This window comes from Brevundimonas sp., from assembly GCF_036659295.1.
GTDB lineage: Bacteria > Pseudomonadota > Alphaproteobacteria > Caulobacterales > Caulobacteraceae > Brevundimonas.
Genome location: NZ_JAVXCU010000010.1, coordinates 1 through 52,456, shown reverse-complemented (window position 1 = coordinate 52,456; position 52,456 = coordinate 1). Strand labels below are relative to the sequence as shown.

The 52,456-nt window shown below is 60.9% G+C and carries 50 protein-coding genes; 21 read left to right on the top strand and 29 right to left on the bottom strand.

Annotated elements, in window-relative coordinates:
• A partial coding sequence (locus RSB01_RS03785) for a transposase (RefSeq protein WP_332625083.1) occupies positions 1–201 on the top strand: 201 nt, incomplete at its 5' end.
• Positions 202–239: 38 nt separating this feature from the next.
• The gene (locus RSB01_RS03780; RefSeq protein WP_332619427.1) at positions 240–1,010 is read left to right on the top strand and encodes a hypothetical protein; all 771 of its coding nucleotides are present in this window, start codon (positions 240–242) and stop codon (positions 1,008–1,010) included.
• 92 nt (positions 1,011–1,102) lie between these two features.
• Here the strand turns inward: RSB01_RS03780 and acnB are convergent, their stop codons facing one another.
• From acnB to katG, 3 genes are all read right to left on the bottom strand, one after another.
• A complete protein-coding gene (gene acnB, locus RSB01_RS03775; protein ID WP_332619428.1) occupies positions 1,103–3,697 on the bottom strand; it encodes a bifunctional aconitate hydratase 2/2-methylisocitrate dehydratase in 2,595 nt (864 codons plus the stop codon).
• 144 nt (positions 3,698–3,841) lie between these two features.
• Positions 3,842–4,729 carry a hydrogen peroxide-inducible genes activator gene (locus RSB01_RS03770; RefSeq protein WP_332590854.1) on the bottom strand — a complete coding sequence of 296 codons (888 nt, stop codon included), beginning with the start codon at positions 4,727–4,729 and terminating at the stop codon, positions 3,842–3,844.
• A gap of 93 nt (positions 4,730–4,822) precedes the next feature.
• Positions 4,823–7,000 carry a catalase/peroxidase HPI gene (gene katG / locus RSB01_RS03765; protein WP_332590853.1) on the bottom strand — a complete coding sequence of 726 codons (2,178 nt, stop codon included), beginning with the start codon at positions 6,998–7,000 and terminating at the stop codon, positions 4,823–4,825.
• A 433-nt stretch (positions 7,001–7,433) separates the two neighbouring features.
• Here katG and RSB01_RS03760 point away from each other — a divergent pair, with 433 nt between their 5' ends.
• Entirely contained in the window at positions 7,434–7,988 is a 555-nt protein-coding gene (locus tag RSB01_RS03760) for a peroxiredoxin (protein ID WP_332590852.1), read from the top strand.
• Positions 7,989–8,146: 158 nt separating this feature from the next.
• The gene (locus RSB01_RS03755) at positions 8,147–8,680 is read left to right on the top strand and encodes a carboxymuconolactone decarboxylase family protein (protein ID WP_332590851.1); all 534 of its coding nucleotides are present in this window, start codon (positions 8,147–8,149) and stop codon (positions 8,678–8,680) included.
• 77 nt (positions 8,681–8,757) lie between these two features.
• Here RSB01_RS03755 and RSB01_RS03750 read toward each other — a convergent pair whose 3' ends face one another.
• The 9 genes from RSB01_RS03750 to RSB01_RS03710 all read right to left on the bottom strand — a co-directional run bounded on the left by RSB01_RS03750 (position 8,758) and on the right by RSB01_RS03710 (position 15,206).
• Positions 8,758–9,192 carry a helix-turn-helix transcriptional regulator gene (locus RSB01_RS03750; RefSeq protein ID WP_332590850.1) on the bottom strand — a complete coding sequence of 145 codons (435 nt, stop codon included), beginning with the start codon at positions 9,190–9,192 and terminating at the stop codon, positions 8,758–8,760.
• A 131-nt stretch (positions 9,193–9,323) separates the two neighbouring features.
• Entirely contained in the window at positions 9,324–10,892 is a 1,569-nt protein-coding gene (lnt, locus tag RSB01_RS03745; RefSeq protein WP_332590849.1) for an apolipoprotein N-acyltransferase, read from the bottom strand.
• A 31-nt stretch (positions 10,893–10,923) separates the two neighbouring features.
• Positions 10,924–11,370, bottom strand: coding sequence for an rRNA maturation RNase YbeY (gene ybeY / locus RSB01_RS03740; protein ID WP_332590848.1), 447 nt, complete (start codon positions 11,368–11,370; stop codon positions 10,924–10,926).
• Complete coding sequence (locus RSB01_RS03735; RefSeq protein ID WP_332590847.1) at positions 11,367–12,362, bottom strand: PhoH family protein; 996 nt, start codon at positions 12,360–12,362, stop codon at positions 11,367–11,369. Before RSB01_RS03735 ends, ybeY begins: the two co-directional genes overlap by 4 nt.
• Before the next feature lie 185 nt (positions 12,363–12,547).
• Positions 12,548–13,021, bottom strand: coding sequence for a Fur family transcriptional regulator (locus RSB01_RS03730; RefSeq protein WP_332619430.1), 474 nt, complete (start codon positions 13,019–13,021; stop codon positions 12,548–12,550).
• A 36-nt stretch (positions 13,022–13,057) separates the two neighbouring features.
• Positions 13,058–13,483 carry a ribosomal protein S18-alanine N-acetyltransferase gene (gene rimI / locus RSB01_RS03725; protein WP_332591351.1) on the bottom strand — a complete coding sequence of 142 codons (426 nt, stop codon included), beginning with the start codon at positions 13,481–13,483 and terminating at the stop codon, positions 13,058–13,060.
• A complete protein-coding gene (gene tsaB, locus RSB01_RS03720; RefSeq protein ID WP_332619431.1) occupies positions 13,483–14,175 on the bottom strand; it encodes a tRNA (adenosine(37)-N6)-threonylcarbamoyltransferase complex dimerization subunit type 1 TsaB in 693 nt (230 codons plus the stop codon). Before tsaB ends, rimI begins: the two co-directional genes overlap by 1 nt.
• 21 nt (positions 14,176–14,196) lie before the next feature.
• Positions 14,197–14,556, bottom strand: a complete 360-nt coding sequence (locus RSB01_RS03715; protein WP_332591349.1) for a helix-turn-helix transcriptional regulator — start codon at positions 14,554–14,556, stop codon at positions 14,197–14,199.
• Between the two features lie 65 nt (positions 14,557–14,621).
• Complete coding sequence (locus RSB01_RS03710) at positions 14,622–15,206, bottom strand: helix-turn-helix transcriptional regulator (protein WP_332591348.1); 585 nt, start codon at positions 15,204–15,206, stop codon at positions 14,622–14,624.
• Positions 15,207–15,311: 105 nt separating this feature from the next.
• Between RSB01_RS03710 and RSB01_RS03705 the strand changes: the two genes are divergently transcribed.
• Positions 15,312–15,872: a NifU family protein gene (locus tag RSB01_RS03705; RefSeq protein ID WP_332591347.1), complete on the top strand. Its 561-nt coding sequence runs from the start codon at positions 15,312–15,314 to the stop codon at positions 15,870–15,872.
• A gap of 18 nt (positions 15,873–15,890) precedes the next feature.
• Here the strand turns inward: RSB01_RS03705 and RSB01_RS03700 are convergent, their stop codons facing one another.
• The 3 genes from RSB01_RS03700 to RSB01_RS03690 all read right to left on the bottom strand — a co-directional run bounded on the left by RSB01_RS03700 (position 15,891) and on the right by RSB01_RS03690 (position 22,894).
• Complete coding sequence (locus tag RSB01_RS03700) at positions 15,891–16,358, bottom strand: universal stress protein (protein WP_332591346.1); 468 nt, start codon at positions 16,356–16,358, stop codon at positions 15,891–15,893.
• A 141-nt stretch (positions 16,359–16,499) separates the two neighbouring features.
• Positions 16,500–21,347, bottom strand: a complete 4,848-nt coding sequence (locus tag RSB01_RS03695) for an NAD-glutamate dehydrogenase (protein ID WP_332619432.1) — start codon at positions 21,345–21,347, stop codon at positions 16,500–16,502.
• Between the two features lie 401 nt (positions 21,348–21,748).
• Positions 21,749–22,894: an AI-2E family transporter gene (locus tag RSB01_RS03690; RefSeq protein WP_332590257.1), complete on the bottom strand. Its 1,146-nt coding sequence runs from the start codon at positions 22,892–22,894 to the stop codon at positions 21,749–21,751.
• A gap of 132 nt (positions 22,895–23,026) precedes the next feature.
• On the opposite strand from RSB01_RS03690, the gene RSB01_RS03685 reads away from it, so the two are divergent.
• Complete coding sequence (locus RSB01_RS03685; RefSeq protein WP_332590256.1) at positions 23,027–24,538, top strand: helicase HerA-like domain-containing protein; 1,512 nt, start codon at positions 23,027–23,029, stop codon at positions 24,536–24,538.
• Positions 24,539–24,542: 4 nt separating this feature from the next.
• Here the strand turns inward: RSB01_RS03685 and RSB01_RS03680 are convergent, their stop codons facing one another.
• The 4 genes from RSB01_RS03680 to timA form a co-directional block, all read right to left on the bottom strand.
• The gene (locus tag RSB01_RS03680; RefSeq protein WP_332590255.1) at positions 24,543–26,291 is read right to left on the bottom strand and encodes an amidohydrolase; all 1,749 of its coding nucleotides are present in this window, start codon (positions 26,289–26,291) and stop codon (positions 24,543–24,545) included.
• 12 nt (positions 26,292–26,303) lie between these two features.
• Positions 26,304–27,728: a hypothetical protein gene (locus RSB01_RS03675; protein ID WP_332590254.1), complete on the bottom strand. Its 1,425-nt coding sequence runs from the start codon at positions 27,726–27,728 to the stop codon at positions 26,304–26,306.
• A 93-nt stretch (positions 27,729–27,821) separates the two neighbouring features.
• Entirely contained in the window at positions 27,822–28,937 is a 1,116-nt protein-coding gene (locus tag RSB01_RS03670) for an MltA domain-containing protein (RefSeq protein ID WP_332619340.1), read from the bottom strand.
• Positions 28,938–28,963: 26 nt separating this feature from the next.
• A complete protein-coding gene (gene timA / locus RSB01_RS03665; protein ID WP_332590252.1) occupies positions 28,964–29,611 on the bottom strand; it encodes a TIM44-related membrane protein TimA in 648 nt (215 codons plus the stop codon).
• A 269-nt stretch (positions 29,612–29,880) separates the two neighbouring features.
• Between timA and secB the strand changes: the two genes are divergently transcribed.
• On the top strand, positions 29,881–30,405 hold the full coding sequence (secB, locus tag RSB01_RS03660; RefSeq protein WP_332590251.1) for a protein-export chaperone SecB: 525 nt from the start codon (positions 29,881–29,883) through the stop codon (positions 30,403–30,405).
• A 69-nt stretch (positions 30,406–30,474) separates the two neighbouring features.
• On the opposite strand, the gene dnaQ is transcribed toward secB, so the two are convergent.
• The 5 genes from dnaQ to RSB01_RS03635 are packed head-to-tail and all read right to left on the bottom strand — an operon-like array spanning position 30,475 to position 34,100.
• A complete protein-coding gene (gene dnaQ, locus RSB01_RS03655) occupies positions 30,475–31,200 on the bottom strand; it encodes a DNA polymerase III subunit epsilon (RefSeq protein ID WP_332590250.1) in 726 nt (241 codons plus the stop codon).
• A 5-nt stretch (positions 31,201–31,205) separates the two neighbouring features.
• On the bottom strand, positions 31,206–31,826 hold the full coding sequence (gene coaE / locus RSB01_RS03650; RefSeq protein WP_332590249.1) for a dephospho-CoA kinase: 621 nt from the start codon (positions 31,824–31,826) through the stop codon (positions 31,206–31,208).
• Positions 31,823–32,647 carry a shikimate dehydrogenase gene (locus RSB01_RS03645; RefSeq protein ID WP_332590248.1) on the bottom strand — a complete coding sequence of 275 codons (825 nt, stop codon included), beginning with the start codon at positions 32,645–32,647 and terminating at the stop codon, positions 31,823–31,825. Before RSB01_RS03645 ends, coaE begins: the two co-directional genes overlap by 4 nt.
• Positions 32,644–33,234, bottom strand: coding sequence for a nucleoside triphosphate pyrophosphatase (locus RSB01_RS03640; RefSeq protein ID WP_332590247.1), 591 nt, complete (start codon positions 33,232–33,234; stop codon positions 32,644–32,646). Before RSB01_RS03640 ends, RSB01_RS03645 begins: the two co-directional genes overlap by 4 nt.
• Complete coding sequence (locus RSB01_RS03635; RefSeq protein ID WP_332619338.1) at positions 33,231–34,100, bottom strand: pyruvate, water dikinase regulatory protein; 870 nt, start codon at positions 34,098–34,100, stop codon at positions 33,231–33,233. Before RSB01_RS03635 ends, RSB01_RS03640 begins: the two co-directional genes overlap by 4 nt.
• Before the next feature lie 514 nt (positions 34,101–34,614).
• Between RSB01_RS03635 and hemE the strand changes: the two genes are divergently transcribed.
• From hemE to RSB01_RS03580, 11 genes are all read left to right on the top strand, one after another.
• Positions 34,615–35,649: a uroporphyrinogen decarboxylase gene (hemE, locus tag RSB01_RS03630; protein WP_332590244.1), complete on the top strand. Its 1,035-nt coding sequence runs from the start codon at positions 34,615–34,617 to the stop codon at positions 35,647–35,649.
• A 3-nt stretch (positions 35,650–35,652) separates the two neighbouring features.
• Complete coding sequence (hemH, locus tag RSB01_RS03625) at positions 35,653–36,729, top strand: ferrochelatase (protein ID WP_332590243.1); 1,077 nt, start codon at positions 35,653–35,655, stop codon at positions 36,727–36,729.
• Positions 36,730–36,752: 23 nt separating this feature from the next.
• Positions 36,753–37,220: a CopD family protein gene (locus RSB01_RS03620; RefSeq protein WP_332590242.1), complete on the top strand. Its 468-nt coding sequence runs from the start codon at positions 36,753–36,755 to the stop codon at positions 37,218–37,220.
• A 238-nt stretch (positions 37,221–37,458) separates the two neighbouring features.
• Positions 37,459–38,934: a transcription termination factor Rho gene (gene rho / locus RSB01_RS03615; protein WP_332619337.1), complete on the top strand. Its 1,476-nt coding sequence runs from the start codon at positions 37,459–37,461 to the stop codon at positions 38,932–38,934.
• 64 nt (positions 38,935–38,998) lie between these two features.
• Positions 38,999–39,238, top strand: coding sequence for a DUF6489 family protein (locus RSB01_RS03610; RefSeq protein WP_167175632.1), 240 nt, complete (start codon positions 38,999–39,001; stop codon positions 39,236–39,238).
• A gap of 9 nt (positions 39,239–39,247) precedes the next feature.
• Complete coding sequence (mnmE, locus tag RSB01_RS03605; RefSeq protein ID WP_332591768.1) at positions 39,248–40,561, top strand: tRNA uridine-5-carboxymethylaminomethyl(34) synthesis GTPase MnmE; 1,314 nt, start codon at positions 39,248–39,250, stop codon at positions 40,559–40,561.
• 49 nt (positions 40,562–40,610) lie between these two features.
• The gene (gene mnmG / locus RSB01_RS03600; protein ID WP_332591767.1) at positions 40,611–42,524 is read left to right on the top strand and encodes a tRNA uridine-5-carboxymethylaminomethyl(34) synthesis enzyme MnmG; all 1,914 of its coding nucleotides are present in this window, start codon (positions 40,611–40,613) and stop codon (positions 42,522–42,524) included.
• A 19-nt stretch (positions 42,525–42,543) separates the two neighbouring features.
• Complete coding sequence (rsmG, locus tag RSB01_RS03595; RefSeq protein WP_332589891.1) at positions 42,544–43,164, top strand: 16S rRNA (guanine(527)-N(7))-methyltransferase RsmG; 621 nt, start codon at positions 42,544–42,546, stop codon at positions 43,162–43,164.
• Positions 43,154–43,972: a ParA family protein gene (locus RSB01_RS03590; protein WP_332589890.1), complete on the top strand. Its 819-nt coding sequence runs from the start codon at positions 43,154–43,156 to the stop codon at positions 43,970–43,972. The genes rsmG and RSB01_RS03590 overlap by 11 nt, the downstream gene beginning before the upstream one ends.
• A gap of 44 nt (positions 43,973–44,016) precedes the next feature.
• On the top strand, positions 44,017–44,904 hold the full coding sequence (locus RSB01_RS03585; RefSeq protein WP_332589889.1) for a ParB/RepB/Spo0J family partition protein: 888 nt from the start codon (positions 44,017–44,019) through the stop codon (positions 44,902–44,904).
• A 66-nt stretch (positions 44,905–44,970) separates the two neighbouring features.
• Positions 44,971–45,162 carry a hypothetical protein gene (locus RSB01_RS03580; protein WP_332589888.1) on the top strand — a complete coding sequence of 64 codons (192 nt, stop codon included), beginning with the start codon at positions 44,971–44,973 and terminating at the stop codon, positions 45,160–45,162.
• A gap of 21 nt (positions 45,163–45,183) precedes the next feature.
• Here RSB01_RS03580 and holA read toward each other — a convergent pair whose 3' ends face one another.
• The 4 genes from holA to RSB01_RS03560 all read right to left on the bottom strand — a co-directional run bounded on the left by holA (position 45,184) and on the right by RSB01_RS03560 (position 49,829).
• Entirely contained in the window at positions 45,184–46,236 is a 1,053-nt protein-coding gene (holA, locus tag RSB01_RS03575) for a DNA polymerase III subunit delta (RefSeq protein WP_332589887.1), read from the bottom strand.
• 16 nt (positions 46,237–46,252) lie between these two features.
• The gene (gene lptE, locus RSB01_RS03570) at positions 46,253–46,747 is read right to left on the bottom strand and encodes an LPS assembly lipoprotein LptE (protein ID WP_332589886.1); all 495 of its coding nucleotides are present in this window, start codon (positions 46,745–46,747) and stop codon (positions 46,253–46,255) included.
• Entirely contained in the window at positions 46,747–49,293 is a 2,547-nt protein-coding gene (gene leuS, locus RSB01_RS03565; RefSeq protein ID WP_332625082.1) for a leucine--tRNA ligase, read from the bottom strand. Before leuS ends, lptE begins: the two co-directional genes overlap by 1 nt.
• 86 nt (positions 49,294–49,379) lie before the next feature.
• Complete coding sequence (locus RSB01_RS03560; protein ID WP_332625080.1) at positions 49,380–49,829, bottom strand: DUF3576 domain-containing protein; 450 nt, start codon at positions 49,827–49,829, stop codon at positions 49,380–49,382.
• A 393-nt stretch (positions 49,830–50,222) separates the two neighbouring features.
• Between RSB01_RS03560 and RSB01_RS03555 the strand changes: the two genes are divergently transcribed.
• Positions 50,223–50,633 carry an NtrZ family periplasmic regulatory protein gene (locus RSB01_RS03555; RefSeq protein ID WP_332589883.1) on the top strand — a complete coding sequence of 137 codons (411 nt, stop codon included), beginning with the start codon at positions 50,223–50,225 and terminating at the stop codon, positions 50,631–50,633.
• Here RSB01_RS03555 and RSB01_RS03550 read toward each other — a convergent pair whose 3' ends face one another.
• The gene (locus tag RSB01_RS03550; RefSeq protein ID WP_332589882.1) at positions 50,634–51,275 is read right to left on the bottom strand and encodes a thiamine phosphate synthase; all 642 of its coding nucleotides are present in this window, start codon (positions 51,273–51,275) and stop codon (positions 50,634–50,636) included.
• Here RSB01_RS03550 and RSB01_RS03545 point away from each other — a divergent pair.
• A complete protein-coding gene (locus RSB01_RS03545) occupies positions 51,274–51,960 on the top strand; it encodes a YggS family pyridoxal phosphate-dependent enzyme (protein WP_332589881.1) in 687 nt (228 codons plus the stop codon). The two genes, RSB01_RS03550 and RSB01_RS03545, sit on opposite strands and share 2 nt — an antisense overlap.
• A 72-nt stretch (positions 51,961–52,032) precedes the next feature.
• Positions 52,033–52,456, top strand: a 424-nt coding sequence (locus RSB01_RS03540; RefSeq protein ID WP_332625078.1) for a response regulator, incomplete at its 3' end; no start/stop codon positions are given.

Below are 52,456 nucleotides of genomic sequence, written 5' to 3'. Positions count from 1 at the left end.
ATCACACCTTGCATCCCCGGACGTAAAACCCGCACCGAGCCCATCCGGTATGACATGCGCAGATACAAACGACGCAACCGCATCGAAATCATGTTCGGTCGTCTGAAAGACTGGCGACGCGTTGCCACGCGTTATGATCGGTGCCCGAACGTCTTCCTCTCCGCCATAGCCCTCGCCGCTACAGTGCTCTTTTGGCTATGAGTCCTGAGCCTAGCGAGCAAACTTTACTAGAATTACGAATGGAAGATCTACTTCCTGCAGAAACAGTTGAAAATTTAAGGAAATCTTTCGGAAACAGCTTCGACACCCTGCAGCCGGAAGAAAGAATAATACTTGCCACTGCAGCTTTAGAAATAACAGTTTCACATTCTAGGGTAATGTCGCTTTGCGACCTGCATGCAACTGATCTTACTCGGATGCTCCAAAATCTTGTCCAAAACAATTTTCTAATCAAAAGCGGGAACGGCCGAGGCACGAACTATCGCCTTCCTTGGGTCAATCTACCGGACCCTGATACCGCTTTTTCTACGGATAGCGACACTAGAACCCCTAACCATGGGAGCTTTACCTCCAAACCATTGGAGCTCCCAACCCAACCATCGGAGCTAGTACCATTACCAACGGACCTCGCTAACGATAACTCCGAAGGTTTGGCACAAACCCAAAGACAAGGACGTACGATAGAGGGCCTAGATCACCCCATTATCCATAATCTCAACGAGATAGATGCTGCGCTACTGACCGAATTATCTCAAATAGCTGGTGAGCTAGGCGGTGCTGGCAAAGTGCCACAGGCGCGCATGCGAAGCGTAATATCGAAGCTTTGTTCTGGACGATACCTGACTTTGAAGGTGCTTGCAGAGTTATTAGAACGTGAAGAAACATATCTTCGTCAGTCACACCTAAGTCCAATGGCTGAACAAGGAGTGCTTACTCGTGCCTTCCCTCAGAAACCTAACGATCCACGACAAGCATATCTCGGTAAAGAAATTGATAGCTATACCCCGTAATTAATGGGACTCGTGAGAACTTTAAAAAAAGCCCCCTCGGATCACTCCGAGGGGGCTTCTTCATTTCAACACTAGCCGCGTTGAGCCTTAGCTTACTCAACCGCCACACGGTCCGCATATTCTTCGATCTGGTCGAAGTTCATGTAGCGGTACACTTCATCAGCGTTCTCGTTGATGACGCCCATTTCGGCCATGTATTCGGCCACGGTCGGCAGGCGGCCGATCTTGGAAGCCACAGCCGCCAGTTCGGCAGACGACAGATAGACATTCGAGCCCTTGCCCAGACGGTTGGGGAAGTTGCGGGTCGAGGTCGAAACCACGGTCGCGCCTTCCTTCACCTGTGCCTGGTTACCCATGCACAGCGAGCAGCCCGGCATTTCCATACGGGCACCGGCACCGCCGAGGGTCGAGTAGTGACCTTCCTTGGTCAGTTCCGAGGCGTCCATCTTGGTCGGCGGGGCAACCCACAGACGGGTCGGGATGTCCTTCTTGCCCTTCAGCAGCAGCGAGGCTGCGCGGAAGTGGCCGATATTGGTCATGCACGAACCGATGAAGACTTCATCGATCGGGGTGTTCTGCACGTCCGACAGCAGGCGGGCATCGTCCGGATCGTTCGGGGCGCACAGGATCGGTTCGTTGATCTCGGCCAGATCGATTTCGATGACGTGCGCATATTCGGCGTCGGCATCGGCTTCGAGCAGGTTCGGATTGGCCAGCCAGGCTTCCATGGCGTCGATACGGCGCTGCAGGGTGCGGGCATCCTGATAGCCGTCGGCGATCATGTTCTTCATCAGCACGATATTCGAGGTCATGTACTCGATGATCGGCTCTTTGTTCAGCTTGACGGTGCAACCGGCAGCCGAACGCTCGGCCGAGGCGTCTGTCAGTTCGAACGCTTGTTCGACCTTCAGGTTCGGTAGGCCCTCGATTTCAAGGATGCGGCCCGAGAAGGCGTTGATCTTGCCCGCCTTGGCCACGGTCAGCAGACCCGACTTGATGGCGTAGTAAGGGATGGCGTGAACCAGATCGCGCAGGGTGATACCCGGCTGCATTTCGCCCTTGAAGCGCACAAGGATCGATTCCGGCATATCCAGCGGCATGACGCCGGTGGCTGCACCAAAGGCCACCAGACCCGAGCCAGCGGGGAACGAGATACCGATAGGGAAGCGGGTGTGGCTGTCGCCGCCGGTGCCGACAGTGTCCGGCAACAGCAGGCGGTTCAGCCACGAGTGGATCACGCCGTCGCCCGGACGTAAGGCAACGCCGCCACGGTTCGAGATGAAGTTCGGCAGTTCGCGGTGCGTCTTGACGTCAACCGGCTTCGGATAGGCGGCGGTGTGGCAGAAGGACTGCATCACCATGTCAGCCGAGAAGCCGAGGCAGGCGAGATCTTTCAGCTCGTCGCGGGTCATCGGACCGGTGGTGTCTTGCGAGCCGACCGTGGTCATGCGCGGTTCGCAATAGGTGCCCGGACGGATGCCGGTGCCTTCGGGCATACCGCAGGCGCGGCCAACCATCTTCTGAGCGACGGTATAGCCCTTGCCGGTGTCTTGCGGCGTGACCGGCAGGCGGAACTCGGTCGACGGGGCCAGACCCAGCGCTTCACGAGCGCGGGCGGTCAAGGAGCGACCGATGATCAGGTTGATACGGCCACCGGCTTGAACTTCGTCCAGCAGGACCTGCGACTTCAGTTCGAAGGTCGAGACGGTTTCGCCGTCCTTGGTGATCTTGCCTTCGTACGGATAGATGTCGATGACATCGCCCATGTTCAGGCTGGTAACGTCGACTTCGATCGGCAGGGCGCCAGAATCTTCTTGGGTGTTGAAGAAGATTGGAGCGATCTTGCCGCCCAAGGTCACGCCGCCGAAACGCTTGTTCGGCACGAACGGGATGTCTTGGCCGGTCGCCCAGATCACCGAGTTGGTGGCCGACTTACGCGAAGAGCCGGTGCCGACAACGTCACCGACATAGGCAACCAGATGGCCCTTGGCCTTCAGGTCTTCGATGAACTGCATCGGGCCGCGCACGCCGTCCTGCTCGGGCGTGATGCCTTCGCGGGCGTTTTTCAGCATGGCCAGATAGTGCAGCGGGATATCCGGACGCGACCAGGCATCCGGTGCCGGCGACAGGTCGTCCGTATTGGTTTCGCCGGTGACCTTGAAGACGGTGACGGTGATCTTGTCGGCAACCTTGTCGCGCGAGGTGAACCACTCGGCAGCGGCCCACGATTCCAGCACGCCCTGCGCATTGGCTGCGCCCGGCTGCTTGCCCGACTTGGCCAGCTCGGCAACGTCGTGGAAGAAGTCGAACATCAGCAGGGTCTTCTTCAGACCTTCGGCAGCGACCTTACCGACCGCTTCGTCGTTCAGCAGGTCGATCAGCGGCTTGACGTTGTAACCGCCGACCATGGTGCCCAGAAGCTCGGTCGCACGTTCGCGCGACAGCGACGGGACAGCAAAGTCACCATGCGCCACAGCCGACAGGAACGACGCCTTGACCTTGGCCGCATCGTCCACGCCCGGCGGCACACGATAGGTCAGCAGGTCCAGCAGTTCTTCGGACGAAGCCTCTACGCCCGGAGCCTTGATCAGTTCGATCAGCTCGGCGGTTTGCTGGGCCGACAGCGGCAGGGGCGGAATACCCAGAGCAGCGCGTTCGGCAACGTGTTCACGATAGTTTTGCAGCATCAGTGATGACCCGTTTCTAAATCCCCGGCGGCGTGTGAGGAGGGCCGCCAAATAAATATGCGAGGCCTTTCCCACATAAAGAATAGGGTCGCAATAGAAGGGCCGTGCCTGCACCTGTGATCTCAGACGTAAGTCTTGACCCGCTCAGTCCAGTTTCAGGGCCTCGGCCAGAAGGCGGGCCTCTGCGGCGCGGCTGGAACCGGAACGCCATGCCACCACGATCTCGCGATGGGGGCCATTTTCGGAGATCGGGCGCACCACAACGCCCGGATTGTCGGCAAGGCCCGCATTCACCGCCATCTGCGGCAGGAAACTGACCCCCAGTCCCGACGACACCATCTGTACCAGTGTCGGCAGGGTGGTGGCGGCAAACACATCGTCACCGCGCGGGGCCTCGATATTGATCGCGGCCAGTGCCTGATCGCGCAGGCAGTGGCCGTCTTCCAGCAGGATCAGGTCTTCGGATTTCAGCATGCCTTGCGGGATCGGGCCTGTTCCGGCCAGCGGGTGGCCTTTGGGAGCCGCCGCCACGATCTCGTCATCGGCAATATGGGCGTGGTCGATACCCGGCGCGTCATAGGGCAAGGCGATTACCGCCGCGTCCAGCTGTCCAGCCTTCAGGCCTGCAATCAGCTTGGGCGTCAAATCCTCGCGGATATACAGGCGCAGGGCAGGGTGCTGCTCGCGCAGGCTGCCCAGCTTCTGCGGCAACAGATAGGGCGCAACCGTCGGGATGACCCCTAGACGGAAACGGCCTGACAGGGGCTTGCCTGCATTGCGTGCCGCCTCGACCAGATCCTCGGTGCGCGCCAGTACATCCTCGGCGCGCTTGACCGCCTCGGCCCCGACAGCCGTCAAAAGGACGGCGCCGCGCGTGCGCTCGACCACAGGGGCCCCCAGTATGCGCTCTAACTCCTGAACCCCGGACGACAGAGCCGGCTGGCTGACATGGGCGGCCTCTGCGGCACGGCTAAACGAGCCATGCTCGGCAAGGAGCTTGAGATACTGGAGCTGTCGCAGGGATGGGAGCATAGAGCCGACATAGGGTTTCATCGGCCTAAGATCAAAATTCATTATGATAAAAAGGAAGGGGCCCCTTCATCAGAAGAAGCCCCTGTCCTGCCTTTAGGCTTTCAGATCAAAGCGATCTGCGTTCATCACCTTGGTCCAGACGGCAACGAAGTCCCGAACGAACTTCTCCTTGTTGTCGTCCTGCGCATAGACCTCGGCATAGGAACGCAGGATCGAGTTGGAACCAAACACCAGATCAACGCGCGAGGCGGTGTACTTGGTTTGACCCGAGGCCCGCTCGCGGATGTCATAGCTGTTCTTGCCGGTCGGAACCCACGCATAGGCCATGTCGGTCAGCGTCACGAAGAAGTCGTTCGTCAGCGCGCCGAGGCGGCTTGTGAACTGACCCGCCTTGTCACCACCGAAATTGGTGCCCAGTACGCGCATACCGCCGACCAGAACCGTCATCTCGACCGCTGTCAGACCCAGAAGCTGGGCGCGGTCCAGAAGCATTTCTTCCGGCATGACGATCTCCGAGAACTGGCCCAGATAGTTGCGGAAGCCATCATGCTTCGGCTCCAACACATCGAACGATGCCGCATCGGTTTGCTCAGGCGTAGCATCGCCGCGACCGGCCGCAAACGGTACCGCCACATTGAAACCACCGGCCTTGATCGCATTCTCCAGACCGACATTGCCACCCAGAACGATCACATCCGCCACGCTGGCACCGGTTGCCGCCGCAATCCCTTCCAGAGCCGACAGCACACGGGCCAGACGATCCGGCTCGTTGGCGGCCCAGTTTTTTTGCGGAGCCAGACGGATACGGGCACCATTGGCACCGCCACGCATGTCAGAACCACGATAGGTGCGGGCGCTGTCCCATGCCGTGTTGATCAGGTCGGTATCCGACAGACCGGACGCGGCAATCGAGGCCTTCACAGCCGAGACGTCATAGGCGCTATTGCCGGCCGGAACAGGGTCCTGCCAGACCATATCCTCTTGCGGCGCATCGGGACCGATATAACGCGACTTTGGCCCCATATCGCGGTGCGTCAGCTTGAACCATGCACGGGCAAAGGTCTCCGAGAAGCCCGCAAAATCGTTCATGAAACGCTGCGAGATTTCGCGGTAGATCGGATCAACCTTCAGCGCCATATCGGCGTCTGTCATCATCGGGATGGTCCGGATCGACGGGTCTTCGACATCAACCGGCTTGTCCTGCTCGGCAATAGTGATCGGTGCCCATTGCGAAGCCCCCGCCGGACTGTGGGTCAGCGTCCATTCGTGCTTGAACAGCATTTCGAAGAAGCCGTTGTCCCAGACCGTCGGATGCGTGGTCCACGCGCCTTCAATGCCCGAAACCACAGTGTCACGACCAATGCCGCGGCCCTTGGTGTTGAACCAGCCCATGCCTTGCGCTTCGGGATCGGCATTTTCGGGATCGGGGCTGAGGTTCGAGGCATCACCATTGCCGTGCGACTTGCCGATGGTGTGTCCACCGGCGGTCAGGGCAACGGTTTCCTCGTCATCCATACCCATGCGAGCAAAGGTTTCACGCATCATGGCCGCCGTGGCCAACGGATCGGACTTACCGTTGACGCCCTCGGGGTTCACATAGATCAGGCCCATCTGGACAGCGGCCAGCGGGTTCTCCAGCGACTTGGCGTCCTTCACATCGACATAACGCTCGTCGGACGGTGCCAGCCATTGCTGCTCGTCGCCCCAATAGATGTCTTTTTCCGGATGCCAGATGTCCTCGCGGCCAAACGAGAAGCCAAAGGTCTTCAGGCCCGCCACGTCATAGGCAATCGTCCCCGCATAGGAGATCAGGTCGGCCCATGAGAGCTTGTTGCCGTATTTCTTCTTGATCGGCCACAACAGACGGCGGCCCTTGTCGGTATTGACGTTGTCCGGCCACGAGTTCAGCGGTGCAAAGCGCTGGTTGCCGGTGCCGTTACCGCCACGGCCATCGGTGTTGCGGTATGAACCGGCAGCGTGCCACGACACACGCGCCATCATGCCGACATAGGATCCCCAGTCCGCCGGCCACCAATCCTGACTGGTAGTCATCAGCGCCCGCAGGTCGGCCTTGAGGGCTTCAACGTCCAGCTTTTTGACTTCCTCGCGATAGTTGAAATTCGCGCCCAGCGGATTGGTCTTGGTGTCGTGCTGGGACAGGATGTCGAGGTTCAGTGCATTGGGCCAGAACACCTGGGCGGCGGTCGTCGCCTTGGTCGCCGCGCCATGCATCACAGGGCATTTACCTGCGGATTTATCGCCTTGAGTCATTCATGAAGCCCTATCTGAAATACGCGGTTGGTGACCCGTCACAGGTGTTGTGGTCCGCTGTCCGCGCAGGATGCCGACGGTAAGTGCCGCCCGCCCTGCTCGAGATCAGATCCTGGACCGAACGCCTCTGGCTTGATCGATGATGTGACCCTAGGCACAGGTTTCAAGAAAGCAAAATCGATTAAATCGTTCACAACTAGTAGAAAAATCTATGCACTAACGCTGCAATGCAAAACTACGCATGGTGCACAACGCCTCGATGCGCCAAAGGCCCCATTCAGAATGTTGTTTTTAATATATAAGCTAGTTTTATAGTTAGAAGCAAAATCATTGATTTGACTTCGCGACTGCGAAAGGCCATCTGAGGGGCCTGTGAGCATGCCGGTTGCGGCGCGCTTCACCTCACATTCTTTTTACGTATGGAGTTCCAGCTATGTTGGGCGTCGGTCAAAAACTTCCCGATTTCAAAATCACTGGCGTTAAGCCGGGCTTCAACAGCCACGAAGAAAACGGTGTCTCGGCTTTCGAAGCCCTGAACCAAGACTCGTTCGAAGGTAAGTGGAAGGTCATCTTCTTCTACCCGAAGGACTTCACCTTCGTTTGCCCGACCGAAATCGCGGCCTTCGCCAAGCTGGGCCGTGAATTCGAAGACCGCGACACCGTGGTTCTGGGCGGTTCGACCGACAACGAGTTCACCAAGCTGGCCTGGCGCCGTGATCACGCCGATCTGGACAAGCTGCCGATCTGGCAGTTCGCTGACTGCGGTGGCAAGTTCGCTCGCGAACTGGGCATCCTGGACGAAGAAAACGGCGTCGCCCTGCGCGCAACCTTCGTGGTTGACCCGCACAACGTCGTGCAACACGTCTATGTCACCAACCTGAACGTCGGCCGTTCGCCGGAAGACACCCTGCGCGTTGTTGACGCCCTGCAAACCGACGAACTGTGCGCTTGCAACCGTCCGGTTGGCGGCGACACCCTGGCGGCCTAAGGCCAGAACAGGATTACCGGCCGCATGAGTATGGTCGGGTCTACCTGCCGGTAACGGCAGGATCCTTCAGAGAGGCGGCGGCGGGTGACTGTCGCCGCCTTTTTGTTATCTTGCTGGCTGAGTGTTCCAGACGTTCTTTTCTTCACGGAGTCCTTCCCATGTCCCTCGACGCCCTACGTGACCTGATCCCGTCCTATGCCAAGGACATCTCTCTGAACCTGTCCTCGCTGGCCAATGAGACCATTCTGACCGACCAGCAGAAATGGGGTTGCTACCTCGCTTCGGCCCACGCCATCGGCGTGCCGCAAGTGGTCAAGCTGATCGAGGCGCAGGCCGCTACGGTCCTGACCCCCGAAGCCATGAACGCGGCCAAGGCGGCTGCGGCCATCATGGGCATGACCAATATCTATTACCGCTCGCTGCATCTGGTGAAGAACCCGGAATACACCACCCTGCCGGCCAAGCTGCGCATGAACGTGCTGGCCAATCCGGGTGTCGACAAGCTGGACTTCGAACTGTGGGCGACCGCGGTATCTGCCATTAATGGCTGTGGTGCCTGCCTGGATGCCCACGAAGCCGAGCTGCGCAAGCACGGCATGAGCAATGTTCAGGTGCAAGCCGCCCTGCGTATCGGTGCCGTGGTTCACGCCGCCAGCCGCGTTGTCGGCTCGGCCATCGCCGCTGCCGAATAAGACAAGGCCTTTTACGGCCAAAAGAAAGGGGTCGGTTCCTGTCGGAGCCGACCCCTTTTCTGTTAGGCCCGAGCGGTTTAGGCCCGGTTGGCCTGAAGTGCCGGCTCTGAACCTTCGCTGGTCGCCACCATCTCGCGCATCATTTCCAGAACCAGTTTCTGCTGGCGCGGATTGAGACGTGGGGCCAGTTGGCTGATCTCGATGCTTTGGCGTGTCATCGGGAAATCATGGACGAAGGCTTCTGCGCCCTCCTCGGCCATGCCCTGACGTGCCGCCAGTCCATCAAAGAAATAGCTCACATCGACGCTGAAAAAGCGCGCAATGTCCCAGAGCTTGGATGCCGAAATACGGTTGGCACCCTTTTCGTATTTTTGGATCTGCTGAAATGTCAGCCCCAAAGCACGCCCCAGATCACTCTGATTATATCCCAGAGCAATCCGTTTTTCGCATACCTTTCGACCGACATGGCGATCTACTGGATGCGGCCCGCTCTCCCCCGCGCCTTTGACCATGCAGCAACTCTCTCAATACTGTGGAGCTTAACACATGCTGTGCATCGCAGATAATGTCACTCCAAATTTGACAAACTTGCCTAGTTTGCGACGCTTTTCGAACCCTTTGCAAGGTAAGCGGGAACGTCTTCTTACATTCCCGCGCCTTTGACTTGGCGTTGACGCCAAATACCCCCGCCCGTGAAAATATAGGCAAGACTTAGCGTAGCCATCAGAATCCAGTACGGAATTTGGCCCCACATACCAAAAGGCGTCACAGCCAGTGGTTTTGAAAGCCATACATCTACAGCTTTGGCCTCGCCGCTGCCGATCCGGCTGCCCGCGACGACACGTCCCAGAGGGTCAATCATCGCACTGACACCGGTGGGGGTTGCCCGCGCCATCGGAAGGCCGGTCTCGATCGCACGATAAGAGGCCAGATTCAGATGCTGTAAGGGGCCGGATGTCTGGCCGAACCATGCATCATTGGACACATTGGCGATCCATGCCGGACGCGTAGTCGGCCCGCCAGCGGTAAAGCCGGGGAACAGGCTCTCGTAACAAACCAGAGGCTGAACCTGCGGCAAGCCCGGGATCGACATCGGCGCGGGACTTGGCCCTGCCGAAAGGTCTGCGGGCATCTGGACCAGAGAGCGCACACCGATCGACCCCATAAGATCTCCCAGAGGCAGATATTCGCCAAACGGCACCAGCCGGTGCTTGTCATAGATGGCGTCGATCCGCAGCCCCTCGCTCCCCAGAGCTGTCAGAGCAAACAGCGAGTTGAAATACTGGACGTCCTGACCCGGTACGACATCGGCGCGGCTCAGCCCCGCCAGCAGGACCTGTCCTTGTTTCAAGGAGGCTGCAATGGCGCGCGCATCCTCGCGAGCAAAGACATTATTGGCCAGATCGGGCAGGGCGCTTTCGGGCCAGATCACCACATCGGGCGTGCGCGCCGAAGCCTGGGCCGTCAGCGCCAGATAGCGTTGCAGGATGTCGTTATAATAGTCCTCGGACCACTTGTTCTCCTGCGCGACATTGGCCTGCACAATACGAACCATCGTGTTTGAAGGCTGAATCTGGGTGGTGGCCAGCCGATAGCTGCCAAAGCCGAACAGGGCCGCCAGAAGCGCCACGCCACATCCGGCCACCATCCACGCCTTGCGATCCTTGGCCGCCAGCATCAGCGGGCCAAAGCAACAGGCCGCCAGCAGCGTCACCAGCCCCAGACCATAGACACCCGTTACAGATGCAAATTGCGATGGAGCCGACCCGGCCATCCAGCTGGCCCCCACAGGGTTCCACGGAAAGCCCGTCAGCACATGGCCACGCAGCCATTCAAAGCCGCTGAAACAGGCCACAAACAACAGGATGCGGGCAGCCCCGCGAGGCTTTAGCGCGCGATAGAGCGCCGTCGCCCCGCCCACAAACAGGCCAATCCCTGCGGGCAATAGGCTGGCGGCAAACGGGGCCATCCACGCCTGCGCCGGATTAACGAGGAAGGCCTCGGCCACCCACCAGCAACCGATAAGGAAATAGGCAAAGCCGAACAGCCAGCCCATCCAGAAGCCACCGCGCACGCGCCTTGAGCGTTCTGCCAGCAGCATCAGCACCGGATAGCCGAGCAGGCCGATCCAGATATTGAACGGAGGATGCGCCAGACCTGCCAGAAGGCCCGCCGCCAGTGCCAGACCGATGCGGCCCCAGCGATTATCCAATGACCTGTCCCACACCCGCATCATCCTGTGCTTAGCCCCGCTCGCCCGCATAGGGGTCGGCTATGCCAAGACTGGCGAGAATCTCGCGCTCCTCGGCTTCCATCTGTTCGGCCTCTTCGTCCTCGACATGGTCGCGCCCCAGAAGGTGCAACACCCCATGAACCACCAGATGCGACAGGTGATCTTTCAGGGTCTTGCCCTGTGCCTTGGCTTCCTCGACGCAGTATTCCAGCCCCAGCACCACATCACCGAGGTGCGGGAAGGCGCTTTCGGCCGCCGGAAACGACAACACATTGGTGGGGCGATCCTTGTCGCGAAAACGCGCATTCAGGTCCTGAACGGCCGCATCATCGGCCAGCAGCACCACCACATCGCCCTCGACCGAGCCCTGTGCCTTGGTGGCAGCGGCGTCCACCACCGCCTCTACGTCAGCAAGTACTGTGTTCCAGCCCTCGGCTTCGATCTCGATCTCGATCATGCCTCTTCAGGCTCCAACTCGTTAAACGGACGGTTGCGTGCCGCATCACCGTCATAGGCCCGTACAATGCGCTCGACGAGGGCATGGCGCACCACGTCCTCGGCCTTGAACTGGTGGATACCCACGCCCTCGACCCCGTTCAGAAGACGCAAGGCATGGGCAAGGCCGCTGTCACGCGGATTCATCAAATCGATCTGGCTGGGATCGCCCGTGACCACCATCTTGGCCCCTTCGCCTAGACGGGTCAGGACCATTTTCATCTGCATGCGCGACGTGTTCTGTGCCTCGTCGACAATAACAAAGGCGTGGCTGAGGGTACGGCCTCGCATGAAGGCGATAGGGGCCGCTTCGATCTCGCCCTTCTCGCGGCGGCGTGCCACATCGTCCGCGCCCAAAATCTCGTTCAGCGCTTCCCAGATCGGGGCCAGATAGGGGTCGACCTTCTCGTTCAGATCGCCCGGCAGGAAGCCCAGCTTTTCGCCCGCCTCCACGGCAGGACGGGTGATGACCAGACGGTCCACCTGACCGCGCTTCAGCAATGACGCCCCGTAGGCCGCCGCCAGAAACGTCTTGCCAGTCCCCGCAGGGCCAACCCCGAAGGTCAGCTCACAGCGACCCAGAAGTTCCAGGTACTTGGCTTGCGAGGCGGTCTTGGGCGCGATCGCCCCGCGACGCCCCACCGGCAGAGCCGCAGCTTCTGGCACTGTACGCCCTTGACCGGGTCGCGGCATTTTTACCGCCTGACCCAGTGCGGCACGGATATCGGCCTCGGACACTTCGGTGCCGCGATCGGCCAGAATGGCAAGGTTTTCGACCACACGCTTGGCCTGCGCACGGTCACGCGATGCGCCATTGATCGACACACCGCCACCGGGGGTCTCGATCAGGACTTTGAAAGCATCTTCGATCAGCGCCATATGACGGCTGCCCGAACCGATGACGGCACGAAGCGCCTTGTCGCTCAGGGACAGAAACTCGGACTCGCGCGCCATCATTTTTCCTTTCGATCCATCACCGATACCTAACGGCCTGCATCGCGATTGGATCAGTTTTTCCGTTGCAGACATGGCAACCGGCCAAGCCCTGCGGGGTCCAGCCTGCCGCATGTGGCCGGTGTCAGAGATGACAAATCCGGCGTCTAGCGCCCTACAGACCCCGCCATGGCGCGGATAGGGCCTTAGCCCTCATCCTTGGCCACATCGCGCTCGCGACGATAGATCAGACCTTCACGCTCGCTGGGTTCCACACCCGGAATCCGGTGGCCGTAAAGCTCCAGCTTGTGGCCCACCAGTTCATAGCCCAGCTTGCGGGCGATCTCGTTTTTCAGATTCTCGATTTCAGCATCGAAAAACTCGATCACATCACCGGTCTTGGTGTCGATCAGATGGTCGTGGTGGTCATCGCCCGCTTCTTCATAGCGGCTGCGGCCATCACCGAAATCGTGCTTTTCGACCACGCCGGCTTCTTCGAACAGGCGCACAGTACGATAGACCGTGGCAATCGAAATATGCGGGTCAATAGCCGAAGCGCGGCGGTACAGCTCCTCGACATCGGGGTGATCCAGGGCATTCGAAAGAACACGCGCAATCACGCGACGTTGTTCGGTCATCCGCATGCCACGATCGGCGCAAAGTTTTTCTATCCGGTCCATGTGCGCAAGATAGGTCGGACTGGCGATTTTTGGAAGCTATTGAAGAAAGTTCAGGACCATCACCAGCGCGTGCTCCAAACTTCCGTCCGTACGCGTGTAATAGTTCTTTCTCAAACCGACCTGCTCAAAGCCGCACGCCCGATAAAGCCCTATAGCGGCAAGGTTATTTTCGGCCACTTCCAGAAACATCCGTTGGGCCCCCAGAATGCGGGTGGCCACGATGGCCTGCTCGACCAAGTGGCGCGCCAGACCCTGACGACGGCACGCGGGCCGCACCCCAATGGTCAGTATCTCGGCCTCGTCGGCCACCGTGCGCGTCAGGATAAATCCGCGCTCGTCGCCCAGCACCGAAACACCAGTGCTGTCCAGCAATTGGGCAAAGGCGGCCTTTTCCCATGGCGCATCAAAAGCCTCGGCATGGATCGCCGCCAACTGGTCCGGCGACAGGGTAGGGCCGTCCATTAGGCAGGGGCCGCGCGCGGTTGTCCCGGCAGGCGCGTGGGCGGCGTCGCGTCGGGCGCGCGCAAATAGAGCGGCTTGGGCGGATGGCCCTGCGCATCCAGTGTCGCGGTCAGCAGGGCCAGCGCCTCGGCCTTCGGCGCGGACAGAGGATAGAGGCGGGCTTTTTCCAACCGCGTTTCATGGGCCAGCAAAACCTCAATTCCCGAACCGGCCAGAGCCACATCGCAGTCAGGAACAAGTTCAAGGATTTTGGCGGCCGCATCATGGATCGCCAGAGCCTGTGCCTCGTCCACGGCCACGCCGTCCTTGAACACGCGCATATAGACCTGACCACGACGGGCATCGATGGCAGCGACAACCCAGCCCTCGGCGGGTACCGAAGCGGCCAGTCCGTCCAGCGTCGAAATCCCGACAACCGCGCAATCCAGCGCAGCTCCCAAACCCAGAGCAAAGCTCAAACCCACACGCAGGCCGGTAAAGCTGCCCGGCCCCACAGTCACGCCGATACGCTCGACGCCTTCAAAGCCGCCTGCATCACGCGATGCATCGCGGGCAAAACCGCCCAGATGTTCCTGATGGCCCTTGGTCATGTCCTGTTGGCGTATGCCAAGACCCTCGACGTGACCGCTCTCAACGCGAAAGCTTCCAGCGAGACAGGTGCCGAGGGACGTATCAATGACCATGAGTTTCATGGTCCTGTCCTAGCGCCCCCGTCAGGTCTGCGCCAGAGTCTGTACGATATGGGCCACCGAGCGGCGCACCGCCCTGTCATGTATGCGTCCGAAATTTTGCACCAGTATGCGCCCCTCCAAGGGAACGGCACCGACAGGCGAGGGCGCTTCATCAGGGGCCTGTCGGGGAAAGAAGTCGGCAATCTCGCACTCTAGTACGGTGGCCAGCTCAAATAGACGCCCCGCCGACAAACGGTTCTGTCCGCCCTCGTATTTCTGGATTTGCTGAAAACTAAGGCCCAGCGCCTTGGCCAGTGCCGTCTGGCTCAGACCTCTCTGCTGGCGGATCGCTGCCACGGATCGTCCGACCCACTGATCCACCTCTCCGCACTGGCGTGACATTCGCATCCCCTCAAGATTGCAACACAAACGTTGCACAACCCAAGGTATGATACAACGTTTTTGTTTCAGTCTGGCTCTAGGCGGGCGGTGACGGCCGAGACCTCTGAAATATCGCGCCATGGAAACTGCGTTTCAGCGCCCGCAGCATTGGCCAGAACAGCACCCCGATCATCCGATCCCTGCCACAGACCCAGATGAAGACGACCATCCTGCATTTGCACAACCGCCCCGCCGCCGCGTTTGGGCTGTCGGCCTCTTTCATATTCTATGATCGTGCCCAGATCCGCCCAAGGGCCCATATCGTCCGTATCCAGACGATAGCGTTCACGCCGGATGGTCCGCGATGGCGCAGGCTCGAAATCGCGCCCGTACGACCGAACCCCCGATCCGTCAGTTGCGGGGGGCGGGGTAGGCGAGGGGGCTGCCTCGGCCAGCAGCATCAGGTCTTCGGGTGTGGCATCCAGTGCCGCGGTCAGGCGTTTTTGCATATCGGGACGAAACAGGCCCGCGCGACGTCCGGCTTCATACAGGCTCCAGCCCTGACTGGTCATGCCGATACGGGCCCCCGCCTCAGCCTGGCTCAAGCCACGCTCGCGCCGCAACCTGCCCAGAGCCTCGCCAATCCGTATTGCTGCTTCGTGTTCGCTCATGGTTCGAGACTGACACCTAAAAACCGGCGTTACGAGAGGTTTCATGTGAAACATTAAGAGCCCGCAGCCCTTGAAGTCCGCTCCGAGAAGCCGCATCTGGCAATCATGTTCATCCAGACCGAACCCACGCCGAACCCGAACACGCTCAAATTCCTGCCGGGACGCGATGTCTCGCCGCTGGCAGTTGTCGAGTATCGCACGATCGACGAGGCCGCCGCCTCGCCTCTGGCCGAAGCCCTGTTCGAACTGGCCGGGGTCGAGGGCGTGATGTTCGGTGCCGACTATGTGTCGGTGACCCGCGATGTTCGCGGTCCCGACTGGTCGGAAATGAAGGCGCCGATCCTGTCGGTCATCATGGATCACTTCGTCGCCAACCAAGAACTGTTCCGTGACGCGCCCGTATCGGAAGGCCATGCCGACGATCAGGACGACGAGATCGTCGCCGAGATCAAAGCCCTGCTGGACAGCCGTATCCGCCCGGCCGTGGCGCAGGATGGTGGCGACATCCTGTTTGACAGTTTCGACCACGACACCGGCATTGTGAAACTGCGTATGCGCGGGGCCTGTTCGGGTTGCCCGTCATCGTCGGCAACCCTCAAATCGGGTGTCGAGCAGATGCTGCGCCACTATGTGCCCGAAGTGAATGCGGTCGAGCAGGTCCTCTAGGAGCTGCCTGACTACCCCCTAGGCCACATCCTCGATATCGGCGTCCGTCATTTCGGCAGGCACGATTGTCACCGGCAGTTTACGCCCCTCGACGCCTACGCCCTGCTTCAAGACCGCCGATACCAGCGGCCCCGGTCCGCGTGAACCGGACGCCGCGGCCAGAACCAGTATCTTGATGTCAGGGTCTTCGGCGGCAGCGCGTCTTATCGCCGCCAGCGGATCACCCTCGGCAATCAGAAACACCGGCGCATGGCCCGAGCGCTCCATCACCGCATCACTGAGACGCGCCAGCAAGGCCTCGGCCTCCTCGCGGTTCTGACGGCGGATTTCATCGCGCACACCCGACCAGTGCTCGTCCGTGGCTGCGGGCGTCACGCGCAACAATACCACCCGCCCTCCGGTAGAGCGCGCCCGCTGCGAGGCATAGCCCAGAGCCGCATTCATCTCGGGTGTATCGTCTACAACGACCAGAAATTTCCGGATCAACCCGTCGCTCCGCCAGTGGTTCAATACTCCAGCTAAACCAAAGCCTGCCCCTGCGCCAACCCCCATCACGGCCTCGTTAGCGGACAGAAAAAAGGGCGGCCCCGTCAGGAGCCGCCCCGTTTCCTCAAGTCACAGTCCTGTTCAGGCTGCGCTGGCGATCACTTCGCGGATTGCCGAGTTGGCAATCGTCAGCTTGGCGAAGGTCCAGCCCGCACCCGAGCTTTCGATTTCGTCCACCGAAGAGCGCAGGGCTACCACGACCGGCAGACGATCACCGATCCAGCTGTCCACGGCCGCTTCGGCACTGGCTTCGCTGGTCGAGACGCTTTCGCTGATCGAAGCGGCCACAGCGCGGGTCAGCTGTTGCTGTTCGGTCATCAGGTCCTGAATCAGGCGACGCACGGCCAGACGGTCGAAATGGTCACCCGACGCAATCGAACCCGCAGCAACACGCAGACGGTCAAAGTCGAACGCCGCACCCACCTGGTGGTACAGGCGTGCCATGGCCGGTGCGCTCCAAGCCATTTCCGTAGCCAGATCACCGATATCGGCCGTGGCCACCATCGGACGCAGCATGGCAATACCGCGTGCCAGAGCTTCCGGAGCGCCCAGACCCACAAAGGTTGCCACACGGCTCTCGTAGCGGTCCTGCTCGTAGCGCGACAGCACGTCCGGACCTGCGGCACGCAGGGTGTCGGCTGCCGGTTGGTAAGCGGCGATCATGCCGCCGACCGTCGTTTCGGTGCGGGCCGCGCGACGGGCCAGCCAGTAGGTCTGGCGACGCAGGACCAGCGCGATCTCGCGATAGAGGGCCGTCTGGGCCTCTGCCGGAATCTTGAGGTCCAGAGCCGACACATCGTTCCAGGCCTGATCCAGACGGAAGACCTGACGGGCGGTTTCAAACGCCGTGACCATCGCCGCCGTGTCACATTCCGCCGCCGCACGCAGACGGTCGGGGAAGGTGGCACCGGCCATGTTGACGATCTCGTTCGACAACACGGTAGCGATGATGTCGCGACGCAGGCGGTGACCCTTCATGTCTTCTTCGAACTTCGCCAGTGGGGCCGGGAAGTAGTGCACCAGCAGGCGCTCGAAGAAGGCATCGTCCGGTGCCGAAGAGCCGACGATGCCGTCGAACAGTTCCAGCTTGGAATAGGCCGTCAGAACCGCCAGTTCCGGACGGGTCAGGGCCGTGCCTTGCAGCTTCATCTCGGCGATGCGGGCATCGTCCGGCAGATATTCCACGGCACGGTTAAGCTTACCGAGCGAGGTCAGGTGCTGCATGAAGTTCTGCTGGGCTTCCAGCGCCGCAGCGCCTTCGGCCTGTTGCAGGGTCACGGCCAGTGTCTGGTCGTAGTTGTGCGCCAGAACCTTGTCGGCCACTTCGTCGGTCATCGACTTGAGCAGCGCATTGCGGTCCTCGGCCTTCAGGTGGCCCGACGCGATGGCACCACCGGTGAGGATCTTGATGTTGACCTCGTGGTCCGAGCTGTCGACGCCTGCCGAGTTGTCGATGGCGTCGGTGTTCAGGCGGGTGCCAGCACGGGCAGCCTCGATACGACCCAGCTGGGTCATGCCGAGGTTTGCACCTTCGCCGGCAACCTGTGCGCGGACATCGCCACCATTGATGCGGATGGCATCATTGGCCTTGTCGCCGACCTGGGCATTGGTTTCGCCTGCACCCTTGATGTAGGTGCCGATGCCGCCGAAATACAGCAACTCTGCACGGGCCTTGAGGATGGCCTGCATCAGGGTGACCGGATCGACCGTGTCGGCCTCGATATCCAGCATCGCCTTGATCTGCGGGGTCAGGGTGATCGTCTTGGCCGAGCGCGAGAACACACCGCCGCCTTCCGAGATCAGACCCTTGTCATAGTCCTGCCAGCTGGTGCGCGGGGTGTTGAACAGACGGCTGCGCTCTTCCCACGACACGGCCGGATCCGGGTTCGGATCAAGGAAGATGTCGCGGTGGTCGAACGCCGCCACCAGCTTGATGGCCTTGGACAACAGCATACCATTGCCGAACACGTCGCCCGACATGTCGCCCACACCGACAACCGTAAACGGCTGGGTCTGGATGTCCTTGCCGGTCTCGCGGAAGTGGCGCTTGACCGCTTCCCATGCACCGCGTGCGGTGATGCCCATTTCCTTGTGGTCGTAACCGGCCGAGCCGCCCGAGGCGAAGGCATCGTCCAGCCAGAAGCCGAACGACTGCGACACGCCATTGGCGATGTCCGAGAAGGTCGCGGTGCCCTTGTCGGCAGCAACCACCAGATAGGGGTCGTCACCTTCCCAGGCGATGACGTTTTCAGGACGCACCGGCGCGCCTTCGCCAACAATATTGTCGGTGATGTCCAGCATACCCGACAGGAAGGTCTTGTAGGCACGAATCGCTTCGGCCTGCATGGCGTCGCGGTCACCGCCCACCGGCAGTTGCTTCGGATAGAAGCCGCCCTTGGAGCCGACCGGCACGATGACCGAGTTCTTGACCTGCTGGGCCTTTACCAGACCCAGAACCTCGGTGCGGAAATCGTCGCGACGATCCGACCAGCGCAGACCGCCGCGGGCCACCGGACCAAAGCGCAGGTGCGCGCCCTCGACATGCGGTGCCCAGACGAAGATTTCGCGGAACGGCTTGGGCAACGGCATTTCCTCGATCTCGCGCGGGGCGATCTTGATCGAGATGTGCGGTTTGCCCTGATAGAAGTTGGTGCGCTTCACGGCACCGACCAGATCGGCAATGCGGCGCAAGGCGCGATCATGGTCCAGGCTGGCCACGTCCTGAAGCAGGGTGGCGATGGTCTTTTGGACCCCGGCCACATCGGCTTCACGCGAAGCGGCTTCACCGCCCTTGGCCGGATCGAACTTGGTCGAGAACAGCGACAGGATGGCACGCGAGACTTGCGGATATTCGCGCAGGGCCACTTCCTGAACCGACTGCGACGGGTCCAGACCCGTCTGCTGGCGATATCGGGCCAGTGTGCGGATCAGGGCCACTTCGCGCCAGTCGATACCCAGTTCCAGCACCAGACGGTTGAAGCCGTCGCTTTCGGTACGGCCATTCCACACGGCCGCAAAAGCCGCTTCGAACGGAGCCTGAATATCGGCAAAGTCGAGCTTCTCGCCACGCGGGTCTTCCAGCAGGAAGTCGTGGATATAGATCGGGTCATCGCCTTGCGGGCGCACGACGTGATCGGATTCTTCCAGCGTCTTGAGGCCCATATCGGCCAGGATCGGCAGGACATCCGACAGCGGCACAGCCGAACCGCGGCGATACAGCTTGAAGCGGAATTGCAGCGAGGTTTCCGCCTCGGTGCGGAAGGCACGCACGGCCACCGGCTCGGCGGCGATACCGTCAGCAGGCGAGCCGTCGTTCAGACGGTCGAACTGGCCCAGATCAGCCACGGCTTCTGCGGCGTCGTAACGGTCACGATAACCGGCGCCATAGCTCTCGGCCCATTTGGCGCTGGTCGGACCAACAGCCACGTCATCGACATCGGCAGCGCGCAGCGCGCTTTCAAAACGATCAACCCACGAACGACCGGCCTCGGCGACAGCCGCTTCCAGAGCCTTGGCATCCGGCGTCGGGTGGGCCCCCGGCGTCACGCCGATGATATAGTGGACGCGGGTCAGCGGCTGGTCCGACAGTTGCGGATACCATGCCGAAACGCGGCCGCCCCAGGCCTCGGCCAGAATCTCGCCGATGCGCGCCCGCAAGGTAGCGTCGAAACGCTCGCGCGGGATGAAGGCCAGCACCGAGACAAAGCGGTCGAACGGATCAAGGCGGGTGAACAGGCTGATACGCGGGCGGTCATACAGGTGCAGAATGCCCAGCGCCGTATCCAGCAGTTCGTCTTCCGAAATCTGGAACAGTTCGTCGCGCGGATAGTTTTCGAGGATGTTTTTCAGGCGCTTGTAGTTGTGGCTGCCCTCGGCCTTGCCCGCGCGGTGCAGCGCATTGGCGACCTTGCGACGGATCAGCGGCACTTCCTTGGCCATCTTGTCATAGGCTTCGGCCGTAAACAGGCCCACGAAGCGGGTCTCGCCCACGGCGCGGCCCTGCGCGTCGTAGCGTTTGACACCGATATAATCCATCACGGCACGGCGATGCACACGCGAGCGCAGGTTGGACTTGGCCACCGTCACCGGATCGCTGTGGTCCATCTGCTGCTTCATGGCAGGCGTCAGAACCGCCGGCTCCGAAGCACGGCGCAGCACGCGGCGCTCGGGATCGCTGAGGATACCCATGCCGCTTTCGTTTTCGCTCATCGGCGCTTCGGCCTGAAGCTCGCCATTGGTGCCGACGGGGAAGTCGTAGTCACGCGCACCGAGGAAGACGAAGTGGTCGCTCTTGACCCAGCGCAGGAAGGCGATGTTTTCCTCGCGCACGGCCGGATCGATACGCTCCGAAGTGTCGGCCTCGAGGCGACCAATGGCGCTCTTCATGGCTTCAACCATGCGGCCATGGTCCTGAACAGCCAGACGCACATCGGCCATGGCCGAGGCCAGACCCTCACCCAGAACGTCGCGGCGCTCTTGCGGCAGGGGATCGATAATCAGGATGATCAGCGAGTCACGACGACCCGCCTCCATCTCTATAACCGGATGGTAGAAAGCACGGACCGTCACGCCGGCATCGGCCAGTTCGCCCAGCACACTGTCCACAAGGAAGGGGGCGTCATCCTGAAGGATCAGGACCTGGTCATAGCCCGTTGCGCGGCCATCAAAGCCGTTCAGCGGTCCGACCGTGACGAAGGCCGGCGATCCGGCTTCGCGCTTGCTGGACTGTTGCCATGCCTGGTTGAGCAGGACGGCCAGATCCTTCAGACCGACTTCGGGTGTTTCGTCCGCTTCGTAATCTTCAATCACCTGTTCCAGCAGGGATGTTTGCACCGCCCCCGGCGGGCCTGCAGCAACCTCGGAGAAGGCTTTCAAAAGCGCCTCCAGATTGGCCTGACCGGCGGAAGCAGTACGCGAAGCGGCTGACATAATAGGTTCTCGTCAAACGGGGCCACACAGGCCACCAGATCAGGTCACCTTAGCGCCATGCGTGCCTATGCCTAGTGGGCTTTTGGCCCATATCTCTGTGTGCAGCGCACAATGTTGCGCGAACGGCCCACCTAACGAAAGGTCGATCCATAAAGCTGCCATAATGCTGAAGATTTCGCCCTAAACCCGCCTTGCTTGCGGCAACCTCGGGACCAGAATTGAACAAGGCCGTCGAACGGGGTCCGACGGCCTGCTCAGTCCGGCGCTAGGAGGGGGAGGGGAAGCGCCGGCCATTTAACGCGCGGCCCGGGGGAGGGGAGGGGAGGGCCGCGGCGTCTGATGTTGATTTAGAGACCGATTGCGGCGAATCAAGGACGGATCGAAGAAATTTTTCGGTCAGATCAAGTTTTTCGTCGCAATTTTACGATCAATCGATCGAATAGTGACGGTTTCGTGTCAGGTTTGCCAGATTCCGGCGCCCCATCACCCCCGTAAGGGTTGCCGTCGCCCGACAACAGCACAGCCATCCAGCGCGACCCCTTGAACTCGGCCAGAATAGCCATGGCCATCACCGCAAGCGGTGTAGACAGGAACATGCCGACCACCCCCCACAGCTTGCCCCAGAAGGCCAGCGCCAGAAGGACGGCAATCGGATCAATATTCTGGTTGTCACCCTGCATGCGCGGCTGGATCACATTACCCACCACAAACAGCAGGGCCTGCAAACCGATCAGCAGGATCAAGGCCGGCCAGTAGCTCTCGAACTGAACCAAGGCGAACAGCGGGGGGGCGAGACCGGCAATCGCCCCGCCAAGGATCGGAATAAAGCCGACCACAAAGATTACAAAGGTCCAGAACTCCGCATTCTGTAGGCCCACCACACGCATCAGTATCCAGGCCACAAAACAGATCATCACACCCGTGACGGCCTGCACCCACAGATAGCCCTCGACCCCGCCGCGTACACGCTCATAGACCTGGATCGCTTCGTGACGATGCCCGCGATCGGGGAACAGGCCGACGATCTTCTTTTTGAAGCCGTGACGCGAAGCCAGCAGGAAGCCCAGATAAATCAGGACAAAAAACGCACTGGAGGCAATGCCCTGCGCCTGAAGCGCCGCGGTCGTCAGCCAGCCGCGCAGATCGATACCCGAAATCATGTCCTGCAAGGTCGGCGGGTTGGAGACCCCGAACAGGCCGCTGACATCACGGCTGATATGGTCGATACGCGGGCCGATACTACCCGCCACACCCGAGGCATCGGTAAAGAAGCCCGCCGCGCCGTCGATAATGATCCAGATCGAGAACAGAAAGCCCAAAACCACCAGACCAATGGCCGCCACCCCCGCAAATTTGACGGGAATACGCGCCTTGGTGGACAGCCAGCGCTCGATACCGCTGATCATAATCATCAGAAAGATGGCCATGGCCAGTGGCGTCAGAATATCGCGCAGCCAGTAAAGCGTAGCCCCTGCTGCAACGACCGCGATCATGACGATCGCATTGCGGCTGGAAACGGCGATATTGGACGTCAAAGGTAACTTCATGAAAACTCGACCCGTCTGAGGTATCTGCTCCCTCAATCGCACAGGAAACATGATAGTTCCCCATTCTCATAGCTTCCTCTTGTGTGATCGTCACGGGCGCCGCAGCGTAATGGCCCAAACCGGAGACCCTATATGACCGATGCCCCTTCGCTTTTTCTCGGCCAGTCTTTCGATGGTGAGCCCCAACGCCTGTTGCTGAACCGCGCCAACCGACACGGTATTGTCGCCGGTGCCACCGGTACGGGTAAGACCGTCACCCTGCAGATCATGGCCCAGGGTTTTGCCGATGCGGGCGTTCCGGTTTTCTGTGCCGACGTAAAGGGTGATCTGTCCGGTATCTCGCAGGCGGGCGGCACCGAGAAATTTGCCGAACGCGCCGCCAAGATGGGGTTCGAGCTGCACGGCAAGGCCGCACCGACCGTGTTCTGGGATCTGTACGGTCAAAAGGGCCATCCGATCCGCGCCACGGTTTCGGATGTCGGGCCTCTTTTGCTCGCCCAGATGCTGCAACTGAATGAAGTCCAGGAAGGCGTTCTGACGATTGCCTTCCACGTCGCCGACAAGGAAGGCCTGTTGCTGCTGGATCTCGAAGATCTGCGTTCCATGCTGACCTATGTATCGGAAAACGCCAAAACCATCGGGGCCGAGGTCGGCAGTGTCTCGCCGCAATCGGTGGCGGCCATCCAGCGTGCCATTCTGCAACTGGAACAGCAGGGAGCCAAAAGCTTCTTTGGCGAACCGGCCTTGCGTCTGGAAGACCTGATCCGCACGTCTCTGGACGGCAAGGGGCAGGTCAATGTGCTGGACGCCACCCGCCTGATGAACAGCCCGCGCCTGTACTCGGCCTTCCTGCTGTGGCTGTTGTCGGAACTGTTCGAACAACTGCCGGAAATCGGCGATCCCGATAGACCGCGCCTCGTCTTCTTCTTCGACGAAGCCCACCTTCTGTTCAACGATGCGCCGCGCGGCCTTCTGGAAAAGATCGAACAGGTCGTGCGCCTGATCCGCTCCAAGGGTGTCGGCGTCTATTTCGTCACGCAAAATCCGGCCGATATTCCCGATACGGTTCTGGCCCAGCTGGGCAACCGTATCCAGCACGCCTTGCGCGCCTATACGCCTGCCGAACAAAAAGGTCTGCGCGCAGCTTCGCAATCCTTCCGCACCAATCCCGGCTTTGACACCGCCGAGGCCATTCAGGCTCTCGGGGTCGGCGAGGCGCTGGTCTCGGTACTGGACGAAAAAGGTGCGCCGACAGTGGTCGCCCAGACCAAGGTGCGCCCGCCCGACTCGCGCCTTGGCCCCGCCACCGAGGCCGAACGTGCTGCCATCCAGCAGGCCAGCCCTGTGCGCGGCGTCTATGACACCGCCATCAACCGCGAGAGCGCCGAAGAGGTCCTGAAGGCCCGCAAGGCACAGGCCCAGCGCCTCGACGCCGATACCAAGGCTGCCGAAGATGCGGAAAAGACCCGCGCCAAGGCCGAAAAAGAAGCCGCCAAGGCCGCGACCGCAACCCGTGCGCCCGCCCGCCGTTCAACCCGCGAAACCCCGACCGAGGCCCTGACCAAGTCGGTGCTCAGGACCGTCGGCACCACCCTAACCCGCGAGCTGTTGCGTGGCGTTCTGGGCGGACTGAAGAAGCGCTAGGGGTTTAGGACAGGGCGACCTTGGCCCCGTCCTTATAAACCTCGCTGACCTTGATCCCGGCCAGACGGTCGGGATCAATGGTCACGGGATCGTCTTCCAGCAGCGTCAGATCGGCCAGCTTGCCCGCCACCAGCGAGCCCTTGTGGTCATCCTCGTAATGCTGCCACGCGGCCCACAGGGTCATGGCTTTCAGCGCAATCTCGACCGGCACACACTCGTCCGGTCCCAGAATATCGCCCGAGCGCGTGCGCCGCGTCACTGTCGCCGACAGCACCCGCATGGCATCGGGATTAGCCACCGGCGCATCGTGGTGCGTGGTAAAGCGCATGCCGCGACGCACCGCCGACATACAGGGCGAGATAAACTCGGCCCGACGCGGCCCCAGCACGGAATCCCTGTGCCAGTCGCCCCAATAGAAGGTGTGCATGGGGAAGAGAGACGGCACGATGCCCAGCGTCTTCAGATCGTCCAGTTGGTCTTCGCGCGTGGTCTGGCCATGGATCAGCACAGGCCGACGGTCTGCCTTGCCATGCTTTTGCGTCGCCTCGCGCACGGCGGCGATCAACAGATCAATGGCCGCATCACCATTGGCGTGCACCTCGATCTGCCAGTTATTGGCAAAGGCCAGATCGACCATTTCCAGCGCTTTTTGCTCGCTGACCGCAGGATAGCCACGGTACGAAGCGGGCTGGCCTTCGGGCGGGATATAATAGGGTTGTGACAGCCATGCGGTCTTGGCTTGCGGCGAGCCATCCAGCGTCAGCTTTACCCCGCCAATGCGATAACGGCCTTCATAATTGCGCCGGTAAAGCGAGGTCGCCATCACATCGGTAGACGTCAGAATGTCCGGGAAGGACACAATGTCGATGGGCAGAGCCCCTTCGGACGCCAGTCCCGCAATCATCTGGCAGGTCTCGGTGGAAGAGCGTCCGTCCTGTGCGGTGGTATAGCCAAAACGGGCATAGAAACGTGCGCCCTCGATCAGCATCTGGCGGTTGGCCTCGGCTCCCAGTCGGGTGAACAAGGTGCCCATCACCGCAAACAGGGCCGTTTCTTCCAGCACCCCGTTCGGCTCGTTTGACCCTTCGCGGCGGCGGATCACACCATTGGCCGGATCGGGCGTATTGGCATCAATCCCTACCGCAGCCAGAGCGGCACTATTGACCACCCCCATATGGCTGGACTGGTGCAGGAACAGGATCGGCACCGTATCGGTAATGGCATCCAGTTCGTCGCGCGTCGGGTGGCGCTTTTCCTTCAGTTGTGAATCGTCATAGCCGAAGCCGATCACCAGACCGGTGTCGCGCACCAGATCAGCGTGACGATCCATCCATACCCGCGTCACCCTTTGCAGGGCGGCAATGTCCTCGCCCTCGCCATCGGGGGCGGGCAACAGATTGGCATAGCGGGCCTGTAGGCCCACCATGGCCACGTGGCTGTGGGGATCAAAGAAACCCGGCAACAGGGTGCGGCCCTGAAGGTCCACCATGCGGGCCCCGCGTCCGGCCACCGCGCGCACGTCATCCAGCGCGCCGACACCAATAATCCGGCCACCGCGTATCGCCAGAGCTTCGGCCACAGGCATGGCATCATTCATGGTGCGGATCATCCCGCCCGAGAAGATCGATGTCTCCTGTCGCGTTTGCGACCATGCGGAAGACGCGGACAGCGCCGATGCGCCCACGCCCGCGCAAGCCCCTGTTCCCGCCAGAAAACCCCGGCGGTTAAACCCTTCAAAAGCGAAGTACGGCATTGGGGGCTGCCCTCAGTAATTGACGATAAGATTGACGAAACCGCCACTCCAGGTGGGTGCATCCACCTCGGTCACGATGGAATTAATGCCCGGTCCTGGCACCGAAACGGAGAAACCCGCTGTCAGATAGACGTTCGGCGTCACGACCCGCATGTATTCAAGATAGATATCATCCGACAAATGCCGGCGTGTGACACCGGAGATCGGGTTGGCGATACCGTCTTCAATCTCGACACGGGTGGCCTGACCAAATTGGATCGGGCTCAGGCGTTCGTTCGCCAGAATGCGCGAAACCTGCAGGCTCACCTTGTCGCGTGGCGTGGGTGACAGGCTCAATCCGGCATTCCAAGACGCCACGTTCGAGTTGATAAACACCATCGACGATTTGGAACCCGTCGACCACGATTTCGGATTGCCTTCGTAATAGAGCGGATCAAACCGCTCTAGGCGCGTCGTATTGGGATCGTCACCGGAAAAGGTCTGGTAGCCAAACCCGAACGACGGCTTCCAGCGGTGGTTGAAATCATAACCGGCCCAGGCCCTGCCTCCCCAGGCACGCATGTCGATACGGTCATTGTTCTGCAGCGACACCTCGGCCACCACAAAGGCACCGGGGAGAGCGTCGGCAAAGGGACGCGCCCGCATATACAGGTCGACAAAGGTCAGGCCGTCGCGGCCGTTTTCCAAAATAGAGGGCACGCCGATCCCGCCCGGAGCGGCCACCGGATACGGAGCGCGCGATTCCACAACCTTGCCGATTGTCGCCCCGTAATAGGTCTTTTCATCGGGATCATAGCGCACATCAAAACCGGCTATGCGCGTACCATTGTCATTGTCGGGCGCACTGTTGGGATCCAGATAAAAGGCGGTGCTGGACACATCGCCCCGCTTGGCCCGCGCCAGAACGGCCATAGCCCACGCCTTGCGCGGCCCCAGTTTCAGCGCCCCGCGCGAAAAGCCGTTCGAACCGCCATTGGACAGGTTCATGCCCGTGCCGGCTTCGAATTCCTGCGAGCCCGCCGAAAGATCAAAATCAAAGCCCGCCTGATTGAAGCGAACCCCTGCATAGGCCTCTTCCAGTGTGACGCGCCCGATATCACCCGTTCCAAAAGCATCGGAACCGGCCGTCCATGACCCGACCGCCGACAGGCCGCCATAAAGGGTCGCGCCGCTTGATGTGGTCCGCTGGTAACTCAGCCCCGGTTTCACATAGGCTTCCAGCCATTCGGTATCGGAGGCGAAATCGTCGGCCTGTGCCACGGTTTCAGCAAAACGCCAGAACAGGTTTCGCTCGGCCACCGCATTCACGCCGCCCTGAAAGCGGATTTTCACGCCTTCATCATCCGCCGCGTCAGTAGCCTGCCCGTGGGCCAGTCCTGCAAACGCAAGGCTGAAGGCCCCGATCATACCCGCTGGTACGTGACGTAAGCTGAACATGGCTCAATCCTCAACACATCGAGGACCACGGATTGTGGTTATCTAGACTAGCATTGATATTCTAGTTTCAACAGCATAGCGACTGTCGCCGGATCAATATCGCGGGATCAGCCGCCACATGCGCAAGGGGTGGCGTACCGCTCCCGCTTCGCGCCCCGCCGCATCGCCGGTCCCGATATACAGGTCCGCCCGCACCGGCCCGCGAATGGCAGAGCCTGTATCCAGCGCCATAACCAGTCCGCGATAGCTGGCCAGCGCGCCCACCAGATTTCCGCCATCGGCCTCGATCCAGACGGCCTCGCCATAGGTCCAGTGCGAGGGATCAACCGCAATAGAACGACGCGCCGGAAGCGGGATCGCCGCTGCGCCTACAGCCTCGCGTCCGTTATCAGGCGTCATGGCAAAGAAGATATAGCGCGGATTGAGGTTCATGACCTCGCGGGCGGCGGCTCCGCGATGGCTGGATAACCAACCGCGAATAGCATCACCGGATGTGCCGTTCTGCGGCAACAGACCCCGCTCGGCCATCGGGCGGGCAATGCCGACAAAACGCTGGCCGTTATCGGCGGCATAGGCCGCCCGCATCCGGCGACCATCTGGGAAGGTCAAATTGCCGGAGCCTTGAATCTGCAGGAAGAACAGGTCCTCTGCCCGCATCCAGGCCAGAGCCGAAGACTGGGCCGAGCCTGCCTCGATGGCCGCGCGATCCCCGACACTGGCCAGATTGGCCGGACGGCTGAGAACCGGTGCGTCAAACTCGGCATCCGGAGTGGACCGTGCCTGATATTCGGGTGCGAAATAGGCGGTCAGCATCCCTGCTGTGCCATCTTCCTTGCGGGCTTCAACGGCTACAAAACGCTCTTCCAGAAAGGCGCGGGCATCACTGGGGCTAGGGCCGGGGCGTGTGTTCAAAAACTCGCGGGCGACCTGACAGGTCAGGTTGGCCGTATTGCGTAAGACCTTGCAGCCCTCGGCATAGGCGCGCAGTGCCGACAAATGGTCCTCGTTCGACCACCCCGGCAAGGCGCTCAGGGCAATCGAATAGGGCTGGGGGCCGCTGGTAACTGGCGGCGGCGACACCGGAGGCTGGGTGACGGGCGGAACCGTCTGCGGCGGAAAGGGACGTTGCGGCACCTTGGGGCTGGAAGCACAGGCCGCCACCAGCACCGTCAACGCCGCTACAATAAAACCGGATGTAAAACGCGACACCGAGCCGTCCCTGTCCACCGTGGTCATCAGGCCGTTGCGGCCTCGACGCGGGCCAGCGACCAGTTGGGATCACTGGCACCCAGTTTACGCTCGAACGTCCAGACCTCGGCGGTTCGGCGCTCGCTGATGTGGCTTTCACCACCGTCCTGCGTCACTGTGCTGCGCACCTCGGCAAGGAAACGCACGCGCGCCTTGGCCAGATTGTCTTCGACCGTGGCCAGTTCGATATCGGCACGCGCCGGAGAAACCAGTTCCACCGTTTCAACCGTTCCGGCCAGTTCGCGCTGGCTGATACCGGCATCAAACGAGGTCATCACCTTGTCGGTCAGCAAGGGACGCAGAGCCTCGCGGTCACCACGCGCATAGGCACGGATGATGGTCTCGTAGGCCTGACGGGCCCCTTCGACAAAACGGGCCGGATCAAAAGCCGGATCGCGCTCTTTCAGACTTGCAATGGCCGCTGCCAGAGCAGGGTCCATAACCGGTCCTTGCGGGGCACGGGCATCGACGCTCTTGGGCAGGCCGGGGGCCAGAATGCCTGTTTTGGCCAATTTCGCCTTATGGGCATTATCTTCGGGTTGGCGGCCAACCTTCTTGCCCAGCACATTGTAGAGCTGGAACAGCAGCACAGCCGCAATCACAGCGAAGAACACAATCGAGAAGGTCTGGGACACGGGTATTCCTTGGGGTAATCAGCGCCTTCCCCACATAGAGACTGTGCCACAGCCAAGGTTTTAAAACCCTGACAATGCCCGCAGCCCCTTCATGGGCAGGTCATCTTCAATACATTGATTAGGGGGCGATCCTGTCCGGCGCAAGGCAAAGGCCCCTATAGAAGCCCTGCCAGACGTTGCGACCGATAGCCTCAACGTGCTACCGCCGCGCCTCATACCTGCCTCAGTTGGGGCATTTCGCACCTTATTTTCAAAGACGGTCTTTCGAAATGACTGACGCTACGCCGCCCGCCGACACCAACGCTCAAAACCCGCAAGCCGATCTGGCTCAAGGTCAGCCGCAAGGCCCGGGCTTCCGCATCCTCACCCAATATGTCCGCGACATGTCGTTCGAAAACCCGAAGGCACCGGAAAGCCTGCGCATCGAAGGCAAGCCTGCGATCGATATGGGCGTTGAAATGAATGCCGGTGGTCGCCCCGACGGCCTGTTCGAAGTGGACCTGAAGATCTCGGTCAAGGCCACGGCTGACGACAACTCGCCGGTCTTCCATGTCGAGCTGGTTTACGGCGGTCTGTTCGCCCTGCACGGCGTAGAGCCGCAGGACATCGAGCCGATGCTCCTGATCGAATGCCCGCGCTACCTGTTCCCGTATGCGCGCCAGATCATCTCGCAAGCGACCGCAGACGGTGGTTTCTACCCGCCGTTCAATGTCGAGCCGATCGACTTTGGCGCCATCTATATGGCCCGCCAGCAGCAGATCGCCGGCTCGCCTGCCGAAACCGGCCAAGCCTGAGACTGACGGCATCTGCCGGACAAACGAAAACCCCGCCCTTGATATCCAAGGGCGGGGTTTTTTGTTGTCTCAGTTTTCGTCCTTGGCCAGCGGTTCGATACCGTGCTGTGCCCAGACGGGGTCTTTGACCCATTGTCCCAGAAAGGCGCGATGCGCCTCGTCCTCGGCCGCACCCACCTGCGCGGGCAGGGGACGCGGACGCGCCCCATAGGTTTTGCGACCGTCCGGTACGACCATACCGCTGCTGGTCAGGGTCTTGCCTCCGCCCAGATCAAAGCTGCGTTCCTTGCCGCCGCGCAGCTCCAGATAGACCTCGGCTAGCAGACGGGCATCGATCAGGGCGCCGTGATAGGTCCGGTCGGCCAGCGAGATTTTGTAACGCTTGCACAGCGCATCCAGCGTATTGGGCTGGCCGGGGAATTTCGACTTGGCGATCGCCAGCGTATCGATCCAGCGCGCCTCGCCCGTAATGGGCTTGTGGGCCAGCGTCAGTTCCCAGTCGATGAAGTTGCGGTCAAAGCTGGCATTGTGCGCGATCAGGGGGGCATCGCCGACAAATTCGAGGAACTCGTCGGCCATCTTGGCAAAGATGCGCGCATCCTTGACCTTGTCATCGGTAATGCCGTGAACCCTGATGGCCTCCGCAGGGATCAAGCGTTCGGGATTTACCAAGCTGTGATAGGTCCGGCCCGTCGGCAACAAGTCGACAATTTCGATACAGCCGACCTCGATCAGGCGGTCGCCGGTCTTGGGATCAAAGCCGGTGGTTTCGGTATCGAGGACGATTTCGCGCATAAAGCTTACTGCCCCATCTGGCGCGGTGATGTCCACGCCGGATCAAGGACCGTTCTGACCACCGCCTCGACCTGACGACGGGCGCGGGCGCGTCCCTTGCCGGTATTGATGATAAAATCGGCGCGCTGGCGCTTTTCGTTATCCGGTGTCTGGCGCGACAGGATGGCGTCCAGACGCTCCCGCGTCATGCCCGGGCGCTTCAGGACACGCTCAGCCTGAACTTCGGCAGGGGCCGATACCACCACCACCGCATCGACATGGGCATCGCCGCCCGTCTCGAACAAAAGCGGAATATCCAGCACGGCCAGCTTCACGCCGTCCTCGCGCGCCTTGGCCAGAGCATCGGCGCGGTCCATGGCCACCAGAGGATGGACAATCCCCTCCAGCGCGGCAAACGCTTCGGGGTCCTGACCCAAGACCTGCGCCAGCAAGGGCCGGTCCACCGCCCCATCAACCACCGCGCTCGGGAAAGCCTCGGCAATCAGGTCCACAGCCGCACCGCCTTTGGCATACAGGCGATGCACCGCATCGTCGGCATTCCAGATCATGGCCCCGTGCTCGGCAAAGAATTCTGCCGTCGTGGATTTTCCCATACCGATACTGCCGGTCAGGCCCAGAATAATCATAGTGTCTCTTTCAGATGCTTCATCAGCACGGCGCGCATATCCATTTGCGGCGGAGCCAGACCATAGATGGCCTCGAAACCCGCCCCTGCCTGACCAATCAACATGGCCAGACCGTCAACCGTCGTCAGGCCGCGCGTCTTAGCCTCCAAAAGCAAGGGCGTCACCACTGGACGATAGGTCATGTCCATTACCACCGCATGGGCCGGTACAAGGGCCAGATCGATTTGCGGCCGGACGCTGAGCGCATTGATGACAAGGTCTGCGGTTTGCAAAACCGTATCGTCATCGGCCACGCAGACGCCTGCCCCCAGATCGGCCGCCAGATCCTCGGCCCGCTGACGGGTGCGGTTCAGGATCGACAGTCGCGCGCCTGCCTGTAGCAAGGCGCCGGCCCCGGCGCGGCTGGCACCGCCCGCGCCCAGCATCACCACATGGGCACCGTTCAGAGACAGGGCAGGGGCCTGTTCGGCCAGTGCATAAAGCACGCCTGCGCCATCCGAACTGTCGGCAAAAACCTGTCCGTCGCGAAAGGCCAGAATATTGGCCGAAGACACCAGTCTGGCTGCCGCCGAAACCTGATCGGCAGTGCGGTAAGCCTGCTCTTTAAAGGGCGCGGTGACATTAACACCGGCGATCAGACCCGCACGGCCTGCAGCCACCAGAGCGGCGAACCCGTCTTCATCCTTGGGCGCAAAGGCCACATATGCACCGTCGATCCCGCCCGCTTCCAGCCACGCATTATGGATGACAGGGCTGAGGCTGTGGCTGACCGGCTGGCCGACCACGCCGCCGACCTTTACCGCCCCTGTAATACGACTCATTTCGGCAAGGCCCCGAAGTGACGAAGCTGTTCCAGCACCAGCCACAAGGGCATGCCCAGAACGGTGAAATAGTCACCATCGACCTTGTCGAACAGTTGCGAGCCCATACCCTCCAGACGGTACGATCCGACACAGTGCAGCAGCTCATCGCCTTCGGTGGCGATATAGGTGTCGAGGAAATCATCCGAGAAATCGCGCACGCGCATATGGGCCGTATCGGCATCGGCCCAGAGGATTTGCCCCCCCTTGGCCAGAGCCACGCCTGAATGGAGTTGATGCGGCTTGCCGCGCATTTCCACCAGACGCGCTCTGGCGGCATCCAGTGTCGGTGCCTTGGATATCAGCCCGCCCTCAAAGGCCAGTGTCTGGTCGGCGCCTAAAACCACCGCATCGGGATGCTGCTGCGACACTACCAAAGCCTTGGCCTTGGCCAGCTCAATGGCCAGTTCGCGCGCATCCACACCCGCAACCTTCAGGGCATCCTCGTCGATACCGGCGACCTGAATATCGAAGACCACGCCTGCATTGGCCAGCACCTCGCGACGGGCCGCACTTTTCGACGCCAGAATTAAACGTGTCAGGCTCATGCGGGGACTCCAATACGGCGATTACGGCGGGCATTGACCAGATTGACGATGGCGGCGGCGGTTTCTTCGACCGAGCGGCGGGTCACATCAATGACCGGCCAGCCACGACGCTCGAAATCACGCCGCGCCTTGATGATCTCGGCGCGCACCGCATCATGGTCGACATAGGCGGTTTCCTGAATCTGGTTCAGGCTGTCCAGACGGTTGCGGCGGATCTGCACCAAACGGTCCGGCGAGACCGTCAGACCGATCACCAGCGGGTTTTTCAGCTTGGTCAGGCGCTCGCCATCCTCGCTGCCCGGCACCAGAGGCACATTGGCGGCGCGGATACCGCGATGGGCCAGATAGATACAGGTGGGTGTCTTGGAGGTGCGGCTGACCCCGCACAGTACCACATCGGCCTGTTCCAGATCTTCGGTCGAGCCTTGGCCGTCATCATGGGAAATGGCGTAGTCCAGCGCACTCATACGGTTGAAATAGCCCGTATCCAATGTGTGCTGGGCCCCGACGCGGGTCGAGATATCGGCACCCAGATAGTGGGACAGCGAGCGGACCAGCGGATCCAGCGCGCCGATCTGGGGAATGCCCAAAAGCTTGCACCCCTGTTCCAGCTGCTCGCGCAGTTCGGGGTCTACAACCGTATGCAGGACCAGCCCCGGCGCATCGGCGATTTCCGACAGCACCTGTTCCATCTGCTTGTTGGAGCGCACCAGCGCATAGATATGTTCGATCGGGATCACACGATCAAAGCGCGCCACCACAGCTTTCGCCATGGCGTTCAGCGTCTCGCCGGTCGAATCCGACACCAGATGCACATGGAAATAGGTCGCCAGACGCGATGATCCGGCAGGACGGTCAGGGCTCATGACGACTTCCTTGGCTCAATAAGCGGTTATTGCGGTTCTAAACCCGTTCGCTAGGCGCCGACCATCCCCGCATTCTGTGGAAAAGGCAGGGCGCCAAATTCAAAACAGCGGGCGCCGAATTGGGCGCTCATAGGCGCCAGCGAATTCCAAACATAAGATCGGGCGCCAAACTTATAAACGGCGCCCCGCTCGTCAAATTGGGCGCCGGTTATCTATCCAGTCCTGTGGGCAAGATTCATTGTCCAATTTTGGCGCCAAGAGACTCACCCACAACGGCGCCCAGAGGAGAGCCCAATTAGATTGGGTGTTTCACGGGTTTTCCCCATAATCCACACACAGCTTCGCAGGGGGCTGGAATCGTTCTCGCCTGGATTAGGAAAAGATCGTCCACGGGCGGGACAATCAAAAACTGTCCCCGTCGTCCCCCGCCCTAATTCAAACCTCCAATTTCTAATTTCTATAATTTTTATTTGAGATTGAGGTTGGACGGTGTGGAGGGCTAAAGCCTTTGGTCATGAGCACTCCCCTTATGATCCAGGCTCTTCAGGGCCAGACGACCGCCCATCCTCCCGTATGGTTCATGCGTCAGGCCGGCCGTCATTTGCCGGAATATCGCGAGCTACGGGCCAAGGCACCGAACTTCATTTCGTTCTGCCTGAATCCCGAGATGGCGGCAGAGGCCACCTTGCAGCCGATGCGCCGTTACGGTTTTGATGCGGCGATCATCTTTGCCGACATCCTGCTGATCCCGGGCGCCCTTGGTCAGGACGTCTGGTTTGAATCGGGTGAGGGACCGCGTCTGGGCGCCCTGCCTTCGGTCGAGCAAATGCGCGAGAAAGCGCCCTATGCCGGAGAAGCCCTGAAAGCAGTCGGCCAGAGCCTGTCTCTGGTCCGCGCACAGCTGGACCCGTCAAAGACGCTCATCGGCTTTGCTGGGGCTCCCTGGACGGTTGCAACCTATATGCTGGACGGCGAGGCCCGTACGATCGGCAAGGGCGAGCGAGCAGCGGCACGCGCCTATGCCTATGCCGATCCGCAAACGGTTCAGGCCGTGCTCGATGTTCTGATCGAAAGCACGGCGCATTATCTGAAGATGCAGCAGGATGCGGGCGCCATGGTGCTCAAGATTTTCGAGAGCTGGGCCGAGGGTCTTCCCGACGATCTCTTCGAAACGCTGGTTCTTCGTCCGCACCAGAAACTGGTGGCCCGCGCCCGTGAACTGGGTGTGACGGTGCCGATCATGGGCTTCCCGCGGGGTTCGGCGGCTCTGGCCGAACGCTATGCGCGTGAGTGCGATGTCGATGCTGTAGCTCTGGATACGGCCTGCCCGCTGGAAGTCGGCAAACGCGTTCAGCAGATCAAACCCATTCAGGGTGCGCTGGATCCGATGCTGTTGCGGGTCGGCGGCGAACAACTGGACCGCCGCGTGGACCAGCTTCTGGAAGCCTGGGGGCAGGGACCGTGGGTGTTCAACCTCGGCCATGGCGTAACGCCGGATGTGCCGATTGCCCATGTCGAACAGGTTCTCAAGCGCATCGGAGCGCAATAGGCCATGTCGGTCACACCCCTAAAATCAGGTTCCGGCCGCCGTATTGCGGTGGTGTTGACCAATCTGGGCGGACCGGATGGACCCGAAGCGGTAAAACCGTTTCTGTTCAACCTGTTCAATGATCCGGCGATTATCGGTCTGCCGGGTCTTTTGCGCACGCCTCTGGCCAGGCTCATCTCCTCGCGCCGTGAAAAACCGGCGCAGGAGAACTATGCCCTGATGGGAGGCGGATCGCCGCTGCTGCCCGAAACGCGCAAACAGGCGCAGGCGCTGGAAGCTGTGTTGAACAGCCAGATGCCGCACGACGAGACGCGCGTTTTTATCGCTATGCGTTACTGGCATCCGATGACCGACGAAGCGGCCCGCGCCGTCGAGGCCTTCCGGCCCGATGAAGTGGTGCTACTGCCTCTGTACCCGCAGTATTCGACCACCACGACGGCCTCGTCGCTTAAAATCTGGCGCAAGACCTATAAGGGTTCTGGGCGTCAAAGCGTGGTGTGCTGCTATCCGCAGGCTGACGGTTTCATTGCCGCACAAGCCCGCGTGATTGGCGAGGCCTTGCAAAAAGCCGAAGGCAAGCCGGTTCGCGTGCTGTTTTCGGCCCATGGCATCCCGTCCAAACTGGTCAAACAGGGCGATCCCTATCAGGCGCAGATCGAGGCGACGGTGGCGGCGGTGGTGGCGCGCATGGAACTGAGCGACTGGGCCATCTGCTATCAGTCCAAGGTCGGGCCGATGGAATGGCTGGGACCGGCCACGCCCGATGCCATCAAACAGGCTGCGGCTGACGGTGTCGGTGCGGTGGTGGTGCCGATCGCCTTTGTTTCGGAACATATCGAGACCCTGGTCGAACTGGATATCGAATACGGTGAACTGGCCCACGAGGTTGGCTGTAGTCCGTATTTGCGTGCCCCTGCCGTCGGGATTGATGCTGACTTTATCGGCGCACTGGCCGACGAGACTATCAAAGCCATTCAGGGCCAGCAGGCCCCGCGTTGCGGAAATGGCAGTTGCGCTTGCGACAACCGTTTTGCAAAGCTTGAGACGACTATGGTCGGCAGCTCGGCCAGTGTGGCCTGACCGTTTGGCCTAGAGGATAGACAATGAACGCCTATGATCTGGCCCGTGGCCTGCACATTCTGGCCGTGATCGCGTGGATGAGCGGTATGCTCTACCTGCCGCGTCTCTATGCCTACGACGTTGAACAGAATGACAAACCGGAGCCGCTACGCTCTGAAATGCAGGGGCTTTTGCGTCTTTGGCAGACCCGCCTTCTGCGCATCATCATCAATCCGTCGATGATCCTGGCCATTGTGCTGGGCCTGTGGCTGTTCTGGTTGCGTTCGGGCAACGGGGCCGACTGGTCGTTTGCCCATCAGCCATGGATGGTGGTCAAGATTCTGGGCGTGATTGCCCTGTTCGGTTGGCATGGTTTTCTGGCCAAGAGCCGCAAGAAGATCGCCAATGGCACCTCGACCCGTTCCAGTAAGTTCTGGCGCATGAGCAATGAAATCCCCTTCCTGATCGCCATCGTCATGGTTCTGTCCGTGACGCTGGAGTGGGGCGCCTAAGCCCACCACCACGCATTGTGATGGCGGCGCCCCTTGACCGGCGCCGTCTATCCGTGGTTTCGCTTGTCCCGAACCGTGGGGCCGGACTGGCTGTGCGGTGCCTCTCTTTTGGTGACGCCTGCCGGTTTGGACCTGCGGGACCGCGTCATCTTCCCGTTCGGCCACCTGGCCACCCATTGCTGAGATTTATCGCCCTGCGCGCCATTACGGTTGCGTGGCGTGAGTACGAGCCCGCATTATGTCTGATACGCCAGAAAACGAAGTCGTTGAAAACGCTCAGGAACCTGTTGCTGAACGTCCGCGCCGCACGCTGAGCCTCGGTAGCAGCAAGGCTGCCGCCGCAGAGGCCGATCAACCGGCTGAAGACGAGGTAATCCAGAACGATTATAGCGGCGTCGACACCTCGGCCGAGGAAGACGAGGACGATGACGGCGAGCCGATGGTGCCGAATGGCCGCATCACGCTGCAGGAACTGAACGAGAAGACGCCGGAAGATCTGGTGGCCTTCGCCGAAAGCCTCGAGATTGAAAACGCTGGCAACCTGCGCAAACAGGATCTGCTGTTCGCGATCCTGAAGACGCTGGCCGACGAAGAGGTCGAGATCATTGCCTCGGGCGTGCTGGAAATCCTGCCGGACGGCTTCGGCTTCCTGCGCAGCCCCGACGCCAACTATCTTCCGGGTCCGGACGATGTCTATGTGTCGCCGTCGCAGATCCGCCGTTTCGGCCTTCGTTCGGGCGACACCGTGCATGGTGCCGTTCGTGGCCCGCGCGAAGGCGAGCGTTATTTTGCTCTGCTCAAGGTCGATACGATCAACTTCGAAGATCCGGAGATGGTCAAGACCAAGGTCCTGTTCGACAACCTGACGCCGCTCTATCCCGAAGAGCGTCTGCACATGGAAATCCAGGACCCGACGCTGAAAGACCGCTCGGGCCGTGTGATCGACATCGTCGCGCCGCTCGGCAAGGGCCAGCGTTGCCTGATCGTTGCCCCGCCGCGCGTGGGTAAGACGGTCATGCTGCAAAACATCGCCAAGTCGATCGAGAAGAACCATCCGGAAGTGTTCCTGATCGTCCTGCTGATCGACGAACGCCCCGAAGAAGTGACCGACATGCAGCGCACCGTGAAGGGCGAGGTTGTGGCCTCGACCTTTGACGAGCCGGCGACCCGTCACGTTGCCGTCGCTGAAATGGTGATCGAAAAGGCCAAGCGTCTGGTCGAGCACAAGAAGGACGTTGTGATCCTGCTGGACTCGATCACGCGTCTGGGCCGCGCCTATAACGCCACGGTCCCGTCGTCGGGCAAGGTCCTGACCGGTGGTGTGGATGCCAACGCCCTGCAACGTCCCAAGCGCTTCTTCGGCGCCGCGCGTAACGTGGAGCAGGGTGGTTCGCTGACCATCATCGCTACGGCTCTGATCGATACCGGCTCGCGCATGGACGAGGTGATCTTCGAAGAGTTCAAGGGCACCGGTAACTCGGAAATCGTGCTGGATCGCAAGGTTGCCGACAAGCGCATCTTCCCGGCCATTGACGTGCTCAAATCGGGTACCCGCAAGGAAGACCTCATCACGCCGAAGGATCAACTGGCCAAGACCTATGTCCTGCGCCGTATCCTCAACCCGATGGGCCCGCAGGATGCCATCGAGTTCCTGCTCGACAAGCTGCGCCAGTCCAAGAACAATGGCGACTTCTTCCAGTCGATGAATACGTAACAAGCTTAGCAGTAAAACCAAGACATACCCGTGGTGTTTCACGTGAAACAATGGAGCCCGTGCAATGAAGGTCAATATCGAGATTGATTGCACACCGGCCGAGGCCCGCGCTTTTCTGGGCCTGCCGGATGTGGCTCCGTTGAACGAACTGCTGGTGCAGGAAATGCAAAAACGCATGGCGGAAAACATGACCGCCATGCAGCCCGACGAACTGATGAAGTCCTGGACGTCTTTCGGCGTTCAGGCTCAGGACCAGTTCCGCCGCCTGATGGAAGCGGCCGTATCGGGCCAGACCAAGGGCTAGGTTCACGCCATGATCGACACAATTTTTGCGCTCGCGACACCTCCCGGTCGCGGGGCGGTGGCCATTATCCGCATCTCTGGCCCGGACACCGTTCAGGTGCTGGAGCGTATCGGAGCAGGGGGCGTAAAGCCGCGTCTGGCCTCGGTGCGCAATATTACCCATGACAGTAAACTTGTCGATCAGGCCCTGATCCTGCGTTTTGTCGGCCCCAACTCCTATACGGGCGAGGACAGCGCCGAACTGCATCTGCATGGCGGTCGGGCGGTGATCGAGGCCGCCAGTCTGGCCCTTATGGCCCATGGCCTGCGCCCTGCCGAGGCAGGCGAGTTTACCCGTCGCGCCTTCCAGAATGGCCGCATGGATCTAGCGCAGGCCGAGGCCGTGGCCGATCTGATCGATGCCGAAACCGAGGCCCAGAAGGCGCAAGCCCTTGGCCAGCTGGACGGCGCCTTGTCGCAAACCTATGCCGGTTTCCGACGCGATCTATTAAAAGCCCTGTCTCTGGTCGAGGCCGAGATCGACTTCCCCGACGAGGAAGTGCCGGACAATTTGGCCCGCACCGCAGGACCGGTTCTGGATCAGCTGATGTCTGATTTGAACGCCGCACTGGCCGATTCCGATCGTGGTCGCCGCGTGCGTGAAGGTTATCGCATCGTCCTGATTGGCGAGACCAATGCGGGCAAGTCGTCCCTATTTAACGCTTTGACGGCACGCGAAGCGGCTATTGTGACGCCGATCGCGGGTACAACCCGCGACGTGTTGGATGCCGATATCATGATCGGTGGCTATGCCGTGACCCTGTCCGATACGGCGGGTCTGCGTGATAGCGACGATGTTGTCGAGGCCGAAGGCATACGCCGCGCACGACTACGGGCCGAGAGCGCGGACCTTCGCCTTTGGGTGCGCTCTCCATCGCAAACGGCGAATGATGATCCGGCGGCACAGTTTGCAAAACCGGACGATCTACAGGTGTTGAACAAGGCAGACCTCGGGGCCCTGGCTCCGGTTGCGGGAATGCAGCATCTGACGGTCAGCACCCAGTCTGGGCAGGGGCTCTCAGAACTTCATGACTGGATTGCCGCCCGTCTGGCGCGTGATCTGTCGGGCGCAGACTTCCCTGCCGTGACCCGCGAACGGCACCGCCGTCGTCTGGTCGAGGCATTGACTGCGGTACAGGCGGGCCGCCGCGCACTGTATATTGCGCCGGAAATGGCGGGAGACGACCTACGCCGGGCAGCTGAAAGCCTGTCGCGTGTAACGGGGGCTATTGGTGTCGAGGACATTCTCGGCGAAGTCTTTTCCAGCTTCTGCATCGGTAAATAGCCGTTTCACGTGAAACCGTGATCGCAGCGGCATAGAGATTTCGCGCCGGATGCACTATGTGATCGGCATGAGTTTTACCCCGGATCATACCTTCGACGTTGTTGTCATTGGCGGCGGCCATGCCGGTAGCGAGGCTGCGACGGCGTCCGCACGTTTCGGCGCGCGCACACTTTTGCTCAGCCAGAAGCTGGAAACCATCGGCGAGATGAGCTGCAATCCGGCGATTGGCGGTTTGGGCAAGGGGCATCTGGTGCGCGAGATCGACGCGCTGGATGGTGTGATGGGGCGGCTTGCCGATGTTTCGGGCATCCAGTTTCGTCTGCTGAACCGCTCTAAGGGCGCGGCCGTTCGTGGCCCGCGCAGCCAGATTGACCGTAAGCTTTACCGCGAAGCCATGCAGGCCGAGCTGGCCCACTATCCGAACCTGACACAGATGGCCGGCACCGCCGAAGGTCTGATCATGGATGGCGAGCGCGTGATCGGCGTTTCGACCGCCAGTGGTGAAACCATTAGGGCAGGGGCTGTGGTCCTGACGACCGGCACCTTCCTGAACGGGGTGATCCATCGTGGTGATCTGCGTATTCCGGCAGGACGTTATGGCGAGGATCCTTCGACGGGTCTGGCCGCAGACCTGCATGCGGCGGACCTGATGATGGGGCGCCTGAAGACCGGCACGCCCGCCCGTCTGGATGGCCGCACCATTGCGTGGGAGCGTCTGGAAATGCAGGCGGCGGACGATCAGCCCGTGCCCTTCAGCTTCCTGACCGACAAGATCGAGGTGCCGCAGATTGCATGCGGCGTCACCCATACGACCGAAGAAACCCACCGTATCATCGCTGATAATCTTGGCGAGAGCGCTGTCTATGGCGGGCACTTGTCGGGCCGTGGTCCGCGCTACTGCCCGTCGATCGAGGACAAGGTTGTCCGCTTTGCCGACAAGACCAGCCATCAGGTCTTCCTTGAGCCGGAAGGTCTGGATGATCCGACGGTCTATCCGAACGGTATCTCGACCTCGGTTTCCGATGCGACACAGATGGCCTTTTTGCGCACCATGCCCGGCCTGGAGGCGGTCGAGGTCTTCCGCTTTGGCTATGCGATCGAATACGACTATGTCGACCCGCGTGAACTGACACCGGCGCTCGAAGTCAAAAAACGCCCCAATCTTTATCTGGCCGGCCAGATCAACGGCACGACCGGCTATGAAGAGGCGGGGGCTCAAGGTCTGGTAGCGGGCTTGAATGCGGCCCGTAAAGCCGCCGGAAATGACCCGATCATCTTCGGTCGCGACGAGGCCTATATCGGTGTCATGATCGATGATCTGGTGACGCGCGGCGTGACCGAACCCTACCGCATGTTCACCAGCCGCGCTGAATATCGCCTGACCCTGCGCGCAGACAATGCCGATATCCGCCTGACTGCATTGGGAATTAAGGCTGGCATCGTCGGCTCTGACCGCGAGAAGGTATGGCTGGACAAGGCAGACCGGTTATACTCGGCGAACATTGTTTCACGTGAAACACGCTTCACGCCCAAGGAAGCGGGCGAGTTGGGCATTCAGGTCAATGCCGATGGTCAGCGTCGTTCCATCCGTGACCTGCTGTCCTTCCCGTCGGTAACGCTGGACCATTTCGTGTCTGTGAAGCCGGAAATCGTCGACTGGCCCGTATCGGTGCGTGAGCAGATTGAAATCGACGCCGTCTATGCGGGCTATCTGGACCGTCAGGCGCAGGACGCCGAGGCTCTGCGTCGTGAAGAGGGCTTAAGCCTGGCGAACAATCTGGACTATGCCAGCATTGGTGCATTGTCGAACGAAGTGCGCGAGAAACTGTCGATGGTGCGTCCTCTGACACTGGGGCAGGCGGGCCGTATCGAAGGCATGACGCCGGGCGCCCTGACCGCACTTCTGGCCCACGTAAAGAAAATCAAATCGGTCGAAACCGATCTGGCCACTGTCGTCGCCTGATCGCGACACCGGAGTATTTATGTCTGATCCAATCGCGGATTTTCGCGCCAAGACCGGTGCGAGCGAGCAAAATATAGCGGACCTGCAAACTTTCCTCGCCATGCTGACCGAGACGAATGCGGTGATGAATCTGGTGGGCCCCGATAGCCTTCCCGACTTCTGGAACCGCCATGCGTGGGACAGTGCCCAGTTGCTGGCGCTGGAACCGGACGCCCTGACATGGGCTGATCTGGGAGCGGGTGCAGGGTTCCCCGGTGTGGTTCTGGCGATCATGCTGAAGGGTCGCGAAGGCGCACATGTGTGGCTGATCGACAGCCTCGGAAAACGCTGCCGCTTCTTGCAAACCGTCGTGGATGCGCTTGATCTACCGGCGACGGTGATCAATGGTCGCGCCGAGGAGCAACAGGTCAAGGTCCAGATCGTGACCGCCCGTGCCGTGGCCGCGATGGAAAAATTACTGGGTTATGCACAGCCATACTTCCAACGTGGTGCAATAGGGCTGTTCCTGAAGGGCGAGAAGGCCGAAGCAGAGTTGAAAGACGCTGCGGCTGTCTGGCACTTTGAGGGTGATCTTTCTGTGTCGCGCAGTGATCCGCGCGGCCGTATCGTTTCTGTGGGGAGTTTGCGTCGTGTCCGCTAAACCGAAAACGACCCGCGTCCTTGCGGTATCGAACCAGAAGGGTGGGGTGGGTAAAACCACGACCGCTATCAATCTGGGTACTGCCTTGGCCGCGATCGGCGAGAAGGTTCTGATCGTGGATATGGATCCGCAGGGCAATGCCTCGACGGGTCTGGGTGTTCCACGTGAAACGCGCAAGATCACCATTTACGACGTCATCGTCGACGGGCGCTCGATCAACGAAACGGCAGTCGAGACGGCTGTGCCGGGCCTGTTTATCGTCACCTCGGACCCCGATATGTCGGGCGTCGAGATCGAGTTGAGCCAGGCAGATCGCCGCTCCTACCGTCTTCGCGATGCGCTGGAAGCGCAGGCCAATGGCGATCAAAAGCCGTTCGACTATGTGCTGATTGATTGTCCGCCGTCGTTGAACCTGCTGACCTTGAACGCGATGGCAGCGGCCGATGCGGTTCTGGTGCCGCTGCAGTGCGAGTTTTTTGCACTGGAAGGCCTGACCCAGTTGATGCGCACCATCGACATGGTGAAGCAAAATCTGAACCCGTCGCTGGAAATTCAGGGTCTGGTTCTGACCATGTATGATCGCCGTAATGCCCTGTCGGGACAGGTGGCGGCCGATGTGCGCGCCCACTTTGGCGAGAAGGTTTATGAAAGCGTGATCCCGCGCAATGTGCGTGTGTCGGAGGCGCCGTCCTACGGCAAGCCCGCCCTGATCTACGATCTGAAATGTGCAGGCAGCCAGGCCTATTTGAAACTGGCGCGTGAAGTGGTGACGCGCGAGCGTCAACGTCGTCAGGCTATTGCGGCCTGAAACAGGGCGGCCTGAGAGTAAGAACAGAAAACGGAATACGCATCGTGTCTGAACGTCAACGCGGACTGGGTCGGGGCCTTTCAGCCCTGCTGGGAGAAAATGCACAGGAAGCTGTGGCGCTGGATGCTGCGTTTGCGGCCCCTGCGGGCGTGAATCGCGTTCCGATCGAGAAGCTGAAGGCCAATCCGGATCAGCCGCGGAAGGTCTTCAAAAAGGAAGATCTGGACGAACTGACGGCGTCGATCCGCGACAAGGGCGTGCTTTTGCCCATCCTCGTGCGTCCGCAACCGGGTGAACCGGGTCACTACCAGATCATCGCCGGTGAGCGTCGCTGGCGTGCGGCACAGGCCGCGCGGGTTATCTCGGTGCCGGTCGTTGTGCGTGAAATGGACGATGTCGAGGTGCTGGAAGTCGGCATTATCGAAAACGTCCAGCGGGCCGATCTGAACCCTATGGAAGAGGCCAATGCCTACGCCCAGTTGATGGAAAAGTTCGGCCGTACGCAGGATGCGGTGGCGGGCGTCGTCGGCAAGAGCCGCTCGCATGTCGCCAACACGCTGCGCCTGCTGCAACTGCCGTCGCAAGTGCGCGAACATGTCATCCATGGCCGTCTTAGCGCGGGTCATGCCCGTGCATTGATTACCGCCCCGAACCCGCTGGAACTGGCCGACGAGGTCATCTCCAAGGGTTTGAACGTGCGACAGACCGAGGTCTTGGCCCGTCGCGCCGTCGAAGGTCCAAAACCGGTTAAACCGAAGGCTGCCATTAATGCCGAAGGCGCCGCCGATATTGCCGCTCTGGAACAGGATTTGTCGGACGCGCTGGGCCTGAAGGTGGCTTTGGCGGACAAGGGCGGCAAGGGCGAGATTACCGTCAAATACGGTACGCTGGAGCAACTGGACGACCTTTGCCGTCGTCTGATGCGCAACTAGTATACTGAAAACACAGTTTAAAATGAGCAGCGGGCCTTTCGGGGTCCGTTATGCTATGGTGAGCCTATGAGCACTCAAACCCCCAAGTCCAGCCTCGCCGAGAATATGAAACGCGCTCTGGAGGCCAAAAAGGCTGCGAGCGGGCAGGGGCTCGGCATGTCCAAGGGGGTGGATGCCAAATCACTGGAAAAACGCCTCCAGCGTGAAGCCGCAGCTATGAACAAGCCCGCCTATAAGCGCATGTCACACCGCGGCTAGGGTTTAGTTGGCGAGGGCCGCTTACAGGCCCATACGGCGCGCGCGGGCGGAGATTTCCAGCAGCAGACGCTCGGCAATCAGATGCTCGGGCATACCGGTCGTCTTGGTGGCGACATCTGCGGTATTAATGCTGCCCAGCACGTCGTCGAGATATTCCAGACGCCAGCTGCGGGCCTGACGCAGCATTTCAGCTTCCTGTTTCCAGAACACACCCGCAGCCTTGGCGGCTTCTTTTGCGCCACTGCCCGAGGCCTGCAAGACATTGATCTTGCGGATTTTGGCGGCGTGGATCGAGATCATGCGCACGGCCATGACCGCGCTTTCGCCCTCGGCCAGTGCACGACGCAGTCCGGCTTGTGCAGGACCAGCGCGACCGCCAAAGGCCTGTAGGGCCGCATCGGACAGCGACGCATCCGGCTCTACGCCCAGATGCAGGTCCAGTTCGGCCGTATCAATCGTCTTGCCGGAACCCGGACCGATATAGAGGATCAGGCGCTCGATTTCCTGACGCATCAGGCCCCGTTCGCGCGGCAGACGGGCAACAAACCGGTCCAGCGCGTCGGAGGTCAGCCCAACCTTGTCTGCCCCCAGCGCATCGCGGGTCATACGCGCGACATCGCCGACCTCGTCCTCGTAACAGGCGATGGCGGCGGCCCCGTTAGCCTTCTCGGCGGCTTTGCGCAGAGCGGATTCACGCCCCAATGCACCGGCTTCGATGACCAAAAGGGCGTCGGGGTTATATTGGCCCTCGGCATGGGCGGTGACGGCGGAGGCAAGGGCCTTGTCTGTCCCACCCTTGGGATCGCCCAGACGCACCCGCACAAGGCGCCGGTCGCCCAGCATGGACAAGGCCGTAAGGGCTTCTTCCAGCTTGATCGGGTCGGCGTCGATATCGCTTTCGGTCAGCGAGGTGACGTTGAACGGATCGTTCAGGTCAGGCGTGACGGTCTTACACAGTATGACCGCGCGTTCCTGCACGCCCGAACGGTCCTTGCCGTGCAGCAGGGCCACGCGGATATGCGGCTCGGGCGTCTTGAGGAAACGGTCAATCTCGGGCCGCTTGGAGAGGATCACGCGGGGCTCCTCGAGATCAGCGCGTCGACAGGGTGCGCATCAGGTCCAGACGGATCAGGCGGGCCAGATCGGCGGCCGCGCGGTCTTCACCGTCCTGCTGGGCGGCAATGGCAGCATAGGGCTGATCGGCGGCGGCATAGGTGGTGGTCGTGGTCCGCTCGCCGGACAGGGGTTGTCCGCCGGCAACGGGGGTCAGGGTCCATTTGGCCTTGACCGTCAGTTGATAGCGGGTGGCCGTATCATCGATGCGGCGGCCCAGAGGCAGACGGGACTGCTCGACCTGTGTTTCCATGCGCCATTGCGCAGGCAGGGCGGCATTACGCCCGAAGGCGTCTTCCAGCTGTTCTCTGAGGCGGTAACCCAGACGGTCATCGGGGGTAGAAACCGCAATCTGCGACAGCTGGCTGCCGATCGCACCTTCCCCTGTCTGGCCATAGATGGGGGTGAACCCGCACGCCGACAGCAGTATGGCCGAGGCAGCGAGGACGGACAGGGGAAGGATGCGTTTCATCAGTTGGCTACCAGGTTCACAATGCGATCCGGCACCACAATCACCTTGCGGACCGTCAGGTTGTTGGCCTCAAGGTAGGCCTTAACGGTCGCATTGGCGAGTGCCGCCGCTTCGACATCGGCATTGTCGGCACCGCGCGGCATCTGCACTTCGCCACGACGCTTGCCACCGATTTGCACCGGCATAACGACTTGGTCGTCAGCGGCCAAGGCGGCATCAAATACCGGCCATTCGGCATCCAGAACCATGCCGGCCAGACCCAGTCGCGTCCAGCCTTCTTCGGCCAGGTGCGGGGTGAACGGCGCGACCAGACGGGCCAGTACCGACAGGGCGGTCTTCTTGGCTTCGCCACCGGCCTTGGCGTGGTCTTTCAATACAGCGAGGAAGGCATAAAGCTTGGCGATGGCAGAGTTGAAGCGGAAATGCTCCACGCCTTCGCTGACGGCCTTGATGGTCTTGTGGGTCTCGCGGATCAGGCTGGCATCGACATCGGCATTGGCGGGGGCCGATGCATCGAAGCTGTCAAACTCGGTCCAGGCACGCTGGACAAAGCGCGAGGCGCCTTCGACGCCACCGGCCGACCATTGCACGTCACGCTCGGGCGGGCTGTCGGAAAGCACGAACAGGCGACCGGCATCCACGCCATAGGTGGCGATGATATCGGCAGGGGCGACGTCGCCGATGGTGATCTCGGCACCGTTGGACAGGCGACGCGCGACGCGCTTGCCGTCAACATGCTCGATCTGCACGTCCGAAGGCTCGACCCAGCGGGGCTTACCGCTGTCTTCATGGCCCTCATAATAGGTTTCGTGCACCACCATACCCTGGGTGAACAGACCCGCGAACGGTTCTTTCACATCCATCAGACCGACATCCGACAGGGCGCGGGTGATGAAACGGGCATACAACAGGTGCAACACGGCGTGCTCGATGCCGCCGATATACTGGTCGACGGGCAGCCATTTGGCCGCCGCGGCCGGATTGATGGGGGTTGCGGCCTTGGGGTCGGTAAAGCGGGCGAAATACCAGCTGGAATCGACGAAGGTATCCAGCGTGTCCGTCTCGCGGCGTGCAGGCTTGGCGCAGGTCGGGCAGTTGACGTGTTTCCACGTCGCATGGCGATCCAGCGGGTTGCCCGGTACGTCGAAGGTGACATCGTGCGGCAGTTCGACCGGCAGCTGGTCGGCGGGGACCGGCACCACACCGCAATCCTCGCAGTGGATGACCGGAATGGGGCAACCCCAGTAGCGCTGGCGGCTGACGCCCCAGTCACGCAGACGGTAGATGGTGGCACCCTTGCCGGTACCGGCGGCTTCGATCTTGGCGATCGCGGCGGCCTTGGCCTCTTCGATCTCCATGCCGTTCATGAAGTCCGAATTGAACAGCACGCCGGGGCCGGTATAGGCCTCGTTCTCGACGGTGAAGCTCTCATCGGCATCATGCGGGCGCACCACAGCCTTGACCGGCAGATTGTATTTGCGGGCAAAGTCGAGGTCGCGCTGGTCGTGGGCCGGGCAGGCGAAGATTGCGCCGGTGCCGTATTCGGACAGGATGAAGTTGGCGATCCATACCGGCACTTCTTCGCCGGTGAACGGGTGGATAGCCTTCAGGCCGGTGTCCCAGCCGATCTTCTCGGCCTGTTCGATCTCGGCTTGAGAAGCGCCACCCTTGCGGCATTCGGCGACGAAATCGGCGACGCGCGGATCGGCTTGGGCCAGTTGTTTCGAGATCGCGTGGTCGGGAGCCAGACCCAGGAAGGACGCGCCATAGAAGGTGTCCGGACGGGTGGTGTAGATTTCCACGCCGTCTTCATAGCCAGCCGGAGCGGTGCCTGCGAAGGCCCACTTCATCTGCAGGCCCTTGGAGCGGCCGATCCAGTTTTCCTGCATCAAACGCACCTTGTCGGGCCAGCGGCCTTCAAGGTCTTTCAGGCCGTCGATCAGGTCGTCGGCATAGTCGGTAATACGCAGGAACCACTGGGTCAGCTTGCGCTTCTCGACCAGTGCGCCCGAGCGCCAGCCGCGACCGTCGATAACCTGTTCATTGGCCAGAACAGTATTGTCGACCGGATCCCAGTTGACGGTGCCTTCTTTGCGATAAACCAGACCGCGCTTGTACAGCTCCAGGAACCAGCCCTGTTGCTGGCCGTAATATTCCGGATCGCAGGTGGCGATCTCACGCGACCAGTCCAGCGACAGGCCCAGCAGTTTCAACTGGCCACGCATGGTTTCGATGTTGGAATAGGTCCAGTCACCCGGATGGACGCCACGCTCCATGGCGGCGTTTTCGGCGGGCATACCAAAGGCATCCCAGCCCATCGGGTGCAGGACGTCAAAGCCTTGCGCGCGCTTGAGGCGGGCAATGACGTCGCCCATCACATAGTTGCGGGCATGTCCCATATGGATGTTGCCCGACGGGTACGGGAACATTTCGAGGACGTAGTATTTCGGGCGACCGGTATCCTCGTTGGAGACGGAAAAAGCGTCAGCCTCGGCCCAGCGGGCCTGTTGGCGAGGTTCGGTGATCTTGGGCTCGTAGCGGGCCACGGTGTATCCTAGGCAATGCCTCAGGCGGGACGCGTGAGGCAGGCCTGAGGACTAGCTGAAAGTAAAAGGGTGGGGTCGCGCAGCCCTTAGCGGGCTGCGTTGGTAAGGTTGAGTTGGCGCGCCTTGGTCAGGATGGCGTTTTCCAGATCGGTCTCGGTCTGGGCGGCAACAGGGGCCGAGACCCAGTTGCCGGCGGCATCTTGAACTTCCTTGGTGACAGCGACGTTCAGCGCATCGGCGCGCAGACGGCGATCAAGGATGAAGACGGTCGCTTTAAAACGCTCGTTCGGGGTCTGGGGATTGGTGTACCAGTCATAATTGACCACGCCGCCCCACGGGTCGGCACTGGCCAGCGGCATGAAGGACAGCGTGTCCAGCGAAGCGCGCCACAGATAGGCGTTTACGCCGATGCCCAGACGATCTTCGACCGAGGCAACCTTTTCGGACTTCTTGCCGACGAACGGCAGGCTTGAGCAACCGCTTACTAGTAGGCCGGTAGCGACCAGAGCGAGAGCGACGCCGCGAACAAAAGCCATTCCAAGATCTCCAAAAAGGTCTCGATGATAAATTAGGGCCAAGGCTACCGGGTCATCGACCCGAGCCAAAGCACTGGAAAGAAGCTCTATAACACGCTGAAAAGGGGGTGTGACAAGCGCGGGTGATCGCTGTGCGATTATAAATGCCGTCCAGCGTCGTAAAGGCCCTTCATGGTTAAGGCTTTATAGCCCCGCCGGATCAATTCCGTGACGGATGTGACACAGGTGAGAGCGGACTTGGTCTGCAACAGTGTATTCGTGCCAGCGTTAGCCAAGAGTCCGTTGACCGAAGGTGGCGGCGGTGTCTAATCGAACCTATCTGCTCCCTGTGGACAGATAGTTCTGGTTGCTCAACCGTATTGATCGGTACGGGCGTTTTTGGATGATGGTTTGATGCGCATCGGCGTAGCAGGTCTGGCAATCGCAGGCGCTCTGGCAATAGCCGGAATGTCGTCGGCGGCTCATGCCCAGTCAGCTTCGCGCGGTCAGGTCAATCTGGCCCAAGCCATGAACACGCCGGTTTCCACTGCAACAGAACGCGCCGCGACGGTACAGCCGCAGCGCCGTGGTCTGCGTCTGCATGAAAACGGCCGATGGGGTCTGAACCTCAATCTGAGCCAGCCTGTCGGTCGCGAGACCGAATGGGGTGATGTCGAAGCCGGTGCCTATTACCGCCTTAGCCCGCGCTTGCGCGTTGGCGCTGCGGCGCAACTGGCCACGCCGGATCGTGATCCGGCTCGCGCTCCGGAAACCGACCGCCGCACGCAACCGCGTGTGCGTCTGGAAACCATCTTCAAATTCTAGTCAGCGGCCAAAGGCGCGACTGATCGCTTCGACCCCTGCGATGCCGCAGGCGCGTGTCTCAAGCAATTGTGCCGCATTGGCCGGATGAATGCCGCCTAAGCCATAGGCAGGGCAGGGCAGGGCCGCGATAATCTGCGAGAAGGTTTGCAGACCCAGATCGGTTTTGGCCGCAGAGGCCCCACCTGCCGGAAAGACGGGCGAGACGATAAAGGCATCCAGCCCCGTGGCGTTACGCTGCCCCAAGGGGCCGTGCAGGGCGCAGGTCAGTAACCAGTGCGGATAGGCCTGAGACAGGTTTTCGGCCCGCGCCATATCCGTTTCCGGCAGATGCAGACCGTCGGCGCCGATGGCGGCGGCCAGAACTTCGTCCTTGCCGACCAGCAGCTTGACCCCGGCCTGATCACAGGCTGCACGAAGCTTTAATCCTGTCGCTTCGGCATCGGGACGCGAAAAGGCGCGATAGACCACGCCAGACCCCTGCGGAAGATTTTGCGCAATCGTCCACGGTTCGGGGGTACGCTCGGGATCGGTAAAAAACAGCAGCGGGGGCAAAGAATGCCCGCGCGGGCTGACACCGCCCGAACGACGCGCTAGTGCCAAGGCGGTCTGTGCGAGGATGTCTGCGTCAGCGGAGAAAGACATGAGCATCACTAATCCTGCTTTTTCGGCGTCGTCCATCCTTGAAAACTTTACGGCTGTGCGCGGCCAGATCGAAACCGCTTGTGTTAAGGCCGGACGCGACCCGTCCTCGGCCATCCTGACGGCGGTCAGCAAGACGCAAACCCTTGAGGCTCTCTCGGCAGCCTTGGCGACAGGCCAGCGTGTGTTTGGCGAAAACCGCGTGCAGGAGGCCTATCAGCACTGGGCGCACCAGCGCGACGGGCTGGAACTGCGCCTGATCGGCCCGCTCCAGACCAATAAGGCCCTGGAGGCGGTCACCCTGTTCGACGTGATCGAGACGCTGGATCGCGAGAAACTGGCCAAGGCTCTGGCAGAAGCTATCACCAAGACGGGCCGGACAATCCGCGTTCTGGTGCAGGTGAATACGGGGGCAGAGCCGCAAAAGGCCGGTGTCTTGCCCGCCGATGCCGATGCCATGATCGCTATGGCGCGGGACACCTACGGGCTGAATGTCGAAGGGGTGATGTGTATCCCGCCTGCCGACCAAGACCCCGTCCCCCATTTCCAGTGTCTGAAAACCATTGCCGACAAAAATGGCCTGACAGTCGTTTCGATGGGGATGAGCGGTGACTTCGAGGCGGCAATTGCCTGTGGTGCCACCCATGTTCGTGTCGGTTCGGCACTGTTTGGGCAGAGAAATAGGTAAAATCGGCTGTAATCGCCCCTATTACGGTTCGTGCCCCTTGGCTTAGGCCGTTTGGGTCGCCATTGTCTGGTTATGCCGACGCCAAAGACGATCCTGATCATCGACGACGACGACGATCTGCGCGAAGCCCTCGCCGAGCAGCTCGCGATCCACGAAGAATTCCGCCCCGTTCAGGTTGCCAATGCCACCGACGGGATCAAGCAGGCGCGCGAATCCCGCGCGGACCTGATCCTGCTGGATGTTGACCTGCCGGATATGGATGGCCGCGAGGCCTGCCGCATGATCCGCAAGGCCGGTGTTTCGACACCGGTGATCATGCTGACCGGGCAGTCGTCGGATTCCGACGCCATTCTGGGTCTGGATTCCGGTGCCAATGACTATGTGACCAAGCCTTTTAGTGTACAAGAGTTGATGGCACGTATACGGGTCATGTTGAGGAATCAGGTTGCACAGACAACAGAATCCGCTATTTTTGATGATGGGGTGTTAAAAATTG

Excerpts from the sequence above, each read along its gene's own strand:
- RSB01_RS03705 (WP_332591347.1), top strand. The coding sequence starts at position 15,312 with ATGTTCATCCAGACCGAACCCACGCCGAACCCGAACACGCTCAAATTC.
- RSB01_RS03545 (WP_332589881.1), top strand. The coding sequence starts at position 51,274 with ATGAGCATCACTAATCCTGCTTTTTCGGCGTCGTCCATCCTTGAAAAC.
- ybeY (WP_332590848.1), bottom strand. The coding sequence starts at position 11,370 with ATGATCGAGATCGAGATCGAAGCCGAGGGCTGGAACACAGTACTTGCT.
- hemH (WP_332590243.1), top strand. The coding sequence starts at position 35,653 with ATGTCGGTCACACCCCTAAAATCAGGTTCCGGCCGCCGTATTGCGGTG.
- rho (WP_332619337.1), top strand. The coding sequence starts at position 37,459 with ATGTCTGATACGCCAGAAAACGAAGTCGTTGAAAACGCTCAGGAACCT.
- mnmE (WP_332591768.1), top strand. The coding sequence starts at position 39,248 with ATGATCGACACAATTTTTGCGCTCGCGACACCTCCCGGTCGCGGGGCG.
- RSB01_RS03560 (WP_332625080.1), bottom strand. The coding sequence starts at position 49,829 with ATGGCTTTTGTTCGCGGCGTCGCTCTCGCTCTGGTCGCTACCGGCCTA.
- coaE (WP_332590249.1), bottom strand. The coding sequence starts at position 31,826 with ATGATTATTCTGGGCCTGACCGGCAGTATCGGTATGGGAAAATCCACG.
- mnmG (WP_332591767.1), top strand. The coding sequence starts at position 40,611 with ATGCACTATGTGATCGGCATGAGTTTTACCCCGGATCATACCTTCGAC.
- lptE (WP_332589886.1), bottom strand. The coding sequence starts at position 46,747 with ATGAAACGCATCCTTCCCCTGTCCGTCCTCGCTGCCTCGGCCATACTG.
- dnaQ (WP_332590250.1), bottom strand. The coding sequence starts at position 31,200 with ATGCGCGAAATCGTCCTCGATACCGAAACCACCGGCTTTGATCCCAAG.
- RSB01_RS03755 (WP_332590851.1), top strand. The coding sequence starts at position 8,147 with ATGTCCCTCGACGCCCTACGTGACCTGATCCCGTCCTATGCCAAGGAC.
- RSB01_RS03555 (WP_332589883.1), top strand. The coding sequence starts at position 50,223 with ATGCGCATCGGCGTAGCAGGTCTGGCAATCGCAGGCGCTCTGGCAATA.
- RSB01_RS03610 (WP_167175632.1), top strand. The coding sequence starts at position 38,999 with ATGAAGGTCAATATCGAGATTGATTGCACACCGGCCGAGGCCCGCGCT.
- RSB01_RS03690 (WP_332590257.1), bottom strand. The coding sequence starts at position 22,894 with ATGAAGTTACCTTTGACGTCCAATATCGCCGTTTCCAGCCGCAATGCG.
- RSB01_RS03685 (WP_332590256.1), top strand. The coding sequence starts at position 23,027 with ATGACCGATGCCCCTTCGCTTTTTCTCGGCCAGTCTTTCGATGGTGAG.
- RSB01_RS03675 (WP_332590254.1), bottom strand. The coding sequence starts at position 27,728 with ATGTTCAGCTTACGTCACGTACCAGCGGGTATGATCGGGGCCTTCAGC.
- RSB01_RS03640 (WP_332590247.1), bottom strand. The coding sequence starts at position 33,234 with ATGAGCCTGACACGTTTAATTCTGGCGTCGAAAAGTGCGGCCCGTCGC.
- RSB01_RS03710 (WP_332591348.1), bottom strand. The coding sequence starts at position 15,206 with ATGAGCGAACACGAAGCAGCAATACGGATTGGCGAGGCTCTGGGCAGG.
- RSB01_RS03760 (WP_332590852.1), top strand. The coding sequence starts at position 7,434 with ATGTTGGGCGTCGGTCAAAAACTTCCCGATTTCAAAATCACTGGCGTT.
- RSB01_RS03680 (WP_332590255.1), bottom strand. The coding sequence starts at position 26,291 with ATGCCGTACTTCGCTTTTGAAGGGTTTAACCGCCGGGGTTTTCTGGCG.
- RSB01_RS03580 (WP_332589888.1), top strand. The coding sequence starts at position 44,971 with ATGAGCACTCAAACCCCCAAGTCCAGCCTCGCCGAGAATATGAAACGC.
- RSB01_RS03620 (WP_332590242.1), top strand. The coding sequence starts at position 36,753 with ATGAACGCCTATGATCTGGCCCGTGGCCTGCACATTCTGGCCGTGATC.
- RSB01_RS03550 (WP_332589882.1), bottom strand. The coding sequence starts at position 51,275 with ATGTCTTTCTCCGCTGACGCAGACATCCTCGCACAGACCGCCTTGGCA.
- RSB01_RS03645 (WP_332590248.1), bottom strand. The coding sequence starts at position 32,647 with ATGAGTCGTATTACAGGGGCGGTAAAGGTCGGCGGCGTGGTCGGCCAG.
- katG (WP_332590853.1), bottom strand. The coding sequence starts at position 7,000 with ATGACTCAAGGCGATAAATCCGCAGGTAAATGCCCTGTGATGCATGGC.
- rsmG (WP_332589891.1), top strand. The coding sequence starts at position 42,544 with ATGTCTGATCCAATCGCGGATTTTCGCGCCAAGACCGGTGCGAGCGAG.
- RSB01_RS03715 (WP_332591349.1), bottom strand. The coding sequence starts at position 14,556 with ATGTCACGCCAGTGCGGAGAGGTGGATCAGTGGGTCGGACGATCCGTG.
- tsaB (WP_332619431.1), bottom strand. The coding sequence starts at position 14,175 with ATGAAACTCATGGTCATTGATACGTCCCTCGGCACCTGTCTCGCTGGA.
- RSB01_RS03635 (WP_332619338.1), bottom strand. The coding sequence starts at position 34,100 with ATGAGCCCTGACCGTCCTGCCGGATCATCGCGTCTGGCGACCTATTTC.
- acnB (WP_332619428.1), bottom strand. The coding sequence starts at position 3,697 with ATGCTGCAAAACTATCGTGAACACGTTGCCGAACGCGCTGCTCTGGGT.
- RSB01_RS03780 (WP_332619427.1), top strand. The coding sequence starts at position 240 with ATGGAAGATCTACTTCCTGCAGAAACAGTTGAAAATTTAAGGAAATCT.
- RSB01_RS03695 (WP_332619432.1), bottom strand. The coding sequence starts at position 21,347 with ATGTCAGCCGCTTCGCGTACTGCTTCCGCCGGTCAGGCCAATCTGGAG.
- hemE (WP_332590244.1), top strand. The coding sequence starts at position 34,615 with ATGAGCACTCCCCTTATGATCCAGGCTCTTCAGGGCCAGACGACCGCC.
- RSB01_RS03770 (WP_332590854.1), bottom strand. The coding sequence starts at position 4,729 with ATGCTCCCATCCCTGCGACAGCTCCAGTATCTCAAGCTCCTTGCCGAG.
- RSB01_RS03730 (WP_332619430.1), bottom strand. The coding sequence starts at position 13,021 with ATGGACCGGATAGAAAAACTTTGCGCCGATCGTGGCATGCGGATGACC.
- RSB01_RS03750 (WP_332590850.1), bottom strand. The coding sequence starts at position 9,192 with ATGGTCAAAGGCGCGGGGGAGAGCGGGCCGCATCCAGTAGATCGCCAT.
- secB (WP_332590251.1), top strand. The coding sequence starts at position 29,881 with ATGACTGACGCTACGCCGCCCGCCGACACCAACGCTCAAAACCCGCAA.
- rimI (WP_332591351.1), bottom strand. The coding sequence starts at position 13,483 with ATGGACGGCCCTACCCTGTCGCCGGACCAGTTGGCGGCGATCCATGCC.
- RSB01_RS03735 (WP_332590847.1), bottom strand. The coding sequence starts at position 12,362 with ATGGCGCGCGAGTCCGAGTTTCTGTCCCTGAGCGACAAGGCGCTTCGT.